Source organism: Brevundimonas sp. D3-1P, assembly GCF_055809335.1.
The window spans coordinates 1,380,068-1,433,523 of record NZ_CM147908.1 but is presented as its reverse complement, the minus strand read 5'-3'; the positions used below and the strand labels follow the sequence as shown (position 1 = coordinate 1,433,523).

The 53,456-nt window shown below is 67.2% G+C and carries 61 protein-coding genes (2 of these 61 running past the window's edge); 17 read left to right on the top strand and 44 right to left on the bottom strand.

Translation table 11 applies throughout. The features are described from left to right. The 4 genes from AC0L6G_RS07405 to AC0L6G_RS07390 all read left to right on the top strand — a co-directional run. A protein-coding gene (locus AC0L6G_RS07405; RefSeq protein ID WP_293827287.1) for an SDR family oxidoreductase crosses the window boundary here: on the top strand, positions 1-307 show its end. The gene continues 995 nt to the left of window position 1, outside the view; 307 of the gene's 1,302 nt are visible here — the last part of the coding sequence; the start codon falls outside the window, past its left edge; the stop codon is at positions 305-307. Continuing rightward, positions 304-774 (top strand): DUF2269 family protein, encoded by a 471-nt coding sequence (locus tag AC0L6G_RS07400; protein WP_293827286.1) that lies wholly within the window; start codon positions 304-306, stop codon positions 772-774. Before AC0L6G_RS07405 ends, AC0L6G_RS07400 begins: the two co-directional genes overlap by 4 nt. Positions 775-837: 63 nt before the next feature. Then, positions 838-1,776 carry a DMT family transporter gene (locus AC0L6G_RS07395; RefSeq protein WP_473253125.1) on the top strand — a complete coding sequence of 313 codons (939 nt, stop codon included), beginning with the start codon at positions 838-840 and terminating at the stop codon, positions 1,774-1,776. A gap of 32 nt (positions 1,777-1,808) precedes the next feature. Beyond that, positions 1,809-2,339: a DUF1003 domain-containing protein gene (locus AC0L6G_RS07390; protein WP_473253124.1), complete on the top strand. Its 531-nt coding sequence runs from the start codon at positions 1,809-1,811 to the stop codon at positions 2,337-2,339. A 4-nt stretch (positions 2,340-2,343) separates the two neighbouring features. On the opposite strand, the gene AC0L6G_RS07385 is transcribed toward AC0L6G_RS07390, so the two are convergent. Next, entirely contained in the window at positions 2,344-2,919 is a 576-nt protein-coding gene (locus AC0L6G_RS07385; protein WP_293827284.1) for a superoxide dismutase family protein, read from the bottom strand. Positions 2,920-3,041: 122 nt separating this feature from the next. Here AC0L6G_RS07385 and gyrA point away from each other — a divergent pair, with 122 nt between their 5' ends. The 5 genes from gyrA to AC0L6G_RS07360 all read left to right on the top strand — a co-directional run bounded on the left by gyrA (position 3,042) and on the right by AC0L6G_RS07360 (position 9,113). Beyond that, positions 3,042-5,819 (top strand): DNA gyrase subunit A, encoded by a 2,778-nt coding sequence (gene gyrA / locus AC0L6G_RS07380; RefSeq protein WP_473253123.1) that lies wholly within the window; start codon positions 3,042-3,044, stop codon positions 5,817-5,819. A gap of 100 nt (positions 5,820-5,919) precedes the next feature. Continuing rightward, entirely contained in the window at positions 5,920-6,759 is an 840-nt protein-coding gene (locus tag AC0L6G_RS07375; RefSeq protein WP_473253122.1) for an aminotransferase class IV, read from the top strand. Positions 6,760-6,814: 55 nt separating this feature from the next. Beyond that, positions 6,815-7,303 (top strand): pantetheine-phosphate adenylyltransferase, encoded by a 489-nt coding sequence (gene coaD / locus AC0L6G_RS07370; RefSeq protein WP_291535876.1) that lies wholly within the window; start codon positions 6,815-6,817, stop codon positions 7,301-7,303. A gap of 8 nt (positions 7,304-7,311) precedes the next feature. After that, on the top strand, positions 7,312-8,211 hold the full coding sequence (locus tag AC0L6G_RS07365; protein WP_473253121.1) for a peptidylprolyl isomerase: 900 nt from the start codon (positions 7,312-7,314) through the stop codon (positions 8,209-8,211). A 23-nt stretch (positions 8,212-8,234) separates the two neighbouring features. Then, on the top strand, positions 8,235-9,113 hold the full coding sequence (locus AC0L6G_RS07360) for a peptidylprolyl isomerase (RefSeq protein WP_473253120.1): 879 nt from the start codon (positions 8,235-8,237) through the stop codon (positions 9,111-9,113). Between the two features lie 4 nt (positions 9,114-9,117). Here the strand turns inward: AC0L6G_RS07360 and AC0L6G_RS07355 are convergent, their stop codons facing one another. Beyond that, the gene (locus AC0L6G_RS07355; RefSeq protein ID WP_473253119.1) at positions 9,118-10,215 is read right to left on the bottom strand and encodes a Ppx/GppA phosphatase family protein; all 1,098 of its coding nucleotides are present in this window, start codon (positions 10,213-10,215) and stop codon (positions 9,118-9,120) included. Between the two features lie 192 nt (positions 10,216-10,407). On the opposite strand from AC0L6G_RS07355, the gene phhA reads away from it, so the two are divergent. After that, on the top strand, positions 10,408-11,283 hold the full coding sequence (phhA, locus tag AC0L6G_RS07350; protein ID WP_473253118.1) for a phenylalanine 4-monooxygenase: 876 nt from the start codon (positions 10,408-10,410) through the stop codon (positions 11,281-11,283). A gap of 6 nt (positions 11,284-11,289) precedes the next feature. Here phhA and AC0L6G_RS07345 read toward each other — a convergent pair whose 3' ends face one another. The 5 genes from AC0L6G_RS07345 to AC0L6G_RS07325 form a co-directional block, all read right to left on the bottom strand. Further along, the gene (locus AC0L6G_RS07345) at positions 11,290-12,585 is read right to left on the bottom strand and encodes an MFS transporter (protein WP_293827277.1); all 1,296 of its coding nucleotides are present in this window, start codon (positions 12,583-12,585) and stop codon (positions 11,290-11,292) included. A 3-nt stretch (positions 12,586-12,588) separates the two neighbouring features. Continuing rightward, positions 12,589-13,926, bottom strand: a complete 1,338-nt coding sequence (gene astB, locus AC0L6G_RS07340; RefSeq protein ID WP_473253117.1) for an N-succinylarginine dihydrolase — start codon at positions 13,924-13,926, stop codon at positions 12,589-12,591. Between the two features lie 181 nt (positions 13,927-14,107). Further along, entirely contained in the window at positions 14,108-15,526 is a 1,419-nt protein-coding gene (gene astD, locus AC0L6G_RS07335) for a succinylglutamate-semialdehyde dehydrogenase (RefSeq protein WP_473253116.1), read from the bottom strand. A 153-nt stretch (positions 15,527-15,679) separates the two neighbouring features. Beyond that, the gene (locus AC0L6G_RS07330; protein ID WP_473253115.1) at positions 15,680-16,687 is read right to left on the bottom strand and encodes an arginine N-succinyltransferase; all 1,008 of its coding nucleotides are present in this window, start codon (positions 16,685-16,687) and stop codon (positions 15,680-15,682) included. 206 nt (positions 16,688-16,893) lie between these two features. After that, on the bottom strand, positions 16,894-18,144 hold the full coding sequence (locus AC0L6G_RS07325; RefSeq protein WP_473253114.1) for a hydrolase: 1,251 nt from the start codon (positions 18,142-18,144) through the stop codon (positions 16,894-16,896). Positions 18,145-18,340: 196 nt separating this feature from the next. Here AC0L6G_RS07325 and arsC point away from each other — a divergent pair, with 196 nt between their 5' ends. Next, entirely contained in the window at positions 18,341-18,685 is a 345-nt protein-coding gene (gene arsC, locus AC0L6G_RS07320; RefSeq protein WP_293827272.1) for an arsenate reductase (glutaredoxin), read from the top strand. A gap of 442 nt (positions 18,686-19,127) precedes the next feature. Here arsC and AC0L6G_RS07315 read toward each other — a convergent pair whose 3' ends face one another. The 4 genes from AC0L6G_RS07315 to AC0L6G_RS07300 all read right to left on the bottom strand — a co-directional run bounded on the left by AC0L6G_RS07315 (position 19,128) and on the right by AC0L6G_RS07300 (position 26,651). Next, on the bottom strand, positions 19,128-23,384 hold the full coding sequence (locus AC0L6G_RS07315; RefSeq protein ID WP_473253113.1) for a translocation/assembly module TamB domain-containing protein: 4,257 nt from the start codon (positions 23,382-23,384) through the stop codon (positions 19,128-19,130). After that, positions 23,381-25,174 carry an autotransporter assembly complex protein TamA gene (locus AC0L6G_RS07310; protein WP_293827270.1) on the bottom strand — a complete coding sequence of 598 codons (1,794 nt, stop codon included), beginning with the start codon at positions 25,172-25,174 and terminating at the stop codon, positions 23,381-23,383. The genes AC0L6G_RS07315 and AC0L6G_RS07310 overlap by 4 nt, the downstream gene beginning before the upstream one ends. 42 nt (positions 25,175-25,216) lie before the next feature. After that, positions 25,217-25,483 carry a hypothetical protein gene (locus AC0L6G_RS07305; protein ID WP_473253112.1) on the bottom strand — a complete coding sequence of 89 codons (267 nt, stop codon included), beginning with the start codon at positions 25,481-25,483 and terminating at the stop codon, positions 25,217-25,219. A gap of 73 nt (positions 25,484-25,556) precedes the next feature. Then, positions 25,557-26,651 carry a CaiB/BaiF CoA transferase family protein gene (locus tag AC0L6G_RS07300; RefSeq protein ID WP_473253111.1) on the bottom strand — a complete coding sequence of 365 codons (1,095 nt, stop codon included), beginning with the start codon at positions 26,649-26,651 and terminating at the stop codon, positions 25,557-25,559. Positions 26,652-26,958: 307 nt separating this feature from the next. Between AC0L6G_RS07300 and AC0L6G_RS07295 the strand changes: the two genes are divergently transcribed. Continuing rightward, positions 26,959-27,177 (top strand): hypothetical protein, encoded by a 219-nt coding sequence (locus AC0L6G_RS07295; protein WP_473253110.1) that lies wholly within the window; start codon positions 26,959-26,961, stop codon positions 27,175-27,177. A 374-nt stretch (positions 27,178-27,551) separates the two neighbouring features. Here AC0L6G_RS07295 and AC0L6G_RS07290 read toward each other — a convergent pair whose 3' ends face one another. From AC0L6G_RS07290 to AC0L6G_RS07280, 3 genes are read right to left on the bottom strand one after another with little or no spacing between them, the layout of a single operon-like run. Continuing rightward, positions 27,552-27,749, bottom strand: a complete 198-nt coding sequence (locus AC0L6G_RS07290) for a hypothetical protein (protein WP_473253109.1) — start codon at positions 27,747-27,749, stop codon at positions 27,552-27,554. A gap of 1 nt (position 27,750) precedes the next feature. Further along, positions 27,751-28,095 carry a hypothetical protein gene (locus tag AC0L6G_RS07285; protein WP_473253108.1) on the bottom strand — a complete coding sequence of 115 codons (345 nt, stop codon included), beginning with the start codon at positions 28,093-28,095 and terminating at the stop codon, positions 27,751-27,753. Next, positions 28,092-28,538, bottom strand: coding sequence for a lysozyme (locus tag AC0L6G_RS07280; RefSeq protein ID WP_291535638.1), 447 nt, complete (start codon positions 28,536-28,538; stop codon positions 28,092-28,094). Before AC0L6G_RS07280 ends, AC0L6G_RS07285 begins: the two co-directional genes overlap by 4 nt. A gap of 62 nt (positions 28,539-28,600) precedes the next feature. On the opposite strand from AC0L6G_RS07280, the gene AC0L6G_RS07275 reads away from it, so the two are divergent. Together AC0L6G_RS07275 and AC0L6G_RS07270 are read left to right on the top strand one after the other, a co-directional pair. Further along, complete coding sequence (locus tag AC0L6G_RS07275) at positions 28,601-28,759, top strand: hypothetical protein (protein ID WP_473253107.1); 159 nt, start codon at positions 28,601-28,603, stop codon at positions 28,757-28,759. 11 nt (positions 28,760-28,770) lie between these two features. Continuing rightward, positions 28,771-28,932: a hypothetical protein gene (locus AC0L6G_RS07270; RefSeq protein ID WP_473253106.1), complete on the top strand. Its 162-nt coding sequence runs from the start codon at positions 28,771-28,773 to the stop codon at positions 28,930-28,932. 15 nt (positions 28,933-28,947) lie between these two features. Here the strand turns inward: AC0L6G_RS07270 and AC0L6G_RS07265 are convergent, their stop codons facing one another. Genes AC0L6G_RS07265 through AC0L6G_RS07245 form a run of 5 tightly spaced genes read right to left on the bottom strand, consistent with a single transcriptional unit; the run spans position 28,948 to position 35,400 of the window. Next, positions 28,948-29,247 carry a hypothetical protein gene (locus tag AC0L6G_RS07265; protein ID WP_473253105.1) on the bottom strand — a complete coding sequence of 100 codons (300 nt, stop codon included), beginning with the start codon at positions 29,245-29,247 and terminating at the stop codon, positions 28,948-28,950. Between the two features lies 1 nt (position 29,248). Beyond that, the gene (locus AC0L6G_RS07260; protein ID WP_220675512.1) at positions 29,249-29,728 is read right to left on the bottom strand and encodes a hypothetical protein; all 480 of its coding nucleotides are present in this window, start codon (positions 29,726-29,728) and stop codon (positions 29,249-29,251) included. A 58-nt stretch (positions 29,729-29,786) separates the two neighbouring features. Continuing rightward, positions 29,787-30,107 (bottom strand): hypothetical protein, encoded by a 321-nt coding sequence (locus tag AC0L6G_RS07255; RefSeq protein ID WP_473253104.1) that lies wholly within the window; start codon positions 30,105-30,107, stop codon positions 29,787-29,789. A 2-nt stretch (positions 30,108-30,109) separates the two neighbouring features. Continuing rightward, positions 30,110-30,553, bottom strand: a complete 444-nt coding sequence (locus tag AC0L6G_RS07250) for a hypothetical protein (protein WP_473253103.1) — start codon at positions 30,551-30,553, stop codon at positions 30,110-30,112. An 8-nt stretch (positions 30,554-30,561) separates the two neighbouring features. After that, on the bottom strand, positions 30,562-35,400 hold the full coding sequence (locus tag AC0L6G_RS07245) for a hypothetical protein (RefSeq protein ID WP_473253102.1): 4,839 nt from the start codon (positions 35,398-35,400) through the stop codon (positions 30,562-30,564). A 69-nt stretch (positions 35,401-35,469) separates the two neighbouring features. Here AC0L6G_RS07245 and AC0L6G_RS07240 point away from each other — a divergent pair, with 69 nt between their 5' ends. Then, positions 35,470-36,531, top strand: coding sequence for a hypothetical protein (locus AC0L6G_RS07240; RefSeq protein WP_473253101.1), 1,062 nt, complete (start codon positions 35,470-35,472; stop codon positions 36,529-36,531). Positions 36,532-36,584: 53 nt separating this feature from the next. Here the strand turns inward: AC0L6G_RS07240 and AC0L6G_RS07235 are convergent, their stop codons facing one another. The 7 genes from AC0L6G_RS07235 to AC0L6G_RS07205 form a co-directional block, all read right to left on the bottom strand. Beyond that, positions 36,585-36,980 (bottom strand): DUF6950 family protein, encoded by a 396-nt coding sequence (locus AC0L6G_RS07235; RefSeq protein ID WP_473253100.1) that lies wholly within the window; start codon positions 36,978-36,980, stop codon positions 36,585-36,587. Beyond that, entirely contained in the window at positions 36,980-37,603 is a 624-nt protein-coding gene (locus AC0L6G_RS07230) for a hypothetical protein (protein ID WP_473253099.1), read from the bottom strand. Before AC0L6G_RS07230 ends, AC0L6G_RS07235 begins: the two co-directional genes overlap by 1 nt. A 41-nt stretch (positions 37,604-37,644) precedes the next feature. Beyond that, positions 37,645-38,271: a hypothetical protein gene (locus AC0L6G_RS07225; RefSeq protein ID WP_473253098.1), complete on the bottom strand. Its 627-nt coding sequence runs from the start codon at positions 38,269-38,271 to the stop codon at positions 37,645-37,647. Beyond that, positions 38,271-40,568, bottom strand: coding sequence for a hypothetical protein (locus tag AC0L6G_RS07220; RefSeq protein WP_473253097.1), 2,298 nt, complete (start codon positions 40,566-40,568; stop codon positions 38,271-38,273). The genes AC0L6G_RS07225 and AC0L6G_RS07220 overlap by 1 nt, the downstream gene beginning before the upstream one ends. 273 nt (positions 40,569-40,841) lie before the next feature. Beyond that, entirely contained in the window at positions 40,842-41,312 is a 471-nt protein-coding gene (locus AC0L6G_RS07215; RefSeq protein ID WP_473253096.1) for a hypothetical protein, read from the bottom strand. Continuing rightward, a complete protein-coding gene (locus AC0L6G_RS07210; RefSeq protein WP_473253095.1) occupies positions 41,303-41,947 on the bottom strand; it encodes a hypothetical protein in 645 nt (214 codons plus the stop codon). Before AC0L6G_RS07210 ends, AC0L6G_RS07215 begins: the two co-directional genes overlap by 10 nt. Beyond that, positions 41,947-42,240 carry a hypothetical protein gene (locus tag AC0L6G_RS07205; RefSeq protein ID WP_473253094.1) on the bottom strand — a complete coding sequence of 98 codons (294 nt, stop codon included), beginning with the start codon at positions 42,238-42,240 and terminating at the stop codon, positions 41,947-41,949. The genes AC0L6G_RS07210 and AC0L6G_RS07205 overlap by 1 nt, the downstream gene beginning before the upstream one ends. Positions 42,241-42,492: 252 nt before the next feature. Here AC0L6G_RS07205 and AC0L6G_RS07200 point away from each other — a divergent pair, with 252 nt between their 5' ends. Then, a complete protein-coding gene (locus AC0L6G_RS07200) occupies positions 42,493-42,693 on the top strand; it encodes a CopG family ribbon-helix-helix protein (RefSeq protein ID WP_473253093.1) in 201 nt (66 codons plus the stop codon). Here the strand turns inward: AC0L6G_RS07200 and AC0L6G_RS07195 are convergent. The 16 genes from AC0L6G_RS07195 to AC0L6G_RS07120 all read right to left on the bottom strand — a co-directional run bounded on the left by AC0L6G_RS07195 (position 42,680) and on the right by AC0L6G_RS07120 (position 51,092). Then, positions 42,680-43,246: a hypothetical protein gene (locus AC0L6G_RS07195; protein ID WP_473253092.1), complete on the bottom strand. Its 567-nt coding sequence runs from the start codon at positions 43,244-43,246 to the stop codon at positions 42,680-42,682. The genes AC0L6G_RS07200 and AC0L6G_RS07195 overlap by 14 nt on opposite strands. A gap of 25 nt (positions 43,247-43,271) precedes the next feature. Further along, on the bottom strand, positions 43,272-43,517 hold the full coding sequence (locus tag AC0L6G_RS07190) for a hypothetical protein (protein WP_473253091.1): 246 nt from the start codon (positions 43,515-43,517) through the stop codon (positions 43,272-43,274). 53 nt (positions 43,518-43,570) lie between these two features. Continuing rightward, complete coding sequence (locus AC0L6G_RS07185) at positions 43,571-43,951, bottom strand: hypothetical protein (protein WP_473253090.1); 381 nt, start codon at positions 43,949-43,951, stop codon at positions 43,571-43,573. Between the two features lies 1 nt (position 43,952). Next, positions 43,953-44,375, bottom strand: coding sequence for a phage tail protein (locus AC0L6G_RS07180; RefSeq protein ID WP_473253089.1), 423 nt, complete (start codon positions 44,373-44,375; stop codon positions 43,953-43,955). A 3-nt stretch (positions 44,376-44,378) separates the two neighbouring features. Further along, entirely contained in the window at positions 44,379-44,807 is a 429-nt protein-coding gene (locus tag AC0L6G_RS07175; protein WP_473253088.1) for a hypothetical protein, read from the bottom strand. After that, a complete protein-coding gene (locus tag AC0L6G_RS07170; protein ID WP_473253087.1) occupies positions 44,804-45,214 on the bottom strand; it encodes a hypothetical protein in 411 nt (136 codons plus the stop codon). Before AC0L6G_RS07170 ends, AC0L6G_RS07175 begins: the two co-directional genes overlap by 4 nt. After that, on the bottom strand, positions 45,214-45,588 hold the full coding sequence (locus AC0L6G_RS07165; protein ID WP_473253086.1) for a hypothetical protein: 375 nt from the start codon (positions 45,586-45,588) through the stop codon (positions 45,214-45,216). Before AC0L6G_RS07165 ends, AC0L6G_RS07170 begins: the two co-directional genes overlap by 1 nt. Then, entirely contained in the window at positions 45,585-45,851 is a 267-nt protein-coding gene (locus tag AC0L6G_RS07160) for a hypothetical protein (RefSeq protein ID WP_473253085.1), read from the bottom strand. Before AC0L6G_RS07160 ends, AC0L6G_RS07165 begins: the two co-directional genes overlap by 4 nt. Before the next feature lie 14 nt (positions 45,852-45,865). Then, positions 45,866-46,186: an HNH endonuclease family protein gene (locus AC0L6G_RS07155; RefSeq protein ID WP_473253221.1), complete on the bottom strand. Its 321-nt coding sequence runs from the start codon at positions 46,184-46,186 to the stop codon at positions 45,866-45,868. Between the two features lie 346 nt (positions 46,187-46,532). Beyond that, the gene (locus AC0L6G_RS07150; RefSeq protein ID WP_473253084.1) at positions 46,533-47,558 is read right to left on the bottom strand and encodes a phage minor head protein; all 1,026 of its coding nucleotides are present in this window, start codon (positions 47,556-47,558) and stop codon (positions 46,533-46,535) included. Positions 47,559-47,563: 5 nt separating this feature from the next. Further along, positions 47,564-47,827 carry a hypothetical protein gene (locus AC0L6G_RS07145; protein ID WP_473253083.1) on the bottom strand — a complete coding sequence of 88 codons (264 nt, stop codon included), beginning with the start codon at positions 47,825-47,827 and terminating at the stop codon, positions 47,564-47,566. A gap of 1 nt (position 47,828) precedes the next feature. Continuing rightward, a complete protein-coding gene (locus AC0L6G_RS07140) occupies positions 47,829-48,308 on the bottom strand; it encodes a DnaT-like ssDNA-binding protein (RefSeq protein ID WP_473253082.1) in 480 nt (159 codons plus the stop codon). Between the two features lie 2 nt (positions 48,309-48,310). After that, positions 48,311-48,568, bottom strand: coding sequence for a hypothetical protein (locus AC0L6G_RS07135; protein ID WP_473253081.1), 258 nt, complete (start codon positions 48,566-48,568; stop codon positions 48,311-48,313). 2 nt (positions 48,569-48,570) lie between these two features. Beyond that, positions 48,571-49,587: a major capsid protein gene (locus AC0L6G_RS07130; protein WP_473253080.1), complete on the bottom strand. Its 1,017-nt coding sequence runs from the start codon at positions 49,585-49,587 to the stop codon at positions 48,571-48,573. Between the two features lie 23 nt (positions 49,588-49,610). Then, positions 49,611-49,976, bottom strand: a complete 366-nt coding sequence (locus AC0L6G_RS07125; protein WP_295169720.1) for a head decoration protein — start codon at positions 49,974-49,976, stop codon at positions 49,611-49,613. Positions 49,977-49,979: 3 nt separating this feature from the next. Then, positions 49,980-51,092: a DUF2213 domain-containing protein gene (locus AC0L6G_RS07120; protein ID WP_473253079.1), complete on the bottom strand. Its 1,113-nt coding sequence runs from the start codon at positions 51,090-51,092 to the stop codon at positions 49,980-49,982. A 68-nt stretch (positions 51,093-51,160) separates the two neighbouring features. Here AC0L6G_RS07120 and AC0L6G_RS07115 point away from each other — a divergent pair, with 68 nt between their 5' ends. Continuing rightward, complete coding sequence (locus tag AC0L6G_RS07115; protein ID WP_473253078.1) at positions 51,161-51,376, top strand: hypothetical protein; 216 nt, start codon at positions 51,161-51,163, stop codon at positions 51,374-51,376. Positions 51,377-51,379: 3 nt separating this feature from the next. On the opposite strand, the gene AC0L6G_RS07110 is transcribed toward AC0L6G_RS07115, so the two are convergent. Together AC0L6G_RS07110 and terL are read right to left on the bottom strand one after the other, a co-directional pair. Continuing rightward, positions 51,380-53,242, bottom strand: a complete 1,863-nt coding sequence (locus AC0L6G_RS07110; protein WP_473253077.1) for an anti-CBASS protein Acb1 family protein — start codon at positions 53,240-53,242, stop codon at positions 51,380-51,382. A gap of 10 nt (positions 53,243-53,252) precedes the next feature. Next, positions 53,253-53,456 carry the final stretch of a phage terminase large subunit gene (gene terL, locus AC0L6G_RS07105; protein ID WP_473253076.1) on the bottom strand. 1,383 nt of this gene lie beyond the right edge of the window, so the window shows 204 of its 1,587 coding nt (coding positions 1,384-1,587); its start codon lies off the right edge, out of view — the gene reads right to left on this strand; it ends in the stop codon at positions 53,253-53,255.

The following is a 53,456-nucleotide window of genomic DNA, read 5'->3' as shown; positions in this document are numbered from 1 at the left end:
CTTGATCAGCTTCGGTCCGGGGTGGGGCCGGGCCGTCGCCATCCTGCACGAAGGGGGTTATGGCCGCTGGGCCGGGTCCGTCGCCTGGTGGGGGGCGCTGCTGGACGTGGTTCTGGGACTGATGCTGTTCGTGCGGCCGTGGACGGCGCGGGTGGCGATCGTCATGTGCCTGGCCACCGTCGGCTATCTGATCGCCGGCACGCTCAGCCTGCCGCACTACTGGGTCGATCCCCTGGGGCCGTGGCTGAAGGTGGCGCCGATGATGGCCCTGTGCCTGTTCGTGGCGGCGACGGACGCGCGGCGATGAGCCTGTATGTCCTGTTGAAGATCGTCCACATCCTGTCCGGCGCCGTCCTGTTCGGCACGGGGGCGGGCATCGCCTTCTTCATGCTGCGCGCCCATGCGACCCGGGACGCCAGGACGGTCGCCGAGGTCGGCAAGATCGTGGTCCTGGCCGATTTCGTCTTCACCGCGACCGCCGTCGTGATCCAGCCGCTCAGCGGTCTGGGGCTGATCCATCTGCAAGGCTGGTCCCTGAGCAGTTCCTGGCTGCTGGCCGCCTATGGCCTGTATGTCCTGATCGGCGTCTGCTGGCTGCCGGTGGTGTGGATCCAGTATCGGATGATGAGGCTGGCCGAACAGGCGGCGGGGCAGGGCGAGCCTTTGCCGGGCGCCTATCATCGCCTGTTCCGCTGGTGGTTCGCCCTGGGCTGGCCGGCCTTTGCGGGCGTCCTGGCCATCTATTGGCTGATGGTCGCCAAGCCGAATTTCTAGGCCGAAACCCCGGATCATCCGAAGTGAGCCGACGGCGGGTCCGCGCCGTGTCATAGAGCGCCCATGACCGACGCCGCCGCCCGAACCGCCCCCGCCCCCGCGCCATCGCCGATCAAGCCCCATGCGCTGACGGGGCTGGAGATCGCCGCCATCGTGGCGATCATCGTGGTCTGGGGGGTGAACAACGCCGGGGCCAAGCTGGCGACCGAGACCCTGTCGCCGCTGCTGGTCGGGGCCATTCGTTTCGGCGTCGCCTCGGCCTGTCTGATCGCCTTCGTGCGTCCGCCGTTCCCGGACTGGAAAAGCCTGCTGCTGATCGTCCTGCTGGGCGGGCCGATCCAGTACGGCCTCGTCTATACCGCCTATTGGCTGGCGAACGACGTCAGCCCGGTGACGGTGGCCAACCAGCTGTGGATTCCCTTCACCGCCCTGTTCGCCTTTATGATCCTGGGCGAGCGATTGTCGAAGGCGGCGCTGCTCGGCATGGCCGTGGCCTTCGTCGGCGTGGCCTGGATGACGCTGGACGCCCATGCGCTTCAGGACTGGAAGGCCATTCTGGTCGCCATCGCCGCGGGCGCCGCCTGGGGCGTGACGACGGTGGTCGCCAGACGGACCACCTCCATCCCGCCGCTGAAGATGCAGGGTCTGCTGGCCCTGGGCGCCCTTCCCGTCATGGCCTTCGGCTCGGCCGTGTTCGAACAGGGCCAGTGGCAGGCGATCCAGCGCGCCACGCCCATGGTCTGGGCCTCGCTGCTGTGGGCCGGCGTCGTGTCGTCGGTCCTGGCGACGACCCTGCTGTTCTGGCTGGTCCAGCGGCGCGAGGCGGGGCGGGTGACGCCCTATCTGCTGGCGACGCCGGTGGTGTCGATGGCGATCGGCTGGGGCTTCATGGGCGATGTGCTGACGCCGCAGATCCTGATCGGCTCGGCCGTCGCCATGGGCGGGGTGGCGCTGGTGGCCCTGGCCGAACGGGGCTTGCGCGCGGGCGCCGCCAAGGCTTGATCTGCGCCTGAGCCAAATCCCAGGAGACCGCCATGTCCCACGCCCCCGTCGACGCCGATCACGTCTCTCGCCGCTGGCTGGGCAAGGCGACGCACGACCTGCCCGCCAGCGAGGCCAGCGTGGTGCGCAGCACCGCCGACCGCCGCCCGATCTCCGAGGACGTCAACGAGGCCTTCGCCGATCGCCAGACCTTCGGCGAGCGCCTGGCCGACCGGGTGGCGGCGTTCGGCGGCTCCTGGCCCTTCATCATCGCCTTCGGGATGTTCCTGGCGGGATGGACCGCCCTCAATCTGCTGCTGAGCAAAGAGGCGTTCGATCCCTATCCGTTCATCTTTCTGAACCTGGTCTTGTCCATGCTGGCGGCGGTCCAGGCGCCCGTCATCATGATGAGCCAGAACCGCCAGGCCGCCAGGGATCGGCTGGACGCGGGCAACGACTATCAGGTCAATCTGAAGGCCGAGATCGAGATCATGGCCCTGCTGGACAAGGTCGAGCACCTGACCGCCCGGCAGGAGGAGCAGACCGAGATGATCCTCCGCCTCCTGGCCGAACGGGCGCGCTGACCGATCAGCTGGCGCTGAGCGCCGCGCAGGCCACGCGGTCGCCGGCGCCGCCGATGGGCTGGCTGACGTGGTCGTCGGGATTGGCGTGGATGATGACGGCCGACCCGTCGGCGTCCCACAGCCACTGTCCCGGGCCTTCGGACGAGATGCGGACGCGGGGCGTGAACAGTTCGGCGTTCACCTTGCCGTCGGCGCCGGCGTAGATGTTGGGCAGGTCGCCGTCGTCGGGACCGGCGGCGTTCAGCAGGCCGTGCGGGGCCTTGGGCTCGCCGTGATTGACGTGGGCGCCGGACGAGGTGAAGGGCGCGGCGCATTCGCCGGTCGCATGGATGTGGATGCCGTGCCAGCCCGGGGTCAGGCCGGAGGCCTCGACCTTGATCACCAGGCCGGTCGGCCCCTGACGCAGATCGACGCGGCCGATATTGGCGCCCGAAGCGTTGATCAGGACGGCCTGCCCCGTGGCGCCGACGGGCGCGCGGTCCACATGGGCCTGGGGGGCGTTCCCGGTCGCGGCGCAGGCCGTCGTCAGGGCAAGGGGCGAGGCGATCAGGAGGGCGGCGGCGAGCGTATGGACGCGCATGTGGAAAGTCCTTTCAGAGACGGGCTTTCGCGGCGACGTCGCTTTGCCACCGAGGCCCTGGAATGCTAGAAATCGTCACAGCGGATCACGTTCCGATTCCGGCCGCATAAAGCCACGCTTCCTTGACCGACGACAGCTACGAAAACGCCGCAACTCCGATCAACGGCCGGGGCGGCGGCTCCGACATTTCCACGATCACGATCGAGGACGAACTGAAGCGTTCGTACCTCGATTACGCCATGAGCGTGATCGTCAGCCGCGCCCTGCCGGACGCGCGCGACGGCCTGAAGCCGGTTCACCGTCGCATCCTGTATTCGATGCACGATCTGAACATGACGCCGGAGCGCAGCTATTCGAAATGCGCGCGCGTGGTCGGGGACGTGCTGGGTCGGTTCCACCCCCACGGCGACGCCTCGGTCTATATGGCCCTGGTGCGGATGGCCCAGCCCTTCTCGATGGGGCTGATGCTGGTCGATGGCCAGGGCAACTTCGGCTCGGTCGACGGCGATATGCCCGCCTCGATGCGTTACACCGAGGCCCGGATGGCCCCGGCGGCCGTGGCCCTGATGGCCGACATCGACAAGGACACTGTCGATTTCCAGCCCAACTACGACGAGAAGGAGCTGGAGCCGGTCGTCCTGCCGTCGCGCATCCCCAACCTGCTGGTCAATGGCGCGGGCGGCATCGCCGTGGGCATGGCGACCAACATCCCGCCGCATAATCTGGGCGAGGTCGTGGACGCGGCCCTGGCCCTGCTGGACGATCCGAACGTGTCGGACGACGCGCTTCTGGACATCGTGCCCGGCCCGGACTTTCCGACCGGCGGCGAGATCATGGGCCGCACGGCGCCGCGCAATGCGCTGCGTGACGGGCGCGGCTCGGTCATCGTGCGCGGCCGCGCCTCCATCGAGGAAATCCGCAAAGACCGCGAGGCCATCGTGGTCACGGAACTGCCCTATCAGGTCAATAAGCTGACCCTGATCGAACGCATCGCCGAAATGGTGCGCGAGAAGCGTCTGGAAGGGATTTCCGACGTCCGCGACGAATCCGACCGGCAGGGGATGCGGATCGTCATCGAACTGAAGCGCGACGCCTCGGGCGACGTGATCCTGAACCAGCTGTGGCGCTATACGGCCATGCAGAGCTCGTTCGGCGTCAACATGCTGGCGCTGAACCATGGCCGGCCCGAGCAGATGGGTCTGCGCGACCTGTTGCAGATCTTCCTGGACTTCCGCGAGGAAGTCGTCGTCCGCCGCGTCAAGTACGAACTGAACAAGGCGCGCGACCGGGGCCACGTCCTGGTCGGTCTGGCCGTCGCCGTGGCCAATATCGACGAGGTGATCCACATCATCCGCTCCTCGGCCGATCCGACCGAGGCGCGCGAGCGGCTTCAGGGCAAGGCCTGGCCCGTGGGCGACATGATGGCCCTGGTCGAGTTGATCGCCGACCCGCGCACCGTGATCGTCGAGGGCGACAAGATCCGCCTGACCGACGAACAGGCCCGCGCCATCCTGGCCCTGACCCTGTCGCGCCTGACCGGCCTGGGCCGCGACGACATCTTCGGCGAGGCGCACGGCCTGGCCGGGACCATCCAGGGCCACCTGACCATACTGTCGAACCGAAAGAACGTCCTGGCCATCATCCGCGACGACCTCATCGACGTGAAGGACAAGTTCGCCGTGCCCCGCCGCACCCTGATCGGGGAAGGCGACGGCGAGATGGAGGACGAGGACCTGATCCCGCGCGAGGACATGGTCGTCACCGTCACCCACGGCGGCTACGTCAAGCGCGTGGCGCTGAACGCCTATCGGACCCAGCATCGCGGCGGCAAGGGCCGTTCCGGCATGGCGATGAAGGACGAGGACGCCATCACCGGCGTCTTCAGCGCCTCGACCCACACGCCGGTCCTGTTCTTCGCCACCAACGGCAAGGCCTACAAGCTGAAGACCTGGCGTCTGCCGCTGGGCAATCCGCAGTCGCGCGGCAAGGCCTTCGTCAACCTGCTGCCGATCGAACCGGGCGACAGCATCATGAACGTCCTGCCCCTGCCCGAGGACGAGGCGACCTGGGGCGACTACGACATCATGTTCGCCACCCGTTCCGGCGACGTGCGCCGCAACAAGCTGTCGGATTTCGCCACCGTCAACCGCGCCGGCAAGATCGCCATGAAGCTGGAAGGCGACGACCGGATGGTCGGCGTCGGCCTGTGCACGGCGGAAGACGACGTGCTGCTGACCACGGCGCTGGGCCGGGCGATCCGCTTCAAGGCCGACGACGTGCGCGTGTTCAAGGGACGGGATTCGACCGGCGTGCGGGGCGTGCGCCTGCAGGACGGGGACGAGGTCATCTCCATGGCCATCCTGGGCCGCGTGGATGCGACGCCGGAAGAACGCGCCGCCTACGTCAAACACGCCAACGCCATGCGCAAGGCCCTGGCCGGCGCCGATGGCGAAGACGAGGCGGCCCCGGTCGAGGCCGACGACGAGGCCGCCGGCGACGCCGTCCTGTCGGTCGAACGCATCGCCGAACTGGGCGCGGCCGAACAGTTCATCCTGACCGTCACCGAAACCGGCTTCGGCAAGCGGTCCTCGGCCTATGAATATCGGCGCACCGGACGCGGCGGCCAGGGGCTGACGGCCCACGGCCTGGGCGGACGCGCGGGCGACCGCCTGGCCGCCGCCTTCCCCGTCGAGGAGACGGACGACCTGCTGCTCGTCACCTCGGGCGGCCAGATGATCCGCACCCGCATGGACCAGGTCCGCATCGTCGGCCGCTCCAGCCAGGGCGTCACCATCTTCCGCACCGGCAAGGACGAGAAGGTCGTCTCGGTCGAACGCCTGCCCGAGAGCGGCGGCGACGACGCGGAGACGGACGTCGCGGGCGAAGAGGGTGAGAGCTGATCCTCTTCCGCGCAGCGGGGGAGGGGGACCATGCGCAGCATGGCGGAGGGGGCGACTCCAGACGCCGGTTTCGCATCCCCCATCAAGGGGGGAGGACCGGTTGACGGCGACGATCCTGATCGACGGCCTTCCCGCCGCTGCTGACGACCTGCATTATCTCGCTTTGGTCAACTACGCCGCCGTCACATCCTTTCGTGTCGAGGACGGCGGGGTGCGTGGCCTGGACCTCCATCTGGCCCGGCTGCACGCCTCTGCGATCGAGATGTTCGGCCTGGCGGTCGAGGAGGAACGCCTGCGCGACCTGATGGACCGCGCCCTCTCCGGCCGGAAAGACGCCTGGCTGCGGGTCAGCCTGTTCTCGCCCTTCATCTGGGCGCGGCTGCCGTCCGACCGGGTGCGGCCCAAGGTGATGACGGCGGTCGCGCCGCCGCCGCCGCCGCTGGCCGATTCGGTCCGCCTTCAGTCACAGACCTATGTGCGCGACGCGGCGCATCTGAAGCACACCGCGACCTTTCCGTTGATCCGCGCCCGCAGGCTGGCCCAGGACGCCGGATTCGACGACGCCCTGTTCGCGGACGAGGCGGGCCTTATCTCGGAGGGCAGTCTGTGGAACATCGGCTTCGTTCGGGGCGACCGGATCGTTTGGCCCAAGGCGCCCATGCTGTCCGGGGTGGCTCAGGCCCTGATCCAGCGCGGGCTGTCGGAGCAGGGTCTGTCGTCCGAGACGCGGCCGGTCCATCTGGGCGACATCGCCGCCTTCGACGGCGCCTTCCTGTGCAACAGCGCCACGCCGGTCTGTCCGATCACGGCCATAGACGACGCGGTATTCGCCATTGACCGCTCCATCTTGGATCGACTGGCGCGGGCCTGGGCGTCCCAGCCGCCGCAAGCCATAGCCGCCCGCGACGATGACGAAGCCGTCAGCAGCCTAGGCCGCTGATTTCGCACCTGCTAAGTCACGCCGAACGGCAGGCGACAGGCTGGGGAGAAACGCCATGCGCATCGGACTTTATCCGGGCACCTTCGACCCGGTGACGAACGGGCACACCGACATCATCAAACGGGCGCTGAAGCTTGTCGACCGGATCGTGATCGGCGTGGCGCGCAACGACGAGAAGGGACCGCTGTTCACGACCGACGAACGGGTCCAGATGCTTCAGGCCGAGGTCGCGGGCCTGGGGGGCGACATCGTCGTCCAGCCGTTTTCGAACCTGCTGATGCATTTCGCCGAAGAGCTGAACGCCAACGTCATCATCCGGGGTTTGCGCGCGGTCGCCGACTTCGAATACGAGTTCCAGATGACGGCCATGAACCAGCGCCTCAATCAGGACATCGAGACCGTATTTCTGATGGCCGATCCGCGGCATCAGGCCATCGCCTCGCGGCTGGTCAAGGAAATCGCCCGTCTGGACGGCGCGATCGACAGTTTCGTCAGCCCCGCCATCGCCGCGCGCGTGCGGGACAAGGTCAAGCACGGGATTTGAGAGAGACTATGCGTAAGGCGATCATCGCGGCCGGCCTCGGCGTCCTTCTGGCTTCCAGCGCGGTCCAGGCCCAGACGGCCGCCCCAGCCGTCGCCCCAGCCGTCGCCCCAGCCGTCGCCCCAGTCGTCGCCTCGCCCGGCGACTGGCGCGCCGTCGCGCCCGAAAACCTCCTGGTCATCGACACCGCCAAGGGGCGCATCCTGGTGGAGCTGATCCCGGTCGCGGCGCCCAACCACGCCGAACGCATCCGCACCCTGGCCAATCAGGGCTTCTACGACGGACTGAAGTTCCACCGCGTCATCCCCGGCTTCATGGCCCAGACCGGAGACCCCAAGGGCACGGGCGAGGGGGGCAGCGATCTGCCCGATTTGAAGGCGGAGTTCAGCTTCCGCCGCGGCCGCGACGCCGGCTTCGTCGCCGTGCCGAGCTCGGGCGCAGGTGTGCGTGGCCTGGTCGGCGACCTGCCTGTCCAGACCCAGCCCGACGCCCAGATGATGGTCACGGCCGACTTCAAGGTCGACGCCCATGGCCTGTTCTGCCCTGGCGTCCTGGGCATGGCGCGGGCGGGTTCGCCGGACAGCGCCAACAGCCAGTTCTTCCTGATGATGGGCGCCCGCGATCAGCTGGACGGCGTCTATACCGCCTTCGGCCGCGTGGTGTCGGGCATGGACGTGCTGGACAAGCTCAAGAAGGGCTCGGAGGCCGAGGACGGCAAGGTGAGCGATCCCGACGTCATGACGCAGGTCCGCATGGCCTCGGCCCTGCCGGAGGAACAGCGTCCGACCGTGCGGGTGCTGAACGCCGGCAGCGCGGCCTTCGCCGAGCGGATCGCCGCGGCCCGCGCCGCGCGCGGTGCCGCCTTCAGCATTTGCGACGTCCAGCCGGTCGCCGAGGTCGTCGGCGGCTGAGACGATCATAGGGGGCAGGGGACATGGTTCGAAACGTACTGACGGCGGCGGTCGTGGCCGCCCTTCTTTCCGGCCCGGCGCTGGCGCAGGAGGCCGCGACGCCCGCGCCCCCTCCGCCGCCTCCGGCGCCGACCGACTGGCGCGCCATCGCCCCCGGCGATCTTCTGGTCGTCGACACGACCAAGGGGCGCATCCTGGTCGAACTGGCGCCCGAACTGGCTCCCGCCCACGTGGATCGCATCAGGCTGCTGGCTGCGCGGGGCTTTTACGACAACCTGGCCTGGCACCGGGTGATCGACTGGTTCATGGCCCAGACCGGCGATCCCCTGGGCACGGGCGAGGGCCAGAGCTGGTATCCCGACCTGAAGGGAGAGTTCACCTTCCGCCGCGGCCCCGACATGGCCTTCGCCGCCGTCGCCGCGCCGACCGGCGCCCTGGTCGGCTTCGTCCGCTCCGTGCCGGTCCAGACCCAGCCCGACGACCTGATGGCCGGCACCGGCGACAAGAAGGTGCACGGCTGGGGCCTGTATTGCCCCGGCGTCGCCGGCATGGCGCGCGACGAGGGCAATGACACCGCCAACAGCCAGTTCTTCCTGATGCGCCAGGCCTATCCCGCGCTGGACAAGCGCTACACCGTCTGGGGCCGCGTGGTTTCGGGACTCGACGTGGTGCGCGCCCTGAAGGCCAGTCCCAACCCCGACGGAATCGTGACCGAGCCGGATCGCATGACCCGCGTGCGCCTGGCCTCGGACCTGCCCGAGGCCGAGCGTCCGGCGGTGCGGATGATGAACACCGCCTCCGCCGCCTTCCGCGCCCTGGCCGAACAGGCGCGCCAGGGCAGGGGCGCCGACTTCTCCGTCTGCGACATCGACGTGCCCGTTCAGGTCACGCCGGGGGCGTGAACTCTCAGGCCGCCGAAGCCCGTCCCCGCCCGCGCCGACGGCGGCGACGGCGCGGCGGCTTCTGCTCCTCGCGCATCCTTTGCAGCAGCAGACCCTCGCGCAGACCCCGGTCGGCCACCCGCACCCGTTCGGACGGCCAGGCGCGCTGGATCGCCTCCAGGATCGCCGCCCCGGCCAGCACCAGATCGGCGCGATCGGGGCCGATGCAGGCCTCGCGCGCCCGGCCGTCCGGCCCCAGGGCCTTCAGACGGTCCGCCGCCGCCTCGCAATCGCTCCGCGTCATCCACAGCCCGTCGACCCGGTCGCGGTTGTAGCGCGGCAGTTTCAGGTGGATGCCGGCCAGGCTGGTGATCGCCCCGGACGTGCCGATCAGATGCGCCCGGTCTCGCGCAAGCAGGGCCAGCATCCCCGCATCCTGGATCCCGCCAGCCGCCAGGGCCGCGCCCATGTCGGCGACCATGGCCTCGTACCAGCTATCGCCCGCATTCGCCGGTTCCGGGTGGCGTTCGGCCAGGGAGACGACGCCCAGCGGCGCCGACATCCAGCCGGTGGTCCGCCACTGCGTCTCCTCGCGCTTCAGCCACGACAGTTCGGTCGAGCCGCCGCCCACGTCGATGATGACCACCCCCTCGGCCCGGGGGTCGATCAGGTTCAGGCACCCCTCGACCGCCAGCCGCGCCTCTTCGGCCGGGTCGATGATGCGCAGGCGAAGACCCGTGCCCTTGCGCACCCGGTCGATGAATTCCGCCCCGTTCTCGGCGGCGCGGCAGGCCTGGGTGGCCACGGCGCTGAGCCGCGCGGAATCGACGCCCTTCCTGACGATCCGTTCCGCGCACAGGGCCAGGGCGTCATAGGCCCGATCCATCGCCTGGGGGTCCAGCCGCCCGCTGCGCGTCAGGCCCTCGCCCAGGCGCACGATGCGGCTGAAACTGTCCACCACGCGAAAGCCGTCGCGCGACGGCCGCGCGATCAGCAGCCGACAATTATTGGTCCCCAGATCGAGCGCGCCATACAGCGGCGCATCCCGACCCGACGCATCCCGCGGACGGGAAGGCTGGGACCGCTCGTCGCGCCGTCGGGGCGCGCCGGGGGTCTCCGGCATGGGTCGTCATTCCGATGTGGGCGGTCCGAAGCGGCGCCCGTCCCCGTCAGCCTAGCGCGCCGGGATCGTCCGCGCCAAGCCATTCTGTCACGAAGATGAACGGCCGGCGGAAGTCGACTTCGTCGCCTGTGCGTACGGCGGTGGAAGGGGCGGGCGCTCCTCGCTAGAGTGGCGAAAAATGAGGAGCGTCCGATGTCCGATTTCGAGCATGTCTTCGAACAGCCGCCCGAGGGCGCGGCCGCCGATTGGACCATCCCCCAGAACTGGGCCGCCTACACCGAGGTCGAGCATCGGACCTGGGACACGCTTTACGCCCGCCAGATGGAGATTCTGCCCGGTCGCGCCTGCGACGCCTTTCTGAACGGGTTGAAGGCGCTGGACCTGAACGCCGGCGGCATCCCCGATTTCGAGGCGATCAATCCCAGGCTCCAGGCCCTGACCGGCTGGTCCGTGGTCTGCGTGCCGGGGCTGGTGCCGGACGAGGTCTTCTTCGACCACCTGGCCAACCGCCGCTTCGTCTCGGGCCAGTTCATCAGGAAGCCGGATCAGCTGGACTATCTGCAGGAGCCGGACATCTTCCACGACGTCTTCGGCCATGTGCCCATGCTGACCGACCCGGATTTCGCCGCCTATATGGAGGCCTACGGCAAGGGCGGACAGCGGGCCGCCGGCCTGGGCATGCTGCCGAACCTGGCGCGGCTTTATTGGTACACGGTGGAGTTCGGCCTGATGCGGGAGGCGGGGGGCTTGCGCATCTATGGCGCCGGGATCGTCTCGTCGGCGACCGAGAGCGTCTTCGCCCTGGACGATCCGTCGCCGAACCGGCTGGGCTTCGACCTGGAGCGGGTGATGCGGACGCTCTACCGGATCGACGACTTCCAGCAGGTCTATTTCGTCATCGACGGGCTCGAGGCGCTGAAGAACGAGACGCTGAAGGATTTCGGCCCGGTCTATGAGGCGTTGAAGGGCCAGGACGACATCGCCATCGACGCCGTGCTGCCGACCGACCAGGTCTTCAACCGCGGCACCCAGGCCTACGCCGGCAAGGGCGGGCGGTTCGCCGCCTGACCCACGTCAGGTATGCGTGATCAGGCTGTTACGCTTGGTGTCCCGCATCTTGATGAAGGTGATCAGCGACAACCCGATCATGCCCGTCACATACCAGAAGAAGACGCTCTCCAGGCCTGCGTTCTTGAACCACAGGGCGACATATTCCGCCGTCCCGCCGAACACGGCGTTGGCGATGGCGTAGGGCAGGGCGACGCCCAGGGCGCGGATATGGGCCGGAAACAGCTCGGCCTTCACCACCGCATTGATCGCCGTATAGCCCGACACGATCACCAGGCCGGCCAGAGCCAGCAGGAAGGCTGTGAACGGGCTTTCGACCCGCGACAGCGTGGTCATGATCGGCACGGTGCACAAGACGCCCAGAACCCCGAAGGCGATCATCACCGGCCGCCGCCCGATCCGGTCCGACAGGGCGCCCACGGCAGGCTGCAACAGCATGAACAGAAACAGGGCCGCCGCGCTGATCTCGGTCGCCGTGTTCTTGGGAAAGCCGGTCGTGTTGACCAGGAACTTCTGCAGGTAGGTCGTGTAGGTATAGAAGGCCAGGGTGCCGCCGGCCGTCAGGCCGAGCACCATCAGCGCTTCCTTCGGATGTTTCAGGATCAGCTGGACGGCGCTGGATTTCGGCGTGTCCTTGATGTCGGATTCCTTATGCGTTTCGTCCAGCCGGCGACGCAGCCAGAAGACGACCACGGCCAGGGCCGCGCCGACGAAGAAGGGGATGCGCCAACCCCAACTCGCCAGCGCCGTCTCGCTGAGCGTGTTCTGCAACAGGATCAGCAGCATCAGGGCGATCAACTGGCCCGAGATCAGGGTAACGTACTGGAAACTGGACCAGAAGCCCCTCCGGTGCGGCTCGGCCATTTCCGAAAGATAGGTGGCGCTGGACCCATACTCCCCGCCGACGCTGAGGCCCTGCAGCAGCCGCGCGAACAGCAGAAGCGCCGGCGCCGCCAGGCCGATCGTCGCATAGCCAGGCGTCAGGCCGATGATCAGCGAGCCTGTGCACATCAGCGTCACCGACAGGGTCAATCCCGCCTTCCTGCCCTTGCGGTCCGCATAAACGCCCATGATCCAGGCTCCGATGGGCCGCATCAGGAAACCGACGGCGAAGACGGCGGCGGCGCTCAGAAGCTGGGCGGTGGGGTCCTCGCTGGGAAAGAACACCGGGGCGAAATACAGGGTGAAGGCCGCATAGGCGTACCAGTCGAACCACTCCACCAGATTGCCGGCAGACCCGCCGACGATGTTTCTCAGGCGGCGGGCGGGGCTCATGGGTTCGGCGGGGGCTTCGGCAGTCATCGGCTAGGCTCTCTGGAAGGGATAGAAGCCGGCGCCCAGCTTCAGGATGGTCGTCAGTTCGTCCAGCGCGCCCCGGCTCTCGTCCAGCAGGGCCGGATCGGCCAGGTCGGCGGGCCGCAGTTCGTCGCGATACCAGCGGTTCGCCCAGGTCGAGAGGTCGGCGTGCAGGGCGTCGGTCAGGCGCATGGCGGGGTTGGTCGCGGCCAGTTCCGGCTCGGTCAGCACGACCCGGAGACGCAGGCAGGCGGGCCCGCCGCCGTTCCGCATCGACTGGCGCACGTCGACATAGCGGACAGCGCCGATCGGGCCGTTGGAGGCGGCCAGGCCTTGCGCCACGGCATGGCTTTTCGGGTTGTCGCGGGTCTCGGTCGGGCAGATCAGAGTCAGGCGGCTCTCGCCCGGAACCTGGATCAGCATGGAATTGAACAGATAGCTGGATATGGCGTCGGCCAGCGGCAGGTCGGCGGATGAGACCTCGACGAAGATCGGGTCGAACAGCCCGTCCGCGGCGCGGCGGACGGCGTCCTGCGTTCCGGCGGCGTCCTCGAACGCCAGGTCGTGGAAGAACAGGGTCTCCAGCGCCCCGACGCAGACCACGTCGTTGTGGAACGTCCCGCCGGCGATGGCCGCCTTCGACTGCTGGGCCAGGACCACGCCGGACGCCTCATGGCGACGGACGACGGCCTCCGAGGCTTCGCGCGTCTGGCGGGCCGGGAAGGCGCCGTCCCACGGCTCGAACGCCTCTCGGCCCCAGACCAGCAGGTTGACGCCCGGCGCGCCGTGGTCGGCGCACAGGCGGACGTGGTTGGCGGCGCCCTCGTCGGCCAGATGGGCGACGGACGGCAGGGCGTCGTGGACGGCGAACCGCGCCGTATCGGGGAACAAGGCGTCCAATGCGCGCTTCGTCTGCCGATGCTCCAGCGACCGGTGCAGGTTCGTGATCAGGTTGGCGGGGGTGAAATGAACCCGGCCGTCACGGGCGTCGGCGCTGGGCGTCACCGTCGCGGCGTTGGCGGCCCACATGGGCGAGGCCGAACAGGCGGCGGCGGCGAAGGCCGGAGCGTCCTTCCACGCCCGCTCCAGCACCTGGGCGTCCGATCCTGCGAACCCCAGCGTCCGCAGAAAGGGGATGTCCGGCCGCTCGTGCGGCGGCAGGACGAATTGCGGCAGGCCCAGGTCCGCCAGGGCCTTCATCTTGTCCAGGCCCTGCAACACCGCCGCGCGCGGGTTGGACGCCTCGCCCCTGTTCAAGCTGGAGGCCAGATTGCCCGGCGACAGGCCGGCGTAGGAGTGCGTCGGTCCGATCAGGCCGTCGGCGTTGGCTTCGACGGCGGCGGTCACTGGAATTCTCTCTCCCCGATCCGGGGAGGGTGGCTGAGCGAAGCGAAGCCGGGTGGGGAGGGCCAGGCGACGTCCCACAGACCTGTTCGGCATCCAGCAGTGCGTCCCTGCCGGGCCGCCCCCACCCCGACGCTGCGCGACGACCCTCCCCGGAACGGGGAGGGAGAGGCATGGTGGGCCGTCACGACCGCAGCCCCTTGATCTCGCCTTCGATGTTGGCGACCGCATCGGCCTCGAAGCTGGCGACCGGATAGGCGCAATAGTCGGCGGCGTACCAGGCGCTGGGGCGGTGGTTGCCGCTGGCGCCCAGGCCGCCGAAGGGCATGTCGCCGGCGGCGCCGGTGGTCGGGCGGTTGAAGTTGACCACGCCCGCTCGGATGCGGCGGATGAACCGGTCCCAGTGGGCGGGATCGTCGCTGACCAGACCGGCGGAGAGCCCGTAGCGGGTGGCGTTGGCGGCCTGGATCGCGGCGTCGAAGCTGGGGACGCGAGTCACAGACAGGAAGGGGGCGAACATCTCCTCGTCCGGGACATCGACGCCGGTCACGTCGATGATGGCCGGCTTGACGAAGGCGCCCGGAAGATTAGCGACAGGGCCCGAGGCGCGGACGACCTTGGCCCCCCTGTCGATCCGATCCTGCAGCGCCTTCAGCGCGGTCTCGGCGGCGCGGGCCGAGATCAGCGGGCCGGCATAGGGTTCGGGATCGCTGTCCCAGGGGCCGAACACCAGACGGTCGGACAGGGCGGCTATCGCTTCGACGACGGCGTCGCCCTGCGGCCCTTCCGGCACGACCAGGCGCCGCGCGCACGAGCAGCGCTGGCCGGTGGTGACGAAGGCGGACTGCACCGCGATTCCCGCCACGGCCTCGGCGTCGGCGGCGTCCCAGACGACCAGCGGATTGTTGCCGCCCAGCTCCAGCGCCAGGACGACGTGCGGATCGTCGGCGAACTTCCGCCGGAAGTGCGCGCCCGCCGCGCCCGAGCCGGTGAACATCAGGGCGTCGATGCCTGCATCCAGCAGGGCCGCGCCCGTCTCGCGCCCGCCCTGGACCACATTGACCACGCCCTGGGGCAGGTCGGCGGCTTCGAACGCCTCGGCCATGACCTGACCGACCAGGGGCGTTTCCTCCGAGGGCTTGAAGACGACCGTGTCGCCCGCCAGCAGGGCCGGGACGATATGGCCGTTGGGCAGGTGGCCGGGGAAGTTGAACGGCCCCAGCACCGCCGCGACCCCGTGCGGCCGGTGGCGCAGGACGGCGCGGCCGAAGGCGGTGTCGCTGGCGCGCTCGCCAGTGCGTTCGTCATAGGCGCGGATCGAGATGTCGACCTTGCCAATCATGGCGGCCGCCTCGGTCCTTGTCTCCCACAGGGGCTTGCCGGTCTCGCGGCTGATGGCCTCGGCGATCCGGGGCGCGCGGTCCTTCAGCACGGCTTGATAGCGTTTGACCGCCTCGATCCGCTCGGCGCGCGGCGCATCGGCCCAGGCGGGGAAGGCGGCGCGGGCGGCGTCCACGGCGGCCTGGACCTGGGCGGGGCCGGCGGCCTCGCCCTCCCAGTTGGTCGCTTCGGTGGCGGGGTCGAAGGATTTGAAGTGGGTCATGGCTCTATTCCAATCCGCTCATCCCCGCGAAAGCGGGGACCCAGCGCTTTGGGCGAAAGGTGCGTGAGATCAAATTCCGGCGGTCATCCGACGCACCGACGATGCGAAAGCACTGGATCCCCGCTTTCGCGGGGATGAGCGGAAAGAGAGAAATCACGATTTCACTCGGACGACGGCGCCGTTCCGCACCTTCAGCGCGGCGGCGGTCTCGGGGGTGATGCGCACGACCGGATCATGGATGTCGCACCTGGCGCGCACGGCCCGGAAGGCGGCGACGCTGTCGGTCGAGATCAGGGCCGGCAGTTCGGCCTCGACCGTGTCCGCGATCCGAACCGTCAGCCGCCGCGCATCGCGCACGGTGCGGATATTGTCCCGCCCGCACGAGACGGTCGGTCCCGCATCGAAGATGTCCACCAGACCGTTGGGGCGAAAGCCCTCGCTTTCCAGCAGCGCCATCGCCGGCACCCCTTGCGGATGCACCTTGCCGATCACGGCGCGGGCCGGTTCAGGCAGCAGTTCGACATAGATCGGGTGGCGCGGCGCCAGGTCCAGGATGAACTGCTTGTCGGTGGAGCCGGTCATCCGGTCGGCGTGGTCGAACTCCATCGGGAAGAATTTGTGCGCCACATGATCCCAGAAGGGGCAGGCGCCGTCGGGGGTGAACACCCCGCGAAGTTCGGCCAGCACGTTTTCGGCGAACAGTTCGGGTTGGGCGCCGATCAGCATGTAGCGCGACTGGCTGAGCAGCCGGCCCGCGCCGCCCTTCCTGCGATCCGCCTTCAGGAACAGCGATCCGACCTCGGTCCAGCCGGTGCATTCGTTGACCAGCACCAGGGTCTGGTGATCCAGCTTGACCCCCAGGGACGGCGACTGGACCGTGTTGTTGACCACCCGGAACGAGAAGAACGGCCGTTTCAGCCCGACCGTGGCCTTGACCGAGCCGACGCCGTCGATGTCGCCCGTGTCGCCGTCCTCCAGCATCAAGGTGTACCAGGCCTCCTGCCGCGCGACCTCGCCGCGGAAGCTGGCCTGGCTCAATTCCAGCCGATCCGACAGGGCGTCGGGGTCTTCGGGCAGGCTGGTGAAGCCCGGCCCGGACAGGATGGCCAGTTCCAGCAGGCTGTCGAGATCGGCGGGGCCGGCAGGACGCACGACAAGCATTCAGAACGCCCCTCCCAACATTGGTCTGTCGTCATCCTCCGGCGAGCGCAGCGAGACCGGGGGATCCAGCGGCGCCACAGCGTGGCGAAGGCGATGGGGCTGCGGCTGCGGTGCGTGGCAGGTTCGCGCTTTCGCGCGCCGCTGGGTCCCCCGGTCTGCGGCGCTGCGCGCCTTGCCGGAGGATGACGAGAGAACAGGGGTCGAAATCACATCGTCTCCAGACGCAAGAACTTCAGCCTGGCCGCGTCGATCTCGCCCGAGGCGATCTTGCACAGGATCAGGGCGCTCAACTGCGCGCGTTCGACGAAACTGTCGGGCCAGGCGAACTCCTGGTCCGAATGGATGTCGCCGCCCCGGACGCCCAGGGTGTCGATGTTGGGCAGGCCGACGGCGTGCAGATTGTTGCCTTCGCACACACCGCCCGACGGCGTCCAGGCGATGTCCTGGCCCAGCAGGGCGCCGGCCGCCTTCACCGCTTCGAACAGGGCGGTCTGGGCCGCGTCCATCGGCTTGGGCGGGCGGGTGAAGCCGCCGTGCAGGTCCAGCGTCAGCCCCTCGAACGGCGGTTCGGCGGCGATCCGGCGCACCGCCGCGTCGATCCAGTCGGCGGCGGCCTTGTCCGGCACGCGCACATTGAAGCGCACCACGGCCTTGTCGGCCACCACGTTCAGGGCGCCGCCGCCCGAAATCTTGGCGACGTTGACGGTGACGCCCGCGTGGCGACCGTTCAACCCGTGCAGGGCGGCGGCGAGGATGGCCGCGCCGGCCACCGCATTGCGCCCCTCGTCGAAAGCCCGCCCGGCGTGGGCCGCGCGACCCGCCACGATCAGATGATAGTTGCCGCTGCCCTTGCGCGCGCCCGCCAACGTCCCGTCCGCCAGCGCCGGCTCATAGGTCAGGCCCACATGACCGCGCGCGCCCAGTTCGGCCAGCAGCGGCGCGGAGGCCGGCGAGCCGATCTCCTCGTCGGGGCTCAGCAGCACGGTCCAGCCGACGCCGTGCCGATTGGGGTGGGTCTCGAACGCCTCCAGCGCGGCCAGCATCACGCTGATCCCGCCCTTCATGTCCGCCACGCCCGGCCCGTTCAGGGCGCCGTCCGCCCGTGTCGTCACGGTCTGGAACCGGCTGTCGGCGGGGAAGACCGTGTCGTAATGGCCGGTCAGCACGACCTGGATCGGCGCACTGGGTCGCGCGGAGATCTTCAGGGCGGCGGCATGGGCCTCGGTCCGCACCGATCCGTCGTCGGCGACGCTGGTCGAGCCGTGGGTCGGGATACGCTCGACCGTGGCGGGCAGGGCCTTCGCCGTCGTTTCCAGCGCATCCATCACGGCGTTCAAACCGACCGCGTTGCGGCTGCCGGAGTTGATGTTCGCCCAGTCGATGGTGCGCCCGACGATGGCCTCGCGTCGCCCGGCGACGTGGTCGAGGACGGCCTGGTCGGAGGTTAGAATCCGCATCGGCCGCACCCTAGACGGCCCGACGGCAAAGGTGAAGGTCGGGGTCTGTAAGTCGTCGCCGATCGCCGCTAGTGTCCGCGCGACATCACGAGGGGGCGACGATGGCGCGCGATACGATCAGGCTCTGGCTGCGGGCCGTGAAGCCGCTCAATCCCCCGCGCGGAAAGATGCTGCGCAGGCCACGGCGGAGCCAAGCGTGACGGCCGTCGTCCTCTATCACAATCCCAAATGCTCGACCTCGCGCAACGCCCTGGCCTTGCTGCGCGAGCGGGGGATCGAGCCGACCGTGGTCGAATATCTGAAGACCGGCTGGGACCGGGCCACGCTGGAACGGCTGGCGGCCAGGACCGGCGGCGGCCTGTCCGGCCTGATGCGCGGCAAGGAGGCCGAGGCCAGGGCCCTGCTGGACGCCGGCGCCGACGATCAGGCGCTGATGGCCGCCGCCCTGGCCCAGCCGATCCTGATCGAACGCCCCATCGTCGAGACCGACAAGGGCGCCGTCGTCGGCCGTCCGCTGGAGCGGGTGCTGGAGGTTCTCTAGGTTCAATCGACATTCGGACGATGAACGTCATTCCGGGGCGTCCGCAGGACGAACCCGGAACCCAGGAGGCGGGCGTCGGGCATCGGGCATTGGAGGCGTTCACTAGCGCGACTGTGGCCCTGGGTTCCGGGTTCTTCTTTCCGCTCCAGTCCCGGAATGACGCGCCGAGACGCCTGTCTTCTCGAATGTCGATCGAACCTAGCTGGACCGATGGGTTGCGGCCGCCGACCCGCCTAATCCCGCAGGCCAACCCCTGTCTTTTCAGCGGCTTGAAAGCCGGTATCGGCATTTACCCGCCCACGATGTCGAACGGGGTTATGATCCAGGCCGGTCTTTGACATCGCCATCTCCCGCCTGGACTTGGACTCGTTGGACTCGTTGGACTGTTTTTTCTTCGGTTGGACTCGTCGAATGACGATCATGGATCGAATGTCGATCGAACCTAGCGGTTTCGTCCGCCCCGGTTCGGACGACGGTCGCCGGCCTCGCGGCTTTCGTGGCGCCAGCGGATCGACAGGCTGGTGTCGCCCTGGCCGCCGAACTGGGAGGCGACGGCGATATTGCGCCGGGGCTGCCACTCGACCTTGACCGCCGCGCCGTTCTGGCCGCCGCCGATGACCTCCAGATAGACGTCGTCGGTGATGTAGCGTCCGCCCGCCACCGTGACCGCCGACGCTTCGCCGCCGAACGACAGCCGATCCAGGCCCGCAAGTTCGCGGAGGTTGCCGATCACGTCGAAGCCGCCGCCGCCGGCCAGGGCCGCGACCCCCGCCGCCAGCTGCGCCGCCTCGAAGGCCGACAGTTGCGACGCCGACCGCCCGAACAGCACCTGCGACAGGATTTCGTCCTGCGGCAGGGCGGGCGTGGAGGTCAGGGCGATCTTCGGCTCGGCCGCCGTGCCCGTCACGTCGATGGAGGCGGTCAGGGCCGCGTCTTCGCGCGTGGCCGACAGGTTCAGGCGAATCTGCTTGGGATCGGTCGACAGGGTGACGCGGCCGGTGTCGTCGAACACGAACCGCTTGCCCGCGAACTCGTAGTCGCCGCGCACCACATTGGCTGCGCCGGTCAGCTGCGGATCGGCGATGGTGCCGCGCACCCTGGCGTTGACGTCCAGGATCACGTTCAGGCCCCGCCCGTTGACCCGCACCTTGCCGCCCGACGACCTCAGGCTGATGTCCATGCCGATCTGGGGACCGCGCGCCTTCCGCTCGGTTTCGACCGGATCGCCGCCGGGGCGGTTGATCTCGACGACGTCCATCGAGACGATGCCTGTCGAGCCGGGCAGTTCGGGTTCGATATTGGCCTCGTCGACCACGATCTGGCCGCCGAGCTGAATGTTGCCGTCGGCCCCGCGAACGATGGTGATCGGCCCCGAGGCCCGCGCCTCGGCGATGTCGTTGTCGATGACCCGGAAACGGTTCAGCGTCAGCTGGGCGTTGGAGCCCGACCCCTGGCGCAGGCCCACCCGGCCCTGGCCGGACACGGTCCCGCCGCTCGTGTCGTTGGCGGTGAAGGTCTCGATCTGGGCCGCCGTGTCGTCGAACCGGGTCCGCAGCGTCAGATCGCCCAGCACCAGGCCTACCGCCTTCTCGCGATAGCTGCCCTGGCTCAGGTCGAAGCGGCCGTTCAGGCGCGGCGCGTTCAGGCTGCCGCCGATCATCGCCTGGCCCGCCACCTGGCCCGCCAGGCTGCGTTCGCCGCCCAGGAACAGGTCCCAGATCGGCTGGATCTGACCGTTGATCGACACCCGTCCCGACATCTCGCGCGTGCGGGCGATGGCCAGCCGCAGCGGCGCCGCCGACGCCTCGACCGGCAGAACCACGTCGGCCGAGGCCTGAACCGCGCCCTCGTCCACGGCCGTCGCCTTGATCGTCAGCCGGTCGCCGGCCAGAGTCGCGTCCACCCGGCCGTCCACGGCCAGGCCGCGCGGCGCGTCGATGCTGCGCACGTTCTGCAAGGCGATGTTGGCCGCGCCCGATAGATCGCTTCCGGCGCCGCGCATCGCCACCTGGCCGGTCACGCTGCCGCGCAGGTCCGGCGAGATGGAGCCCAGGTCCACCCGTGTCAGATCGGCCTGGACCGCGACCGTGCGCGCATCCTGCCTCAGGTCGGCCAGCAGCACCCCGCCGCCGACGCCCAGATCCAGATGCGCCGTGCGATTGGCCCCGTTCAGAGTGATGGAGGCCGGGCTGCGGGTGGTGAAGGCCACCTCGCGCACCCGCCCGCCGCCGCGCAGCGTCAGGCCGTGGGTCGTATTCTGGCGCGAATAGACGCCCGTGCCGTTGAATTGCGCCGGCGTCGACCCGCCGACGTCCAGCGCCAGGGTGAAGGGCAGGTTGTTCAGCGTGCCGCGCCCGTCCAGGTCCAGGGTGCGGATGACCCAGCCCTGGCCCGCCAGCCGCACGTTTCGGCCGCTGATGTCCAGAATGGCGCTGTCCGATCCGCCCCCGTCGGTCAGGCGCACCCGGCCGTTCGCCTCGCCCGACGCCAGGAAGGCCCCGGCGCGCGCGGTGAAGGTCAGGTCGGCGCTGGAGGGGATGTTGTCCGACAGGGCGACGGCGCCCTTGGCCGTCACCCCGCCCGCATCCACGTCCAGGTCGCTGAGGCGGATGCGCTGGCCGCCCAGGAAGAAGTTGCCCGAGGCGCGGGCCGGTCCGTAGTTCGATCCGCTGACCACCGTGATCCGGCCGTCGGAGGCGTCGGCCCCCTTGCGGAAGCTCAGCGTCATGTCGGCGTCGTTCAGCGTCAGGGCGCCGGCCGTCACCCGCTGGAAGCCGGCGGTCAGGTCGACGCGCGGCTGCGACAGGGTGCCGGTCAGGGCGCCGCGTCCATTCATGTCGCCGCCGATCTCGACCGGCCCGGCCGCGAACGGTCCTCGCGCGTTCCAGTTCAGCGCCAGCCGCAGCCGTCCCGCCGTCTCGATCAGCCCCTTGGCGCCCGCGCGGCCGGCCGCGCCGGTCAATTCGCCGCGCTCCACCTCGATGCGGCCGCCGTTCAACCGTCCCGCCAGTTGCAGACGCGGCGTCCTGCCCAGGATGCGATCCAGCTCGGCCATGCCGACGCTCAGATTGCGGCCCCGCCCGTCGAAGTTCAGGACCCAGGGCGCGCCCGCGCGCGCCGACGACGCCCGGATCGGTCCCCCGAAGGCGCCGCGCGCCTCGCGCCGGATACGCGCGGCGTCCGTCAACTGCGCCTCGCCCCTGAAGCTCATGCCGCCCAGCAGATTGCGCGAGCCCGAGCCGTTCAGCCTCAGTCCCTGGCCCTGCAGGTCGATCTTCTTCAGCAGGATGGCCCCGTCCTTCATCCGCGCCGCCTGCATCTGCACCCGCGGCGCGGCGCCCAGCAGGCCGCCGATGATGCCTTCGCCGGATCCGCCGTTGGCGCGGATGTCGCCGTTCAGATCCATCTGGCCGTTCCTGACCGCGACGTTCAGCGGCCCGGCGATGCGGGTGGCGCGATAGCTGGCGACATTGGCGTTCAGCAGCGTGACCTGTCCGTCCAGCGTCCAGTTCCGGGCGTCGCCCTTGAACAGCCCGCCATAGGCCGCCGGTCCAGCCACGTCCGATCCGGCCAGCCGGCTCAAGGAAGCGGTCTGGATATCCAGCTTGATCCCGTCCGGCGCGCTGCGATCCGACATTCGGATCAGGCCCCGCGCCTCGGACTGGACGTTTTCGGAGATCAGCTTCCAGGCCACGCCCTGACTGGCCTTGTCCGGGGTGGGAACCATGGCGAAGCCGAACCGCGCCGTGCGCCCGATCCGCGTCACGAAGGGCGCCAGCAGGTCCGATCCGCTGAAGTCGGCGAAGCCCGAAACGCGCGAACCCTTTTCGCCGAAATGGCCCTGGACGATCAGAGGAACGAATCGGCCCGTCTGGACCCGGGCGTCGACCACGTCGGCGTTCACCACCGCGACGGCCGAGAAGGGCTGGTCGGGCGAATAGCCCAGGGCGCCGGCCAGGGGGCCGCCCTGAGCCTCGTTGGCGCGCAGGTTCAGCCGCGTGTCCTCCAGCTTGCCGCCGAAACTGGCCGCCAGCCGCAGATAGTCGCCGGGCCGGTTCAGGCTGTCGGCATTGATGGTGGCGCTCTTGGCGCCGCGGCGGGGCAGGCTGGCGTCGCCCGACAGGCTCCAGCGGCCATATTCCTTGGAGAAGCCCTCCATCAGTTCGATGTTGGCGGCGAACTTGTCGATCCGCACTGAGATCGGCTGGGGGCGGGAGGGTTCGTTGGTCGGCGGCTCCAGCACAGGGCGGCGTAGCACCCGGATCGTCTCGGCCTTCAGGTCGTTGGCGTGGAAGCGGCGGCCCAGCAGCGCCCTATACGACCAGTCCAGGCTGAGGTTGTTCGCTTCCAGCCAGACGCCCTGGGCGTCGGCCAGGGTGATGCGGTCGATGCTGAAGTCGCTCAGCAAGTCGCCCTTCAGCCCATAGACCTTCAGCCGGCCGTAGCGGCTGATCTTCAAGTCCTGGATTCTCTCCAGCACCATCTGCCGTCCGCCGTCCGAGGCGATGTAGAATCGCCCCGCCACGAGCGCCGCCGCCGCCAGCACCAGCAAGCCCACAACTACCGCCCCGGCGATCAGGGCGATGCGCTTGGCTAGGCCGCGCCGCCGCGACCGCTTGGCCGGGGTCGCGGATGTCGTCTCTTGCGACGCGACCTGGGGCTTGTGTTCGGCCTCGCGCTCGGGCGGTGTCTCGGTCAAAACGCCTGCCCGATGCTGATGTAGATCTGGAAGTCGGAATCGCCTTCGCGCTTGTTCAGAGGCAGGGCGACGTCGGCGCGGATCGGTCCGAACGGCAGCATGTAGCGCACCCCCACGCCCGCGCCGTAGCGCATGTTGGAAAAGTTCGGCGTCTCCTGGAAGCCGATGGACCCGGCGTCCACGAAGGCGACGGCCTGGAAGCTCTGGCCGATCGACTGGCGCGCCTCCAGCGAGGTCTCGAACAACGACAGCCCCCCGCGCGGCGTGCCGTCGGGCAGTTGGGGGTTCACGCCCTGATAGGAGTATCCCCGCACCGATCCGCCGCCGCCGGAATAGAACAGGCGATCGGACGGCACGTTCAGCTCGCTGCCGCCGACGATGGAGCCGATCCGAACCCGCCCGGCCAGAATGGTCCGCTCGCCCCCTACCGGCATATAGGCGGTGGCCTGGGTCTCGGTGCGCAAGAACAGGATGTTGCTCTCGCCCGTCACCGCGGTCGGCTGAACCGCCAGATTCACGCGCCAACCCTTGGTCGGGTTCAGCGGGTCGTTCGACTGGTCGATGTAGGCGCTGGTCCGCGCGGTGATGATCGCCAGGTCGCGGTCGAACGTCACCCGCTGCGGCGGAAGGGTGGTGTAGTCGTAGCGCGTCTCGCTGTAGCGCCCCGCGTCCAGCCCGATCCCATAGTTGAAGTAGGAGGTCTTGCCGATCCGCTGCTGCAGGTCGGCGTACAGCACCAGGGCCGTGCGCAGATAGGCGTCGGTGTCCTCGTTGACGACGGCGGCGCCCAGCTTCAGCGTCCGGCCGGGCTTGCGCCAGTGGGGCAGGGACAGGTCGGCGCCGATCCGGCTGTCGATATCGGCCACGCGCGCTTCCAGCCTCAACGTGTCGGCGCGGCCGAAGCGGTTGTAGCGGGTCTGGATCAGATCGACGCCCACGCCCTCGGCGGTCGACCAGGTGGCGCCGGCCTCCAGCACGCGGCGCGGCCGATCCTGCAGGCTGACGATCACGGGTCTCAGGCCTTCGGGCGTGGTCTGGTCCACCGGCGACAGAGACACGCCGACGCCGTCGTAGACGCCCGTGTCCAGAAGCCGCCGCTCCAGTTCCGCGACCTGATCGGGGTCGTAGCGGTCGCCTTCCTCCCAGGGCGCGAGACCGGCGACCCATCCGGGATTGGTCCGCCCCCGACCCAGCACCCGCACCCCGTTCAGCCGCACCAGGGCGCCCGAATCGATCCGGTATTCCGGCGCGACGGTATAGGCGGCGTGGTCCACCACCACCCGGCGCGGATCGGCCGTGGCGTCGGCGTAGCCGTCGCGCACCAGGGCCGCGACCAACCGCCCTTCGCCCGCGATCACATCGACGGCGCGGCCTGGATCGCCGGCCTTCAGCCCTATGGCCTCGCGCCCCTTCCGTTGCGTCTCCGCCTCGGGCGCGGGGTCTGTCCAGGCCACCGTCGGATCGGTCAGCAGAAAGCGCCGGCCCGGCTGGACCGCGACGATGGCGACGGGGCTGTCGTCCCCTTCGACCAGATCCTCCACCGTGGGCTGGTAATAGCCTTCGGAACGCAACAGGGCGGTGGCGGCGGCGACCGCTCCTTCGGCGCGACGGCGCGCCTCGAACCGGCTTTCGGGCGCATCGTCGACCTCGCCCACGGCCCGTTCCAGCGCGCGGCGCAGTTCGGCGTCCATCTCCCCGCGGATCTGGGCCCGGGGATCGGCGGCGGCTACATGCGCGCAGCCCGAAAAGGCCGCGAGCGCCGCGACCAGCAGGGAAGGCCTGAACGTCAAACTCGATCTTTCGTCAAAGCACGGCGCCTGGAGACCCGGTTCTCAATAGAACAGGGTCTCGCTTTCGGGTTGGACGGACTGCTCGGACGAGCGTTCTTCGGGCGGCAGGGTGTCGGTCGGCGGCGTGGGGGCGGGGTCACGCACTTCGGGCGCGGGGGCGGGGGGCTGCTCCTCGACCGGCGGCGGCGCTTCCTGCTGGATCTCGACCGGCTCGCGACCCTCGTCCGACCGCGACGGGCGGTCGTCGCACGCAGAGAGCGCGAGCGCGAGCAGGGCGGCGGCGGCCAGTAGGGTGTTGGAAGGTCTCATTGAATTCCCCGGCTCCTCGCCCTTGCAACGCTTGTCGCGCGCTCATGTTCCTTAGCGCCGAAATCCGCGCGGGTCATCCGGCCCGGCCCGACCGCGCGGCCGACCAGCGGGCGACAGCCTCGTGCAGGGGCAGGGCGGAACTATGACGCGGCGCATTCGAGGCCGCGCCAAAGCGAGGCGCGGGCCCGGGCAGACCCTGGTCGAAGACGCCCCTGGCGCGATTGTGCGGATGATCGGGCGCTTCGGCCAGGCTGAGGACCGGCGTGACGCAGGCCTCGGTCCCCGCGAAGCGTGCGGCCCAGTCGTCGCGGTCGCGCCGGGCGAACAGATCGGCGAACCGGGCATGCAGCGCCGGCCATCCGCCCATGTCGTACTGCGGCGCCGTCTCGGGCCGTATCTCCAGCCCGGCCAGCAGGGCGGCGTAGAATCGCGGCTCCAGCGCCGCCACGGCGACGAAACCGCCGTCGCGGCAGGTGTAGCAGCGGTAGAAGGGCGCTCCCCCGTCCAGCAGGTTGGCGCCGCGTCGATCGCTCCACATCCCCTGGCCCCGCAGCGCCTGGAACAGGCCGGCCAGCAGGGCCGCGCCGTCGGTCATGGCCGCATCCACCACCCGACCCCGCCCGGTGGTCCTGGCCTCGATCAGGGCGGCCAGGACGCCCGTCACCAGCATCATCGCTCCGCCGCCATAGTCGCCGACCAGGTTCAGCGGCGGGGCCGGCGGACGGTCCGCCTCGCCCATGGCGTGCAGCACGCCGGTCAGGCCGATGTAGTTCAGGTCGTGACCGACCGACTGCGCCAGCGGCCCCGTCTGGCCCCATCCAGTCACCCGCCCGAACACCAGGGCGGGGTTCGAGGCCTGCAGGACCTCCGGGCCCAGGCCCAGCCGCTCCATCACGCCGGGCCGAAACCCCTCGACGACCGCATCGGCGCCTTCGACCAGCGCCAGGACCGCCGCCTTGTCCGCCGGACTCTTCAGATCGACCGGCACGATATCGCGCCCGCGATGCAGCACCGCTCCGCCCACCTGGTCGAACACGGCGGGCGCGGCCGATTCGCTGCGGGTCAGCCGCAGCACCTCCGCCCCCAGGTCGGCCAGCATCATGGCGGCGAACGTCACCGGCCCCAGCCCGTCGAACTCGATGATGCGGAGACCTTGAAGCGGTTGCATCCGACATTGGTAGCAGACCCGGTCTTGACCGGAAGGCCGGATTGCAACAGAAGGCGCCCTTCGACCGTTCGGGCGCCGCCCGGAAGTCGCGCGGTGCGTCCTTAGCTCAGTTGGTTAGAGCATCTGACTTTTAATCTGAATGTCAGATTGAATTGTCTGCACAATTTCCACAAACCGGACGCAACTTCACCTCAACGATTTCAGTTGCTTGTGGATCAACAGCAAACCGTTCCGCCGTGAACATTGCGAGAACATCGCGGCGGGTGTAGTGCGATTTTCTTCGGTCGGTGGCGCGACGGAGGACATCATGGGACAACCCCTCTCAACCGAAGACCGGATGCGCCTAGACGCCGAGTGGGCCGCGCGCACCGCCCCGCTGCCCGGGAAACCGCACCCCAGGCCCCATCCCAGCCTGCCCGATGTCCTGGCGCCCGGATCGAACGTCGCCTACCCGTCGCCGGAAGAGAACACTCGCCTGGTCCAGCAGGCCTTGGCGTTGGGTCTGGGGCGCTTTCGGCCCCTATGACCTACTACGCCGACGACACGACGATAGACGACGTGTCCTCCGGGAATCAGCTGTCCTGCGTCTGTCGGTGCGGACACACGACCATCCCGGCTTGGCGGACGCTGCCCAAATCGCAACAGTTCACGCCGCTGCGCGATCTCAGGCGGAAGATGATCTGCCAGAAATGCGGCGCCCGGTCTCCAACGCTGTTGATTCACGGGTTCCAAGGCACAGGTTCGGCGCTCTATGAGTTCTGGCGCTGGCCCAAATAGCGAAAGGCCGCCCCGGTCTCCCGGAGCGGCCTCGATAGCGGAGCCTGAGGGCTCGACGCTGTTGATATTAACAGACAGCCTGTTGGCGAACATCAACACTGTTTGATGTTAACGCGTGCAAGCCTAACCCGGCCGAGGTGGGATTTCCGGCGGCGGACAACTGAGGCCCTTCATCCCCATGGCGTCGAAGAACCGGCACAGCCGCCCGACCGTAGCCCAGCCTTCCTCGCCCCAGGCCTCAACCCGATTGTCGTAGCGCTCGCCCGCGATCCGGCTGGTCAGCACCTCGTCAGGCGGGACCGGCTTGGGCTGAACCTGCAAGTCAGCCGCAGGCGGGAAGGCTGCGCCCGGCGTCCCGCAACTGGCGACAGCGCCGCCTAAGCTCGCGATCATCAGGGAGGCTGTCAGGAATCGCTTCGGCGGCATGGTCTCTCTCCTCTTGCCGGTTGCGGATGGTGGAGGTGTCGGTCTGGCGCTCGCCAGCGGCCGTTTCCCGCGCGCTGGAGGCCTTCGCTTCGATCTTGTGGGCTTGGGCCGCCTGGCGGTCGCGTTCGCCCTGTGCGGCCCTGTGAGCGCAATAGCCGCCGAACAGCAGGAAGGCGGCCAGGACGCCGATGGTGATCCAGGCGGTCGGGGTGAGGGTGCGGAGGAAGCGGAGGGCGATCAATCCGGCCTCCCATACAGAGCGGCCTCGGCGGTTCGGCGCCGGGTCAGGCCCGCCATGATCTTTCCGGCCGCCTTGTTCCATCGCGCGAACTGGGCCTGAGCGCCTAGGTAATCACCGGCGTTGTGCAAACGACGAAGCGTGGAGGTTTCGAGGTTTCGCTCCCCCACGTTGAAGGCGAAGCTGACCAGAGCATCGAACTGGTTCTGCGTCGTGACCGGGGTCAGGCGGTTCACGGCCTTTTCAAACCTGGCCAGATCGGCCGTCAGGTAGGCGTCGGATTGCGCCTGGGTGATTTTCAGCCCGCGCTTGACCTCAGGACCGGTGTGACCGACGCCGATGGTCCACGGATCGCCACCCGTCGCTGGGTCTGCATAGGCGGTCAGCCGCTCGCCTTCGAACGACTTGATAAGCGCGCGGCCCGCCGCGCTGGTCTTTCGAGCCATGGTCAGTCTCCAGATTGTCGAAGGGGATGCGAACGGCGTTCGCTTGTGCTTAGGTCGTCGCCATGCCGATGCAGCACGACAACGGAAGCCCGCTGTGGGGCGCGCCCGAGCCGAAATGGCCGCGCAAGGTGCGGGTCGTCGCCTTGGTCGCGGTCAGCCTCGCCCTATGGGCGGCCATCGCGGGCGGGGTCTATCTGTTGACGCGGCTGCTGGCGGGCTGAGGCGGACACTGGTGCGCGATCCAGGCCAGGCCTATATGGCCGGCATGATCGGTGAACTTCTCTTCTTCGCACACCGCCACGCCCGCGTGTTGATCGTCGCCGCCGCTGTCGGGGCGGTGTTCAGTCTCGTCTCGGGCGGCGAGGCTGTGGCTCGCCACATTCACTGGCGTTGAGGCGAACCGGGCTCGTCAGTCCTTCTTGGATTCGACCGGAACAGGCTTCTCGGGATCGTTTACCACCTCGACTTGGGTCGCAACGGTCTTGCGCGCCATATCCGCGATGGTCTCGCTGGCTTGTTTCGACGTGGCCCAGCGATAGCCGGCATAGGCGCCGACGACCGTCCCCAGAATCCCCGAGGCGATGGACGCCAGGATCGCCAGCTGGTTCTCCGGGATGGTCTTGAACACCAGAGCCGCCGCGATGCCGGCCAGGATGGCCAGGGCGAACAGGACGACCGAGGCGTCCAGCCATTCATAGTCTCTGGTCATATCAGTCCCCTGCTCGGGCGCGGGCGTCGATCACCGCCTTCAACTGGCGGATTTCGCCCTCCTGCTGGACGATCTTCTCGTTTGCGGCGTCCCGTTCGCCGCGCAGGCGGATTACGTCGTCATGCGCCGTGGCCAGTTGCAGCTTCTGGTCCGCGATCAGGCGATCCTTCACGGCCTCGCGCGCGACAGCCGCCCGGACCTCCGCTTCCGCTTCAGCGACCCGCTGCCGAAATTCGTTCAACGTCTCCTGCATCCGCTCGATCTCTTCGCGGAGGGAGGCCGTCGTGCCGGTGAAGGCGCTGGCGATGGAGGCGATCACCGCCGCTTCGCCCGTCGCCTCGTCCTTGGCCGCCGTGGCGTCGATAGTGCGGCGTGAGGGCCGACTGACCAGGGCGGTCAGCACCCCGCCCAGGCCGAGAGCGCTCAACAGCGCCAACACCCCGCTCCACGACGAGAGCGGACTTGCGATTTCTTCGGGCATCCGCCCCTCCATAGGTCAGGCCGTGGGGAAACAGCCGTGCGGGCGGCTTGGGTCGAGGTCAGGCTTCGGCGGGAGACGGGGCGTTCATCGCCGCGAGGGTGCGGATTTTATCGTCGGCCGTCACCATCGGCATCGCCATTGAAAACATCAGATTGGCCGTGGTCGGGTCTATGGCCTGCAGGGTGTGCGCCGCATCCTGCGCGACCTTGATCGCGGTTCTGATCGGAGAGGTCTCGGACGACGAACCCCAGCCGGCGTCGAGGAATGGCTGAAGGACCGCCATGGCGGCCGCCTTCCGTTCGGCGGCGGCAGCGGCGTCGGCTGCGGCGACATTGGCGCGCTGCTGCTCGATCTCTTCAGGGGTGTAGGTCTTGGCCATGGTCAGGCTCCTTCGATATCGGCGTCGAGACGCGCGAGGTTTTCGGGGGTGTTGTTGACGTCCAGCGGGATCGGATCGCCCTTCGGCGGCTGCCAATACAGGCGCAGGCGTTCGTCGTTCAGGGTCTCGTATCCGGGGACCGAGCCGGGCAGCAGGCGGGTCACGTCGTCGCCCACGGCCAGTTCCAGCCAGGCGCGGGGCTTGGCCGAGCGCAGCAGGGCGCCGCGCTTCGTCGAACGGGCCTTCTCGATCTCGCCGGCGGCGTCGACGGCGGTGTGGGCCAGATAGTCGGACGCCTGGCCTCGGAAGGTCGAGATCACGATGGACTTCAACTGCGGCCGGTTTTCGTCCGGCGTGTCCAGAGCGGTCGACAGGATGGCGGCGACGCTGTCGGCCGGGATGCTGGTGATCGTGCCGTCGTGTTTGGTCAGGATGGCGTTAGGCATGGGATTTCCTATGTTTGATAATAGACGCCTTGAAGACGGGCGCTGTGAGCAGAGGCGGCCTGGGTGTCGTCGGCTCCGCTCATCGCGAGTTGGAGCAGCAAGCGACGGGGCGCTCGCGGGCTGCTGTGGCCTTCGACCAGGCGGTATTGGACCCCCATGATCGTGTTCGTGACGCCGGCGTTCCCATCAGCGTAGCCGGTGGCGATCACCCTCAGGTCGCCGCCGGACAGGTTGGTGGACACCATGCGCCAGTTCAGACCGTAAGCGGGGGCTTCCGGCGGCGGCGACTTGGGCGACAAGGTTGCGCGCCAATCCGCGCGGAACAGGAAGCTTCCGGTTGGGCCGACATCCTTGCTCGCCACCGTGGCGACCGTGGTCCAGGCGGTCGTGACCGTTATGACGGTCGCACTGGCCGCGCCGGAATCAAAAGGGCCGTTGATCGTCCGCCCCCCAAAAAAGCCATCGGTGTCCGAGATGCCAAGCAGGCCATTATCGACAGTCTCCGAACCAAAGCCGATTGTGTCGGGCCCTGACCAGAAATGCAGGTTGCTGTCGACGCCAAAGCCCGGCCCCATCGTGGTTCGCCGTCCGTTTTTGATGATGCTGACTGGCGCGCCGAATACGGCCCGGCCATCCGCCAGCTTCAGCACCTCCACCACCTGGCCGCCGATGACGTTGCAGAGCGACAGCGCCGAGGCGACCAAACGGCCGTAGGAGTTGGAGCCCAGGGTTTTGAACAGAAGCTGGAACGGGTCGCCCCCGGACGCGCCGATGACCTCGAAGATGACGTTGGCCAGGCGGGTCTGAGCATCGGCCGCGACAGCGGCGGTGACCGAAAGCGAAGCCGCCAGGGCCTCTGTCGTCCCCTCGTCAGACCAAGCCGTCGCAGGAAGACGACCGCGCTCGACCTTCATCCGGCGAACCCCGGCCGAGCCGCCGGCCGAGAAGTTAGGCCATATGACTAGACGCGCATTGAAAGCATTGGCCGGGGCAAGCGCCTCGCCGGAAACAGTATCGCCAAAATCCCGATTGGCGACCTGGCGACCGGCATAGTATCCACCGACCTGATTGAAGCTGCTGTCATAGAATACAAGCCAGATATCGCACGTCCCGACGAAGATCTTCGGATCAGCGGACCAAGTGACCCAAGAATCAGGGGCGATCTCTGCGAAGTGAGCGTTGTCGTTATAGAGATACGACCCTGAAACCGCGCAATTGAAACCCCGCCCGAACCCATAGCCGAAGTCTTGCGTAGACCAGTTGGGGCCGCCCACCCATCCATCCATGCCGCGAGCGCCGGTCGAGTTGTAGAGAAGCTGGTTACGGGACGCGCTGACCGACGCCGCCAGATTGGCGCTGATGGATGCGGCGGCGGCGGCGGCCGTGGCTTCGGATTTCTGCTGGATCGCGGTCGCGGCGGCGGCCTGCGCGTCTTCCTTGGCGCCTACCGCCTGGTCCTTGGCGGCGACCGACTGATCCCGCGCCGTCACCGACGTTCCAGAGGCCGCAGAAGCGGTCGCCGCATAGCCAGCAGCGTCAGACGCTGCGGACGAGGCCTGATTGCGATACGTCAGGGCTTCTCCCGCGCGGGTCGCGGCGGTCGTGGCCGATCCTTCCGCAGCCGCCGCCTTCTGACCTGCCGCCGTATCGCTGGCGGCAGCCGAGGCCGCCGAGGTGGCGGCGGCGCTGGCGCTGTAGGGCGCGTCCTTGGCCGAAGGCGTCCAGGCGGTCGCCGTCGAGCCTTCTTCCAGTTTGATGTCGGTGATCTCGACGTTCAGGCCCGCCGCCATGTTGGGCCGGAAAAACCTGAGCCGAACCGTCGAAAGCTCCATGTCGGCGCTGGCCGAGGTGACACCCTCCCAGGTGAAGCGCGTCCAGGCATTGGCCTGAATGTCGAAGGTGCGTTCGGGCAGCGTGTCCGGGAAGAAATCACAGGTGATCGGAGCCGACCCCGAGCCTGCGAGGCGGCGCGCCAGAATGCTGACGCTGTAGGCCGTGTTCCTCTTGAGCGGCCCGACCGTGATCGAACGCTCCTGCGAGCCCGTGCCGGTTCCCACCATGGAGAAACCCCAGCCGGACAGGCTACCAGCCCCGAAGGCCACGGCTTGGGCGGTCGGGACGTTCTGGCGCGCGACAAGGTTCTGACGGCCCTGCGCCATCAGGGCGGCAAGCGACTGGTCGCGGGCTGCGCTGGCGCTGATCTGATCGGCGCGCGACGCGGCGGCGGATGCCCCGGCCTCGTCCGCCTTGGTGCTGGCGAGAGAGGCGCTGTCAGCGGATGCTCCAGCCTTCTGACCCGCCAGTGTCGCAGATCCCGCCGATAGTCCGGCCTGGGCCGTCGCCAATGCGGCCTGCGCTGTTGCGGTATCCCGCGAGGAGGCGGTCTCGTTCTTGAACGCCTCGGCCTGCCCGCGCGCGGTCTCGGCAGCGGTCTTGGCCGTGTTGGCCGCCGTCGCCGACTGCCCGGCCGCCGTTTGCGACGCGGCGGCATTGGACGCAGAGGTCGAGGCCGCCGTAGCACTGGCCTCGGCGGCGGCCTGGGCGGTGACATCGACGATGTTCAGGCTGAAGATGCGCGGGCTGTTCGGCCCTGTCGTCTGTCCCTTGACGGCGGGACGCAGCCAGACAGTGGCGGCGTTAGGAGTGAACCGCTGCGTATAAAGGCCCCTGACCGGAATCGATTTGGACGTCAGCTGATAGTTCTGCGCAGGTAGGTCCGCATAAGACCCATCCAACTGCCAAATGATGAGCGAGATCTCGGCAGCCGACGCAGTACTAGGTTCGGCCTCGACCTGAACCTCGTAGGTATGACCCGCCACGAACGGAACAACCCGCTTCCAGAAGACGTGCTGATTGTAGCCCAAGATCATGCTGGGCTTTCCGCCCACCGTCACGACGGGATAGGTGGCGTCGGTCGCCGTCTCGGGGAGGCCGTTCGGGTTGTTCGTCCACAGCAAGGCCGAGGGCGTGATCGAGCCCTCGTTGATGGCGTAGTTCTTGGCCTCATCCTTGGACGCGGTCGCGGTGACACTGGACGCTGACGACGCAGCCGCCGCCGTCTCGGCCGCCGTGGCGAAGCCGGACGCCTGGTTGCGCGAGGTCAGCGCCGCCGAGGCCGAACCCGCCGCATCGTTCTTGGCCGTCGCCGCCAGTCCTGCTTGCTCGGTCGCTGTGGCGGCCGCGCCAGAGGCTGTCGAAGCCGCTGCGGATGATTGGTCACGGAAGCCTTGGGCCTCGCCGCGCGCGGTCTGAGCGGCCTGACGGTCCTGCGACGCGGCGCTCGCCTGTTGGCCTGCCGCCGTTTCGCTGGCGAAAGCCTGAGACGCGGATTGCGCGGACGCCTTCGCACTCGTCGCGGCATCCTTGGGCGAAGGCGTCCAGGCCGTCGCCGTCGCGCCTTCCTCAAGCTTGATGTCGGTGATTTCGTAGGCGTAACCGGCCGGAAGAGGCGCCCGGAAAAAGCGCAGCATCACCGTCGACAACGCCATATCCGCGCTGGCCGAGGTGATGTTCTCCCACTTGAACTCGGTCAATGCGCTCGACTGGATGTCGAAGGTGCGTCCAGGCAGGGTGTCTGGAAACAGATCGACATCCAGCAACAGCGAGCCCGATCCAGAGGTTCGGCGGGCCTTGAAACTGATGCTGTAAGCCGTGTTGACCTTGAGCGGCCCGACCTTGATGCTTCGGGTGACGTTGGCGCCCGACCCGGCCATGGAGAAGCCCCAGCCGGAGGTCCCGCCCGTGGTGACGGAGAAGAGGTCAGCCGGGTTCGTGACGTTTTCGCGCGCGACAAGGTTCTGACGGCCCATCGCGTTGAGCGCCGCGACCGCTTCCAACTTCTGCGAGGTCGAGACGGCCGCTGCGGTCTCGGCCGCCGTCTTGAAGCCGCCAGCCTGCGAGGCGGACGTGGCGCTGGCGCCGGAGGCGGCCACGGAGTCCTGCTTGGCCGAAATGGCGTCCGCCTTGGCGATGATCGCGTCCGCTCTCGCAGAAACCGCGCCGTCCTTGGCGATGATCGCATCCGCCTTGGCCTGGATCACCGCCGCCTTGTCAGCCGCGACCTGGGCCGCATTGGCCGCCGAACTGGCCGTGTCGCCGTAGACGGTTTCAAGGTCCGCCACCGCCGCCGCGTTCGCCGCGCTGACCTGCTCGACGCCTTGAAGGCGGTCGGTGATCTCCGTCACCGCGATCCGAACCGGGCTCTCGGGGGACAGGTCGCCGGCGATGATGGTGGACGTCGAAACGGTGATCCAGTTGGACGGCAGGACCGGCCGCGATGGATCGCCGATGGGAACCAGGCGGCATTCCAGCGCCTGATCGGGGCCGACGCCGTTGGTCGTTACCATCACGCCTTCATTGACGCGCTCGGTTCGGTCAAAAGCGCAGTCGGACTCGCCCTGTCGCCGCACCTCCGCGCGGACCGCCAGAACTGCCGCATCGACAGGCGTATCCCAGTGCAGGCGAACAGCGGGGAGCGTGCTTGTATCCCCTGGCAGGGTGATGGGCTCGGCCGTCACGCCACTAAGAACCAGCGCGTCAATCACCTGCGGTGGCGGCGGCGGGGTCGTCGTGTCCTCGACCGGATCGGGAACGCCGAAGACCGATGACGCGATCTCACGCAGGGTCAGATACATCCGCCAGGTTTCCGGCTGGCGCCAGACTTCAACCCGGTAGCGAACCGTCGCGCCATTGTGGCGGCGCTTGCTCTGCCAAGCGATCCAGTCGCCTTCCTCAAGGCCTGCAAACTTCGGCGGCAAGACGATGCTGGCGCGCCTCTCCAGCCGACCGATAAGCCGCTGGATTTCGATCACGCGGTCAGCCTGCTTCACCTCTGTCACAAGGGACAACGGCAATGTCTGTTCGCGAGGACCGCCGTCAGCCTGGATGTCGCTCAGCGAGCGACGAACCGGCGCGCTATGGTCTTTGAATCCAAGGGACGGCTCGACGTAGCGACCAACAACCGTATTGATCCGTCCGCCATCATTGTCAGGCAGGAAGCGGCTGAAATTGACGGGCTCCCCCACGACCAGATCGTCGTCCGTAATCGTGACGACGACCGCTTTCGCCTGGCCGGCCTCTACGTCGACCGTGCCCTCGCGCTGAACGATCTGTCCAGCCATGGCGGCGGCGAACATGCCGTCGACCTCGATGAACTGCTGCGCGGCAGAAATCACCCCGTCAACGCAATAGCGAGCGACGCCATCAACGACCTCGTCGCAAAGATTCGCGTCGGCAATCACCCTTTCGGGCGGCGCCTCCTCGGCGGTCAGTCCGCGACCGATGAGCAGGTAATTGGGATCGCCGTGGTGGCCCTCTACAAAGATTCCGCGCGTATAGGCGTAGCGCAGCAGTTTGGCGTTGCGACTGAACCTATGGCTCGACCGATCTTCCCATGTTTGCGGGTTGGGGCCGGTATAACCGAGCGCCGGGTCGAACCGGGGGTCATAGACGCGCAGTCCGCGAAACACGAAGCGAATGGATGGGTGGCCTTGGGGCCAGACCTTTTCATCGACGAACCAATCGATCCAGATGTGCGTAATTCCGACCATGCGGTCGGTCGCGGTCCATCCACCGTTTTCCATGACGTGCTGGGGAGGCGGATGGCCGTCAGCAGTCGCCTGTCGGAAGTGGAAGCTGAGCTTGTTGCTGAACGCAGCCTGGAGCCCTTCGCCCACCCACGGATAGTAGACATCATCGACGTAGAACCCGACCATGCCGTCTATGGCGTGATCCGCCAGAGCGACGCATCGCGTCACCTTGTCGGTGCCGTATTGGCCGCCGAAATTGAAGACATCGACCAGCGATCCACCGGTGCAGACCAGACCCAGAGCGGCCTCACGTTGGGTCTCTCCCAACGTGAGGGACAGGATGCTGGCTTGCCTAGCCTGCGCCTGGCTTTTCTTGCCCGCGCCCGAGAGCATCGACGCCCCGGAGAGCGCGAGTCCGAAGTTGCCTGTCGCCAGTCCGACGACGGCTAAAGCCGCTCCGAGGATGCCCTTCGGTGAAAATAGTTTCTTGGCGACCTTTGCCATCAGGCAATCGTCCAAGCCATGAGAAGGGATTGACGGGGGAGCCTGAACAGGCCGCGATCATCAAGCCCAACGACCGTTTCACCCTCGACCAAGACCAATGCGTCGCCGGCCGCCAGTCCGCCGTCGCCCCGTTGAGCCAAGGTGATAGGGATCTCAGTCATCACCTCGCTCACGGCCGCCGCCATGCCGCCGTGGCGCCGCAGCACGCGCGCGGCGCCCATCTCCGTGGTCCAACGACCGGAGAACCTATCCAGCGGCGCAATGCCGGTGACGGCCTCTATCCCAGCCGAGAAGAACCGAGCGCAGTCGTGGACCTTTGGGCCGGGGCCATAGCCGAAGGTCCAGTCTTCGCGGCTTTCCAGAAAGGCGATCAGAGCATGAGGATCGCGTTGCATCAGGCGAACCCTCCCCGCGTCAGAAAGGAAATGGCCGCCGTCTGGCCCGGAGAGACGCCCTTGAAAGCAGAGCCCGCTTGTTCAGGTGGCTTGCCCCCGGCGTAGATGGTCTTTTCGCCAGCATAGGAGACCCGACGCAGGGCGCTGTCGGTCGGGCTGATCAAGCGCTGATCGGCGTCCGTCCGCATTCGTTCGGATCGGCGGCCTTGGCCTCGCGCGGCGCCCTCGACGTTGACGCGCAAAGTCGAAAGCCCTTTGGGAGTGTCATCGAGATCGGCCTTGTCCACCCGTCCCCGGAAATGCACGCGGGCGTCCAGCAGGCGGGTTCCCGCGCCATTGAAGACGAGGCGCCAAAGGATCACCGGCACTCGGCGCAAGCCCTCCAGATCGAGAGCCGACGCCACTGTCGGATCAATCCCCGATAGCGTCAGGCTAAGCCCTTGCTCCCCGCCTCCCAGCGCACCGCCGGAAGCAGCAGCGAACTCCCGATCTCCGATGCCCTGGAACACGCGGGTGGCGCCGTTGTCGGAGAAGGCGAGGGGGCCGTGACCGCTCCAAAGCCCGACAGGATCATCACCGCCGAACCAGGCCGCAGCAGACACGACGGCGTCGCCGGCCGCCATCGCAGCCAGCGCCTCTGCGCTATAGATTTTCATGGAAGCCCCTAGCTGCGCAGGTCTTGAATGGCCACGATCCGCCCAGCCATCTGGCCATCGACGCCAATTGATCCGAAGTCGGTATCGGGCGTCAGCTTCATCACGCACACCGGGTCTTTGACGTAGGCGATGGCGTTGCCGGGGACGAGGGTAGGGAGCGGAGGCTCGACGGCTACTGCCGCCGTTCCGACCCTGGCTTCGAGAAGGCGGACCTTAGTCCGACCATGCGTGCCCCAGCGAAACCCGACATAGTCGCCGGTCAGCAGCGCGAAGCCGTTAGGCAGGCTGATCGTCAGCACATCCCTGTCGTTGTTCAGTGACCATGCGGTGGCGTCGCCGTTGAAACCAGAGGGGAGGCCGGTCGTGCGATAGGCGCGCGGGACGCGCCGCCTCTGATCGCCACCGAAGAACGACCGCTGAGGCCCTCGCAGGCTGGTCAGCCACGCCCGCCATTCCTCCATCTCGTTTTCGCGCATCCCAGCCAGGGACCAGGAGGCAGACCACAGCGGCGACCCCGCCGAAACCGCGCCGATGCCAGCCCCGACTGTGGGGGATAGATAGTCGATCCGGTCCAGTTCGAACGACTGCACGTTCAAGCCATAAGGCAGCATCGGCCGTGGGAAGGTGATGGCCATCAGTAGGCGAACCTTTCCTGGGCGTCGCGGACGGCATTCACGGCAAGGCCGGGGAGGTCGCCACGAACGCGGGCTTCGCCGCTCTCGACCATCGCGTTCATCTGGCGGAGAAGATCGGCCGTCAGGACGGCGCCGCGAAGATCGAAGACCTTCTGGCCACCCGCTCGACTTCCCATCGCTTGCACGGCGTGGGCCGGGATGACGTCAGTGCCCTGCGGCAGGTTCGCCAGCACCTCGCCGCCGTGGACATAGGCGAGCCCCCCGCCAAAATTGGTGACGCCGCTGGAGAAGCCGGGAATTCGGATCGCAGACTTGATGGCCGAGAAGATCGACGAGCCGATGCCGCCGCCTGATCCCGAGCCTGATCCGCCGAACAACATGTCCGCCAGTGGTTCCGTGATCCCACGCCGCACCGAGATCGACAGGAGGTCCGCAAGGATTTGCTTCGCCACCGACGAGAAGGTCTCGCCCAGGCTCTTGGTGTTCATGATGGCGTCGACGATGCCGCTATTGAGCGCATCGAGGCCGCGGGCGCCAACGTTCTCGTAGGCCTCGCGGATTTCGTCGGCTGTCTTCAGGCTTTCGTCTCGCCAAGCCTGGAGTGGCGAGAGATTGTTGCGGATCACCGCGTCGCGCTCGCCTTGCTCGATCCGGCCGTTCGCGGCCATGGCGCTGTCGCGCTGGGCTTGGGTCAGGTTTGGGTTGCGGTCCAAATCCAGGCGCAAGGCTTCGCGACGCTGGCGCTGGGTGATCTCCAGCAGGTCCAGTTCAATCCGCTGGCGCTCCTTGGCGGTGCGGGCGGCGTTGGACTGAAGCGACAGCAGATCGGCGGTCAGGCCGGAGAGCAGCTTCTCCGTCGCTAGGCGCTCGTCTTGGATTTCGCGGAATGCGTTGTCAGTCAGCAGCCGGTCTTCGAGGGCGTCGGCCGAAGCGTTGGCGGCGTCCAACTGGCGGCGTTCAGCGGCCTTGATCTCGCCCCGGTCGGTCTTGCTCTGGATTTCGGCGTCGCGCGCCTCGCGGTCCATCTTCAGCTGCTCGCGCGCCAAGTCATAGCGCTGCTGAGCGGTCAGGAGGTCGTCTTCGGCGACTTGGAGCAGTCGCTGCCGGGCGCGGAAGATTTCCTGCTCAACTCTTTCAGACCTTCTCGCTTCGCGCTCGGCGGCCCGCTGGGCGCTGTTGTCGGTGCGCGTTCGGCCAGGAGGGATGGAGAGCGTGTCGGCGAAATCTGAGCGGGGTGTGCGGGGAGGGGGTGCCGACACGCCGAAGGCGGCAACGGCGCTTTGGTTGATCGGATTTGCGTAATCCGGAAGGCTGTTGCCGGCGCGGATGTCAGAAGCGGCGCGAAAGGTGCGGCCGGAGATTATGGAGCCAACCGTACTTCCGATCGCTTGAAGTCCGCCGTCCAGCCCTCCTTTGCGCAGACCGATAGTCAGCCCGTCGCCGTACATAGCCTCGGCGCGCTGCTTCCAGGTCTGAGCCCGTTCAATGAAAGCATTCAGCCCCCGGAGTGCATCCGCTATATGGCTGGTGAACGCGAGGACTTCATCCGAAAGCTCGATGAACGCCCCGGCGAGTTGGATTCCGATCACCTGCGCTAGGTCTTCCATCTGACCCTGTGCCGCAGAACCCTTCCGGATCAAATCTTCGTCCATCACGAAGCCGAGCGCTTGGGCTTCATCGCGAAGGCGCGCGACTTCGTCCGCCCCATCTCGCAGCGCGGTAGCGAGAGGACCAAGGCCTAGCTTTTCAGCAATCGCCGCCCGGTCGCTTTCGCTTTTCAGCGAGCCTATACGATCAATCACCTCATCAAGCGCGGACTCAACGTCTTTGAAGCGACGCAAGTCCTCTGGGTCCAAACGCAGGGCGCCGAAGGCCTTCACATCCGCCTTCGATAGTTCGGCGGCCGCAGAGGCGAACTTGTTGGAGAAGGTCTCCAGCGAGCCGCTGACTGCATTGGCGTCTTCGCCGGTCTTCCGGGCGACGTACTGCCACTCCTGGAGTGCTGAGGTGGAGACACCTATCCGCTGAGCCGAGTTGGCTAAGTTGTCGGCCATCTTCAGGCTTGCAACACCAACGGCGACAGACGCCCCTATAGCGGCCGTCAGAAAGCCCGTGAGCGCGGCGATTGCACTTCCGATGGCTTTTGTGGCGCGCCCCACGTTGGCAGCCCCACGCTGCCCCTCGCCTTCGGCTTTGTCGGTGAATCCCTTAAGCTCGCGCTCGGCCTCTGCGAGATCCTGCTTGAGCTTGTCGCGCGTGGCGCGGATCTCGAACTCTGCTGAGCCAGTCTTCGCCATGCTTTCACCTTATGAAAAAGGGCGACCCCGAAGGATCGCCCTTTGGTTGGCCAGCAGTGCCTTGACGTGCCAGGACATGCCTCGCCTCGCCTCGCCTGCCTCGACTTGCCAAGCCACGCATCGCGGGGCCTCGCCATGCCTGCCAAACCGTGACCCGCCAGGCCTCGCCAGACCGTGCCACGCCTTGCCTGCCCAACCGCGCCTCGCCCAGCTCAGACGCGCCTTGCCATGCCTGCCATGTTTCGTCCCAAGGGACCGGCCTCAACAGAGCCGTTACGCGGCCTTCGCCTTATCCATCGCCGCGAAGACGCCCGCCAGTTCTTCCAGATCAGCGTAGCGCTGCCGGAAGGAAGCCAGCTCAGACCACGCGCGTTGCAGAACCTGCTTGCGAATATCCTCGTCGGCCAGAGCCCGTTCGGTGCCCATGTAGGACCGGCCCGTGGGGCGCTGGACCGACACGAAGGCGCGGACGGTCTTGGCGGGCTCCACGTTCGAATGGGTGACGTCCACCGTGATCGAACGGATCAGCTCGCCAGCCTGGGAGAGCCGGTGCTGTTCCGCCGCGATGCTGTCGTCCCACTCGAAATGACCGTGCAGCGAAGAGTTGGCGCTGCGGGCGCGGTCGAGGACAGCCGTCGGCGTCAGTTCGCCCTCCGACTTCTCAATCCGCGCAAGCTCACGCCCCGCCTTGTCGGCGTCGATGCTGACCCGCGAGCCGGGGCGCCATGCGTATTTCACCGACATGGCAGAGCCTCCCCGGTCTTGGCGACGTGGAAGCGGCCGTTGACGCCATCTTTCTCAGGGCGCCAGTCGCCGATCCCGACACCGAACCCGCCAGCTTCAAACAGGCCGATAACCTGTTCAGCCGAAAGGACATTGGCGTTGAACTTCACCCGCAGGACCGCGCCCCAGGTTTCGAACTCGGCCCGGTGCCGTATGTCCGCCGTTCCCATGCCGACGCGCACCATGTCTTCGCGCATCGACGGCGCGGGGCCGAGGATTTCCACGAACTCGCCCTCGATATGGAAGGCTTGGCGGGCCAGAACCTTCGTCATGCCGCCAGTGCTGGTCACGGCGGTGACGGCAGCCGACTTAAAAGCGACAGCTGGGAAGCCGAAGCGCCCGTTCATCACGTCGTCCTCGGTCGGCTCTTCCGGCTTATCGCTCAGCCAATAGAGGGTTTCGCAGAAGTCGGACCAGGGGTCTTTCGCGACCTTGCCGGTGGCGGCCTTCTTCATCTGCTTGTCGAGCATCTGGCGCTTAGCCTTTGTCGACCAAGCGTGACAGATCAGGCCAGCGTCTCCGACGATCGGGATGTCGATGGTCTGAAGGTTCATCGGCGGCAGTTCGACCGCCGTGGATTTTGCAGCGGCGGCCATCAGTGCGCCTCCATGCCGTAGGTGCGAGGGCCGGGGTTGACGCCGTACTCCCGGCGGAAAGTCAGGAACGGATCCGAGCCGTCGTTCTGGCAGAAGACCAGCGTCAGTTCGTCAGGATACATGCCGGCGGCCTGGGCTTCCCGTGCCGCGTGTTCCAGCTTGGGATGGATGGCCTTGAGCGATGTGACCAAGACGTCCCATGCATCGGGTTGCGGGGCCGCTGCTGCAGCTGGCATCGCGGCGACTGCAACAGCGGCGGCGGATGCTCCGAAGATTGAACGACGGCTCAGCATGCGACCAACTCCGCAGCGGGAGCCGGACGGGCCGGGACATTGGCGACGATAGCCGGGGCGCTGCCGCGACCGTTGAAGAAGCGGGCGAGATCGCCCAGCGGGTAGGGAGCGGGCACCCAGCTTGGGTTCAGCCGGGCAGGCGTGGTATGGGCTGCGGAAGCCATGACGTGATCTCCAGACGATCCGTTGCGGTTAGGCCCGGCAAGGAAGTTGGCGCTTCCTGCCGGGCTGACTTTCTGTTAAACCGCAATCATGAGTTCGTCAATAGCGGTTAAACCGAAAAAAAGAGGCAGACCGGCAACCGGGCGAGACCCGCTTGTTGGGGTCAGGCTTCCGCCCGATGTCGTCGAACGGATCGATGCGTGGGCGAACGAGCGGGGCGTGAACCGATCGGAGGCCATCCGCGCGATGATCGTTGCCGCACTTGAGGCCGGAGGGCTCAGTAGCAGTTGATTTCTGCTATGCGCGTTGTGTGGATATCCGGCTGATATGACCTGAAGACCAACCTTGCGATCTGGTTCGGCTGTACGCCCTGTGCCGTATCGTTGGTCCAACCGATGTTCGCTCCATTCGCATCTAGCAGAGAGATAGAGACGTAGAGATTACGAGAGCACCCCTGTTCACTGATGACTTCAAGACCAGCACAGGTGGCGCGGCCCCGGCCACACTCTTCTCGCGTAGGTTCGAACCACTTAGTACCGACTGCGCCCCCTCTATCTGCAGCAGTGAGCACGAAGCCCTCTGGGGGGCGCCAGCCAGATCGCGACTGTCCTATTTCTCCAAGTCGCTGGTCCTCTGCGATGTTCCAGGCGGAGCAAAACGCCAGCGTTAGGATGCACAGCGCAATGGCTGCGAGAACACCGAAGCATCCGAAAAAGCCCTTGCCGAAGCCCGAAGACTTTTTGGCTACGGGTAGCGCGACCGGCACAGGCTCGGGTTTGCGCCCTTCGATCTCCTCAAGTCTGGCCCTGAGCGCAGCGATTTCTTCGTCCCGTTCGTCGCTCATCCATCCCTCCCGAAAGAGCGACAGGCTAGGGCGCCGCGCCCTCATCCGACAAGTCCACGATCTCGACGCCATAGACGCGGGCGATCCGATTGAACTCAGCGTCGGCCATGGCCTCGGCATCGGAGGCTTTGCCGGTCGGGTCGAAGAACTCGCGGAAATAGTGCTGCGGCCCTGACAACGTCGGTTCCCGCTCAACAGCGAGACGGGCGACCATCCATCCGGTCCAGAGGGCCGATGCTGCTTCTCCGCGCCCGCGCTCGGTCAGGATCATGCCCAAGCGGTAGGGCGTCAGCTTCCAGAACTCGGCTTCGGACAGTCCGCCCTTCAATGCCGCCCGAAGAGCCGCCTCCACAGCGTCGGCCGGCGCGTCTGAGGGTTTGCGGGGCCAGCTTCGGCGGACCTCCCGGCCGGGCCGTATTGGGCCAATTCCCAAGCGGCCCAGCAAGCAGCCATACAGGGCGACAGGGGAAACGCGGCGACAGGGGAGCCAATCACGTCGGCCTTGGTGATGGCGCCGGCGGTCAGAACCTCCAGCAGATCACCGAGCGCAGACGACGCCCCGGCACGGCCCTTCTGGAGCACCTTGAAGCGGTCCAACAGCCAGTCATGGCCCTTGGCGTCCAAGGCGGCGAAGGTCAGTTGCAGGGCGACCTGCCGCTCGTCTGGGAGCGACAGGCGCACAATGCCGAGGCGGGCGTCGTTCATGTTACGGCGTGACCGTCGAGCGGGTCGGTTTGGCTTCCGGCGTCAGCGATCCCGAATAGGTCACCACGCCGCCGACTGCGCCAGAGATCGTCAACATCGGGACGGCTGCAAAGTCCTGAGCTTTCGTCCCGCGAAGGAGACGGAACTTCATAGGCGTGTTGGCGTCGCCCGCGACGTGCAGCTTCTCCTGCGTAGCGTCGCCGACTTCGTCATGCATGGTAAAGGTGAGGGGCTGATTGGGACGTGGGCCAGAGATCGACTCTTGGGAGCCGACCGGCGTGTCGAAGTCCGTCGTATCGATGCGGTTTTCCGCAAATCCGAGACCATTGGCGACAGTGACGCCCGGAATCTTGGTGTAGGTCGGGCCGCCGGTCGTCGATGTGTCGACCAACAGGCTGAGGTAGCCTTGTGCCTGAACGGGCATGGTTCAATCCTTCGTAAGTTGGAGCCGGAGCGTGACACGCCGGCCGACCAGGGAGGGGTCAGTGGTCGGCGACGCGACCGGCCCGGTAGCGGTCGCGAGAGAGCAGGTTCCGTCCTCGACCTCGATCTGTGAGGCCTGGAGGTGGAAGAGATCGCGGATGTCGCGGCCCAGCGCGTCGATGGCGGCTGTCGAGCCGGTGTCGCGAGCGTAGAGGCGGACGTCCTGGGTGATGTCGCGGATGGTCTCGGAGAAGGTGCTGGCGTCGATGTCAGCCGACGGTGCGGCGATCACCAGGGCGGCCTTGCCCGAGAACTGGAAGTCGTCAGGAGCGCGGTCATTGAAGATGGCGGCGCGGTCTTCGAAGACGTCGAGGCGGTCGATGATCGACAGCGAGCCGTTCAGGCGCGTGAAGATAGCGGCGGTGCTGTTCATTCGCCCGCTCCTCTTCTGAACGCGGCCTCTAGTTGGGGCGCGTAATCGTTCTCGAGCTTGCCGAAATAGGGCCGCGCTGCCATCCGCTCAGTGCCCTTTTCGAGCGCTTCGGCATATTCAGCGTCGGCAACGATCAAGCCGACGAAGTCTTCGCCGTCTCGAGCGATTTCCGGATTAGCGTTCGTGTTCGCACGGAGATTGTCGAGGTCAGGGGCCGGCGCTTCGCCATCAGCAGACGCCTGATGCTCTTTGCCGCCGCGCCGATAGATCTTCCCGGAGCCAGGCCGGTTCAGGATGTCTTCCTTGAGGATCCTTTCGCCCTCGCCAAGCGTGGCGCGTATTCCGTCCTCGGCGACCTGCTCATAGATTTTGTAGAACGCGTCCTCATCCGTGCTGATTTTGCTCATCAGCGCGCCTGAATCTTGTAGAGGGCCGCCGCTGGGTCGCCGGTCTTGGCGATGACGTTGAATGTGGTCGGCAATAGGCCCTTGGCGGGGTCAGGGGCGGTGATCTTGTGCCCGGCGGCTGGGATGATGCCCGAGGGCAGGGATGCCCCCAGGACAAGCGCCAGACGGTCGGTGGCGGGGATGCCGAGGGCTTGCCGGCGATAGTCGCTGTAGTCCGTCAGCAGGACGAGGCAGGGATAGACCGTCGCTGGGCCGTTGGTGAAACCGCCTTGGCCATCCGGGGTCCGGGCGCCGGGAACGGTGAGCGAGCCACTTTCGAAGTCTTCGCCGAAGTCTGCCAGCGCTTCGGCCGCGACGCCATCGATGATGCTCATTTTGGTTCTGGCCCCGCCCACTCAGGCCAGATCGGATCGCCGTCTTGCCCGGTCCATTCGTGCGCGTCGTGCATCGCAGCGTACCAGCGGTTCCACTGCGCCTCTGTCGGCCTGCCACCCGGATCAGTCAGGGGGACGGACGCCAGATAAAGCTCCCGGAACGCGGCGATCACCGCTTCCGTGTCTGCGGCGGCTCGGCGCGGGATCACGTTGCCTTTGATCGGCACGAGGGTCTCGCCTTCGTTGATGCTTCCAGTGTGCATTGATCCGCTCCCGCCTATTCCAGCCACGCCCAGCGCTTGCCGTTAATGATGCGGCCGACCTGAGATCGAGCCACACCGAACCGTTTAGCCAGATCGCGTTGGAAACAGGTTCCAGCGAGCCTCCGTATGGTCCGAACGTCATCTGCGGTCAGCTTGGACTGGCCCTGCCTCTCCCCACGAGGAAGAGTGCCGTGGATGATCTTGTCAGCCTCGTTCTCAAGGCGCGTGGCCCATCGAAGATGCCGAGGGTTCATGCACCCCTTGTTGCCGTTCCCGCATGAGTGCGCGGCTTGATGCTCTGGGGTTGGGGGCGGTCCGTTCGCAGCCTCGCACATCGCTCGACTAGCAGGGGTGGAATGCCCGCCAATCTTGAACTGACAATAGCCGCTGGAATTCCTTGAGTATGGCCAGGCGATGCATTCATCGCCTGCATAGTTGACGTGCGCTTTAATCCAAGCGGCTCGGACGCCCATTCCTGTTGCGCCCGCCGTAGGGTCGCCATGTCTCCGAAGGCGCTTGTAGTGGGCGCGGCAGAAACCTTTTGCTCTGCCCGGTCCGTTGGCGTTTCCATTGCAGCCGCCAACTGCACATGCTTTGAAAGCATCAGCCATTTCGACCCTCCTACGGTCGCTGTGGTTAGGGCTGATCTCGGTGTTCCAGCACCGGGTCAGCCCGCTTAATCTAGGCCCTCGGGGCTCGGATTGCGATGTATTCGTCGCATCTGCACGAAATTGTTTCCGCCGATCCGGCTCCGAGAGACGAATCTCCAGGCCAACGAAACTGAGCGCCGCTCGGGCTGGTGAACGGCATGTCCAGGCCGCGCACCTCTTGCCCGTTCATGGCGTCGTGGGTGTCGCGCTGGCGCCCGTCTTCTGTGGTGGACCAGCCGCGCACGATGTCCATGACCTCGACCCGGCCGTCATCCACGAGCTGCTGGAACGCCTCATGCTTTGCGGCGCGGATGGCGGGCAGGCCTTCAGTTCGAGCAATCACTTCGCCCCTCAAAAGCAGGAGCCGCCGGCTGTAAGCTTGCAGGGCGCTGTCAGAGATCCTCTGATCCAGCTTTGTGCCTTGGCGGATGGCCTTCTCGATGGAACGATCGAAACGCCTGTCTCTGCGTCCACGCGTCAGATACGCCCGAAGCCCTGCGCGGTCGCTTCCGTTAAGCTCGGCTCGTGCCGCCTCCACGGCGTCACGCTGAGGCCCGCTAAGCCCCAGGATGCCGCCAGTTCTTTCGCCGGTGGCGCGGCTGATCCGTCCGACCAGATCCAGCGCCACAGACCGGGGACCGGCGCCGCGTGCCATTCCGTCGGCGAGGAATGCCCGCGCCTGATCGATTTCGCCCTGTGTCAGGCGGGTGATGAGCGTGGCGGCCGTCTCGCGGATGATCGCGGCGGCTCGCTGATTGCCGGGGTCGAAGCGAAAGCCGATCGACACAGCGGCTGGCATGGTGGCGACAGCGCCTTGGCCCCCGGCGGTGAAGGCCTCGACCAGCTTGGCTTCCAGCGGCTGGAACGCGGCTCGGTCGATGTGCATCGCTTGCATGGCGGCGTCTAAGTCGCGGCGTTCCAGGGCCAGCAGAAGCTTCTGGATCTCAACCTGGCGGGTCAGGTCGCGGATCGCTGTCATGAAGGCCTGGGCGACCTCTTGGCCATACTTCGCCGCCAGCTCCCGGAAGAGCCGTTTCTGAGACGGGCGTCTGGCCATGGGGTTTAGGGCTTGAGCGCCCGTGCGTGGCGCGCCGCTTCCATCATCAGGTCGAGGTAGGCCTCAAACTGAGCGCGGGCGACTTCGATGATCTTTTGCTGCTGCTCGATCGGGTTGTCGTGGATGATCGACTTCTGGAGCAGATCGGCCGAGCCGACGATGTCCATCAGGGTCTCGGTCGCCATCCGCGCCGCCATGTCGGGCGCGGTCAGGCTGGGATCGTCATTGTCGATGCGGCGGGTCACGGCCGGGACAGTCGCACAGGTCATGTCAGACGACAAACACGGCGACTTCTGGGGCGCGAAAGAACGGGGCGAGCAGGCCTTCGACGGCGCTCAGCCGCAGGGTGTTGTCGGCGACGGCGTCGCCTGATCCTTGGAAGTATTCCTTCTCGATCACGTCCACCTTCTTGCGCTTCAGTGCGCCGGAGTTGACGGCCGAGATAGACAGGGAGCCGGGCTTCGCCGCCTCCTGAAGCGCCGCGTGATAGCTGGCGTGCTCAACAGCGAGGGGGATGACGTCAGCGCCGATAGTTCGGCCATAGGCCGAGGCGCCGGTGCGAGGGAAGGCACGCTCTTGCTCCAGCCCGCCGGTGCGCTGACCGGGCAACTTGGGCTCATAGAGGGCGTCGATGTAGGCGGACCCACGTTGACGCAGCTGGGCTACGGTCAGCACACCATCGCCCGACGTGGAATAGCCGTTGTCGGCCATCCAGTCGGTGAAGCGTTGGTCGCTGCCGTAGCCCGCCACGATCAGGCTTCCTTCTTGTCGTTAGCCTTCGGGGCAGCGGTGCCGCCCTTCTTGCCGTCGTCGTCGTGGTCCAGCGGATCCCTCGACTTCTTTGCCGTGACCTTCACGCCATCGACCGCATAAGCGTCGATCTGCTCTTCGGTCAGGGCTTCGGTCGTGATGACCTCGGCAGTCTCGCCAGCCGCGACGACCTGATGGCCGCCGTCGACCTTGAAGGCTTTGCCGAGCGAAGACCCGTTCTTGACGGTGTAGGTCGCCATGATCAGGTCCTCTTGCCGGTGCGCAGAACGTCGGGACGCTGGCAGAGGTACAGCGGGTAGCTGTAGAGCTCGCCGCGGGTCCAGGCCTGACGGTCACGGTCCACGATGTTCATTGCGTAGGTGTCCTGGCCCAGCGTGTTGACGTACGGGCCGAACTCGGCCGGCGCCATCGCCTTTTTGAAGATGTCCTTCGCGCCCACCGGGAAGAACTTCGCCTCATCGGGAGCGATCGCCACCGTCGAGTTGTCGTCCGTGCCTTGGTAGTTGTGATAGGTGATCCCGGCGTAGGTGAAGGCCTGGAACGAGCGGTCCTGACGCAGATCGGCCGCAGCGGCCCAGTTCAGGTACGACTTCTCGACTTCGGCGCTGGTGACGAGCGCATCGAAGAACGCATCGCCAGCCAAGGCGTGGACCGTGGTGCCCGGCGTGAACGCGCCGCCGGCCGAGCGCGCCATCGAGCGGATCAGCGCCGCCGACTTGAGGCGGATTGCGCCTTGGGCCGGGCTGGCGTTGTCCAGATCGAAGTCGATCACGGTCGGCTGCGAGATGCCGAACTCGGAGAAGTAGTCGTAGATGACCGTCGTACCGTCCGCGTCCAGCAGCAGGCCTTGCAGGGCGCCGAGGCGGTGGAACTCGTGAGTGAGCTCCATGTCGTCCCGGACCGAAGCCATGCGGCGCAGGTACTCGGTTTGCACCTGCTGGGTTTCGCTCTCGGAACCGAAGGCGCGGATGCCCTGGACCTCTTCGGCGTAGAGCGTGAAGCCCTCAGCCAACCGGGTGGTCTTCAGCGGGACGGCGTTGCGCGGATCAACGACCAGTTCCTTCGGCGGGGCGCCGACCGGGCTGGAGGGGATCAGCGTCAGGCGCTGGTTCTGGCGATCGACGAAGACGGTGCGGGTGCGCACCGGCATCGGCTCAAACAGGTTGAGCGAGCCCAGAAGCTGCGGCTTGTAGCCGACCTTGGTGACCGCGCCGGTGAGCGAGGTCATCGAGAAGGCCGACGAGTTGAAGATATCCATGGATGCCATGGTGTCAGCCCTCCTTAGCGGACGATGATGCCGAGGGCCTTCAGCGCCGCGTTGGCCGTAGCCTTCGCGGCGTCGTTGGCGCCGGCTTGATAGACGAGGTGCGCGCCGTTCACTTCGGCATCGCGGGTGACGATGGTCTTCTTGACCGTGCCGATGGCGGCTTCCCACAGGATGCCCGCGATGGTCTGGGAACCATCAGAACCGCCGGGGGCGTAGGCGACGTAGTTGCCGCCCGCCGTCAGCTTGCCGAGGATGGTGCCGACAGCCAGGCCGGGCGCAGCGCCGGCGGCGACGGTGCCGACGTCACGCGAGCGGTACATGCCGTTGGCTTCGGAAACGAGGAAGCCGGCCGAGCCGCGGGTTGAGTTCAGTTGGGCCATGGGTCAGGCAACCTTCTTCTGATCGACACCGGCGGCGGCAAAGATGCCGTCGTTCCAGGCGTCGGAGGTAATCGAGTGGTCCTGCGAGCGGATGGCGTCGCGCACGTCGTTGTTCGCCGTCTCGGTGGCCTTCATGTCCCAGGCGGCGTCGACGTAGGCCTCGGACTTGTCCTTGACGCTGTCGCCCAGAACGGCGCGTTTGATGTCCGGAATGGACTTGCCGTCGGTGACGACGTTCGGGGCCAGAGCCTTGGCCTTGGCGACCACGGTGGCGCGGTCAGCGACCAAGGCGTCCAGAGCGGCGCCGTCGACGACCTTCTTCTTCAGGTCTTCGATCTCGACGTCCTTCTTGGCGGTCTCGGCGTCTTTCTCGGCCTTGGTCTTGTCGTGGGCAGCTTTCTCGGAAGCCAGGGCGGCATCCGAGACCGTAAGCAGGCCGCGCAGCTTCTCGATAGCGGCGATGCCCGCATCCGTGGTTTCGACCGGCAGGCCGTCCACGGTGATGGTCTTGAGCGTCATCAGACGATCTCCTTGGTGGACGGGCGCTTTGGATTGACCCGTCTCGGAGGCGCCCTGGTCCCCGATGCGGCATTGCGATCCGGCACGCCCCCGGCCGACGATGGCCAGGTGGTTTCCGCGGATGGCTGTCTGGATGGCGTCGTAGGCCTCGCCCGTCGGCGTCGTGCCTGCGTCGAAGACGATCTTGCTCTCGTAGCCGCAGGAGAGTTCCCGCTTGCCGGCCTTCCAATCTTGGATGGCGGCTTGGTCCATGACGACCATGGGGACGCGGATGTAGTCGCCGTCGCGGGCGATCTCGTTCCCTGTCATGCCGACGCTGTGGGACTTCCAGTTGGCGGCGGAGACAGCCTCAGCGGGGTGGTCGTTCGTCACCGGCCGGTGCGCGAAGCTGGCCAGGGCGTCGGACGAGAAGACCTCGCTCTCGGGCCGGAAAACCCGGACGACAGCGCGGTCGCGCATGCCGTGCTTATTCTCGGGGTCGACTTCCTTGCCAGCGTACAGCTGGATGCCGGTGCGGGCGATCTTAGCGTCGGCCACGAGGTATCCGTCCCGCGTGAGCCGAGGCTCGCCGAGGGTGACGGCGTCGAACAGTTGCATGTCATGCTCCCGGTAGGACTTGCGGTTGAGCTTGTCCGGACGCAGGGTGGTGGCGGGAGGAACGACACATGGCCAATCCGCCGAAGAAGTCAGGACACTCGGAGTCCATCGAGAGCTTGGCAGGCAAGACGCTTCAGGACCCGAAGGCGAACAGCCGCGAGAAAAAGCTTGCGGCTGCTGTCCTGGCGCACTCCGATGGTGAACCCAACAAGCCCGCGCCAAAGCCGAAGCCGAAGCCGAAGCCGGCAGCTAAACCGGCGGCGAAACCGAAGCCTAAGAAGTAGGTCTCAGGCCTCTTTCACGCTTTTTGACCAGTCGTCATCGACCTCCGAGAACAACTCGGGGCCGAAGACCAGCTTGCCGCGGTACGGCTCGACCTTGGATAGATCGAGGTCGCCGCCCGAATATGTGATGGTCACGTGGGGCTGATAGGACGGGAAGTCCCACGAGGCGTCAGCGTCGCGCTTGATGGCCTCGTGCCGCCACGACAGTTCGGACGAGTTGAACAGCAGGACCACGGCGCCCTTGTCACCCAGCGGCTCGACCAGTCGGGCGCCGCCGGGGGCCACGTTCAGCGTGCCGTCCTTGTCGCTGCTCCACGTCTCGCCGACTTTCATCCAATCCACCGGACGTCGGCTGAAGGCGATGGTGACGTGCAGGTCGTCTGCCGGCGTGGTGGTCTTGAAGCCCTGCGCCTTGGCCCAGGCGATGAACTCGGCGGCGTTCAGCAGCTTGCGCTGGACGTACAGGGTGCGCGGCGCAGCGTCCTTGGTTTCGATGGGGTTCGGCTGCTCTTCGCGCGCCGGGGGAGGGCTGAGGGCCGCCGCTTCATCGTCGCCTTCGTCATCCTGCTCGCTGAGCTTGCCGTACAGATCGATGGCGCCTTCGAGACCGGCCAACGCTCCGTCCTCGACCAGTTCGTTGACCAGGGCGTCGGATAGGGCCTCGACCGGCATGAGTGGTTCGGACGTGCCGCCGTTTCCGGCGATGACCCGCGCCCCGTCGGCCTTGGTCTTGAAGATGTCGGCCTTCTCCTTCTCCGACAGCTGCCAGAGCGGGTTCCAGTCGTAGTGGATGGCGGCGTCGCGGGCGCCGGTGGCGGAGCGGATCAGCGCCTCGTCCAGGCGCATCATGGCCGGGCTCATCTCCAGCGTCTGACCAGCCGAGACGCGGTCGTAATAGTTGCGGAGGTCGCTCTCGCCCGTGCTGTTCATCCCACCCGGCGACATACCCATGAAGCGAGTCATCGGGATATCGGCGGCGCCGGCGGCATGCTGGTCGAAACGATCCATCAGGTCGGGTAGAGAGGCGAAGCTGACAGCCTTGCGGGCGTAGGTGTTCTTGGCGTCAAGGACCAGGGCGCGGAGGTTCGACTTGGCGTCGAGGTTCATCTTCAGCAGGTCGCGGACCTTGTCCTCGCCGCCGGGTAGCTTGAGGATGTCCGTCAGGCCCTCGATCGACACGACATCGACGTTGGCCTCGTAGATCAGGCTGTTGATGTTGGCCGAGGCGCTCTCGGCTTGCTTTACGGCCGACATGACCGAGACCAGCACGCTATCGCCCCAGCCGAAGGCCGAAGCGGTGATGTCCCGGTCGGGCAGTTCGGCGCCGACGAAGATGGTCAGGCGGGAAGGATGGATGCGGGCCTGGCCGGTGGCGCCGCCCGCGACGGTGAACTCTTTCGGGAAGCCGAAGAACTCGGACATCGGGTCTGTGTCGATCTCGCCCGGGACCAACTGCCGGGGCGTGAAGACCGTCAGGAAACGGATGCCGCCCTTCTTGACGCGCTCGATGTTGAGAGGCTGCGAGGCATCGTCGCCGAAGTCGGCATAGACCGCCGCGCCGCCGAACAGACGGGCATTCTTCCGCGCCTCCAGCACCTTGCCACGAACGTTGAGGCGCTTTTCCTCGGCCTCGATCAGTTCGATCTGGTCCTGCGACGCCTGCCAAGCCCGCCAGTTTCGGCAGCTGTCCAGCGCGGGAATCTCGACGATCTTCCGGGCCATCCATGAGCCACGGAAGGCGTTGATCAGCTCCATCGGGTCGATGGTTGGCTCGGCGTAGTAGCTGTGCGCCGCCTTGTCCCGCTCCGTGTTCAGGCCCGACAGCGCATTGGCCAGGCCGTCGCCGATGGTGATCACTTCACCCATGGTTCGGACCTCACAGAAGGGCGTCGATGTCGAGGACGGCCGGGACGTTCAGAGCCAGCTCGTTGAAGGCGTCGGCGGCGGCATCGACTTGGTCGTCATGCTTGGCGGACGGGAACGAGCAGAGTTCGTCGATGAAGGGCTCGATCCATGCATCCTTGGCCGGGTCGCCCGTCGCCAGGATGTAGACGTTACCGGCCTCAGCCTGGGTGGCCAG

What these genes read in the sequence shown, in the direction of transcription:
- AC0L6G_RS07300 (WP_473253111.1), bottom strand. Translation starts at nt 26,651, where the DNA reads ATGCAACCGCTTCAAGGTCTCCGCATCATCGAGTTCGACGGGCTGGGG.
- AC0L6G_RS07295 (WP_473253110.1), top strand. Translation starts at nt 26,959, where the DNA reads ATGGGACAACCCCTCTCAACCGAAGACCGGATGCGCCTAGACGCCGAG.
- AC0L6G_RS07180 (WP_473253089.1), bottom strand. Translation starts at nt 44,375, where the DNA reads ATGCCCGTTCAGGCACAAGGCTACCTCAGCCTGTTGGTCGACACATCG.
- AC0L6G_RS07365 (WP_473253121.1), top strand. Translation starts at nt 7,312, where the DNA reads ATGCGTAAGGCGATCATCGCGGCCGGCCTCGGCGTCCTTCTGGCTTCC.
- AC0L6G_RS07200 (WP_473253093.1), top strand. Translation starts at nt 42,493, where the DNA reads ATGAGTTCGTCAATAGCGGTTAAACCGAAAAAAAGAGGCAGACCGGCA.
- AC0L6G_RS07255 (WP_473253104.1), bottom strand. Translation starts at nt 30,107, where the DNA reads ATGGCCAAGACCTACACCCCTGAAGAGATCGAGCAGCAGCGCGCCAAT.
- AC0L6G_RS07385 (WP_293827284.1), bottom strand. Translation starts at nt 2,919, where the DNA reads ATGCGCGTCCATACGCTCGCCGCCGCCCTCCTGATCGCCTCGCCCCTT.
- AC0L6G_RS07110 (WP_473253077.1), bottom strand. Translation starts at nt 53,242, where the DNA reads ATGGGTGAAGTGATCACCATCGGCGACGGCCTGGCCAATGCGCTGTCG.
- AC0L6G_RS07185 (WP_473253090.1), bottom strand. Translation starts at nt 43,951, where the DNA reads ATGAACGACGCCCGCCTCGGCATTGTGCGCCTGTCGCTCCCAGACGAG.
- AC0L6G_RS07250 (WP_473253103.1), bottom strand. Translation starts at nt 30,553, where the DNA reads ATGCCTAACGCCATCCTGACCAAACACGACGGCACGATCACCAGCATC.
- AC0L6G_RS07170 (WP_473253087.1), bottom strand. Translation starts at nt 45,214, where the DNA reads ATGAGCAAAATCAGCACGGATGAGGACGCGTTCTACAAAATCTATGAG.
- AC0L6G_RS07400 (WP_293827286.1), top strand. Translation starts at nt 304, where the DNA reads ATGAGCCTGTATGTCCTGTTGAAGATCGTCCACATCCTGTCCGGCGCC.
- AC0L6G_RS07115 (WP_473253078.1), top strand. Translation starts at nt 51,161, where the DNA reads ATGGCCAATCCGCCGAAGAAGTCAGGACACTCGGAGTCCATCGAGAGC.
- AC0L6G_RS07220 (WP_473253097.1), bottom strand. Translation starts at nt 40,568, where the DNA reads ATGGCGAAGACTGGCTCAGCAGAGTTCGAGATCCGCGCCACGCGCGAC.
- AC0L6G_RS07355 (WP_473253119.1), bottom strand. Translation starts at nt 10,215, where the DNA reads ATGCCGGAGACCCCCGGCGCGCCCCGACGGCGCGACGAGCGGTCCCAG.
- astD (WP_473253116.1), bottom strand. Translation starts at nt 15,526, where the DNA reads ATGACCCACTTCAAATCCTTCGACCCCGCCACCGAAGCGACCAACTGG.
- AC0L6G_RS07395 (WP_473253125.1), top strand. Translation starts at nt 838, where the DNA reads ATGACCGACGCCGCCGCCCGAACCGCCCCCGCCCCCGCGCCATCGCCG.
- AC0L6G_RS07330 (WP_473253115.1), bottom strand. Translation starts at nt 16,687, where the DNA reads ATGCTTGTCGTGCGTCCTGCCGGCCCCGCCGATCTCGACAGCCTGCTG.
- AC0L6G_RS07225 (WP_473253098.1), bottom strand. Translation starts at nt 38,271, where the DNA reads ATGGCCATCACCTTCCCACGGCCGATGCTGCCTTATGGCTTGAACGTG.
- phhA (WP_473253118.1), top strand. Translation starts at nt 10,408, where the DNA reads ATGTCCGATTTCGAGCATGTCTTCGAACAGCCGCCCGAGGGCGCGGCC.
- coaD (WP_291535876.1), top strand. Translation starts at nt 6,815, where the DNA reads ATGCGCATCGGACTTTATCCGGGCACCTTCGACCCGGTGACGAACGGG.
- AC0L6G_RS07160 (WP_473253085.1), bottom strand. Translation starts at nt 45,851, where the DNA reads ATGCACACTGGAAGCATCAACGAAGGCGAGACCCTCGTGCCGATCAAA.
- AC0L6G_RS07260 (WP_220675512.1), bottom strand. Translation starts at nt 29,728, where the DNA reads ATGCCCGAAGAAATCGCAAGTCCGCTCTCGTCGTGGAGCGGGGTGTTG.
- AC0L6G_RS07240 (WP_473253101.1), top strand. Translation starts at nt 35,470, where the DNA reads ATGGTCTTTGAATCCAAGGGACGGCTCGACGTAGCGACCAACAACCGT.
- AC0L6G_RS07235 (WP_473253100.1), bottom strand. Translation starts at nt 36,980, where the DNA reads ATGCAACGCGATCCTCATGCTCTGATCGCCTTTCTGGAAAGCCGCGAA.
- AC0L6G_RS07280 (WP_291535638.1), bottom strand. Translation starts at nt 28,538, where the DNA reads ATGGCTCGAAAGACCAGCGCGGCGGGCCGCGCGCTTATCAAGTCGTTC.
- AC0L6G_RS07215 (WP_473253096.1), bottom strand. Translation starts at nt 41,312, where the DNA reads ATGTCGGTGAAATACGCATGGCGCCCCGGCTCGCGGGTCAGCATCGAC.
- AC0L6G_RS07150 (WP_473253084.1), bottom strand. Translation starts at nt 47,558, where the DNA reads ATGGCCAGACGCCCGTCTCAGAAACGGCTCTTCCGGGAGCTGGCGGCG.
- AC0L6G_RS07325 (WP_473253114.1), bottom strand. Translation starts at nt 18,144, where the DNA reads ATGCGGATTCTAACCTCCGACCAGGCCGTCCTCGACCACGTCGCCGGG.
- AC0L6G_RS07360 (WP_473253120.1), top strand. Translation starts at nt 8,235, where the DNA reads ATGGTTCGAAACGTACTGACGGCGGCGGTCGTGGCCGCCCTTCTTTCC.
- AC0L6G_RS07175 (WP_473253088.1), bottom strand. Translation starts at nt 44,807, where the DNA reads ATGAACAGCACCGCCGCTATCTTCACGCGCCTGAACGGCTCGCTGTCG.
- AC0L6G_RS07265 (WP_473253105.1), bottom strand. Translation starts at nt 29,247, where the DNA reads ATGACCAGAGACTATGAATGGCTGGACGCCTCGGTCGTCCTGTTCGCC.
- AC0L6G_RS07275 (WP_473253107.1), top strand. Translation starts at nt 28,601, where the DNA reads ATGCCGATGCAGCACGACAACGGAAGCCCGCTGTGGGGCGCGCCCGAG.
- AC0L6G_RS07155 (WP_473253221.1), bottom strand. Translation starts at nt 46,186, where the DNA reads ATGTGCGAGGCTGCGAACGGACCGCCCCCAACCCCAGAGCATCAAGCC.
- AC0L6G_RS07190 (WP_473253091.1), bottom strand. Translation starts at nt 43,517, where the DNA reads ATGATCCTGACCGAGCGCGGGCGCGGAGAAGCAGCATCGGCCCTCTGG.
- AC0L6G_RS07120 (WP_473253079.1), bottom strand. Translation starts at nt 51,092, where the DNA reads ATGCAACTGTTCGACGCCGTCACCCTCGGCGAGCCTCGGCTCACGCGG.
- AC0L6G_RS07135 (WP_473253081.1), bottom strand. Translation starts at nt 48,568, where the DNA reads ATGGCGACCTACACCGTCAAGAACGGGTCTTCGCTCGGCAAAGCCTTC.
- AC0L6G_RS07165 (WP_473253086.1), bottom strand. Translation starts at nt 45,588, where the DNA reads ATGAGCATCATCGATGGCGTCGCGGCCGAAGCGCTGGCAGACTTCGGC.
- AC0L6G_RS07145 (WP_473253083.1), bottom strand. Translation starts at nt 47,827, where the DNA reads ATGACCTGTGCGACTGTCCCGGCCGTGACCCGCCGCATCGACAATGAC.
- AC0L6G_RS07195 (WP_473253092.1), bottom strand. Translation starts at nt 43,246, where the DNA reads ATGAGCGACGAACGGGACGAAGAAATCGCTGCGCTCAGGGCCAGACTT.
- AC0L6G_RS07205 (WP_473253094.1), bottom strand. Translation starts at nt 42,240, where the DNA reads ATGCTGAGCCGTCGTTCAATCTTCGGAGCATCCGCCGCCGCTGTTGCA.
- AC0L6G_RS07390 (WP_473253124.1), top strand. Translation starts at nt 1,809, where the DNA reads ATGTCCCACGCCCCCGTCGACGCCGATCACGTCTCTCGCCGCTGGCTG.
- AC0L6G_RS07305 (WP_473253112.1), bottom strand. Translation starts at nt 25,483, where the DNA reads ATGAGACCTTCCAACACCCTACTGGCCGCCGCCGCCCTGCTCGCGCTC.
- AC0L6G_RS07230 (WP_473253099.1), bottom strand. Translation starts at nt 37,603, where the DNA reads ATGGCGGCCGGCGACGCCGTCGTGTCTGCTGCGGCCTGGTTCGGCGGT.
- AC0L6G_RS07130 (WP_473253080.1), bottom strand. Translation starts at nt 49,587, where the DNA reads ATGGATATCTTCAACTCGTCGGCCTTCTCGATGACCTCGCTCACCGGC.
- AC0L6G_RS07345 (WP_293827277.1), bottom strand. Translation starts at nt 12,585, where the DNA reads ATGACTGCCGAAGCCCCCGCCGAACCCATGAGCCCCGCCCGCCGCCTG.
- AC0L6G_RS07210 (WP_473253095.1), bottom strand. Translation starts at nt 41,947, where the DNA reads ATGGCCGCCGCTGCAAAATCCACGGCGGTCGAACTGCCGCCGATGAAC.
- AC0L6G_RS07125 (WP_295169720.1), bottom strand. Translation starts at nt 49,976, where the DNA reads ATGGCCCAACTGAACTCAACCCGCGGCTCGGCCGGCTTCCTCGTTTCC.